Annotated in this window: 65 protein-coding genes, 1 tRNA gene and 1 pseudogene (1 of these 67 only partly in view); 54 read left to right on the forward strand and 13 right to left on the reverse strand. The window is 66.6% G+C overall.

Going from position 1 to position 52,686, the window contains the following annotated elements; translation table 11 throughout:
- From JOY88_RS06740 to JOY88_RS23085, 35 genes and pseudogenes are all read left to right on the forward strand, one after another.
- A partial coding sequence (locus tag JOY88_RS06740) for an EF-Tu C-terminal domain-related protein (protein ID WP_524539190.1) occupies window positions 1–147 on the forward strand: 147 nt, incomplete at its 5' end.
- A gap of 66 nt (window positions 148–213) precedes the next feature.
- Window positions 214–525 carry a 30S ribosomal protein S10 gene (gene rpsJ / locus JOY88_RS06745; protein ID WP_056194266.1) on the forward strand — a complete coding sequence of 104 codons (312 nt, stop codon included), beginning with the start codon at window positions 214–216 and terminating at the stop codon, window positions 523–525.
- A 261-nt stretch (window positions 526–786) separates the two neighbouring features.
- Window positions 787–1,458 carry a 50S ribosomal protein L3 gene (gene rplC / locus JOY88_RS06750; RefSeq protein ID WP_268154380.1) on the forward strand — a complete coding sequence of 224 codons (672 nt, stop codon included), beginning with the start codon at window positions 787–789 and terminating at the stop codon, window positions 1,456–1,458.
- Entirely contained in the window at window positions 1,458–2,078 is a 621-nt protein-coding gene (rplD, locus tag JOY88_RS06755; protein ID WP_293501431.1) for a 50S ribosomal protein L4, read from the forward strand. The genes rplC and rplD overlap by 1 nt, the downstream gene beginning before the upstream one ends.
- A complete protein-coding gene (gene rplW, locus JOY88_RS06760) occupies window positions 2,075–2,389 on the forward strand; it encodes a 50S ribosomal protein L23 (RefSeq protein WP_293501433.1) in 315 nt (104 codons plus the stop codon). Before rplD ends, rplW begins: the two co-directional genes overlap by 4 nt.
- Window positions 2,390–3,214, forward strand: a complete 825-nt coding sequence (gene rplB, locus JOY88_RS06765; RefSeq protein WP_119046636.1) for a 50S ribosomal protein L2 — start codon at window positions 2,390–2,392, stop codon at window positions 3,212–3,214.
- Between the two features lie 10 nt (window positions 3,215–3,224).
- Complete coding sequence (gene rpsS, locus JOY88_RS06770) at window positions 3,225–3,503, forward strand: 30S ribosomal protein S19 (protein ID WP_119046637.1); 279 nt, start codon at window positions 3,225–3,227, stop codon at window positions 3,501–3,503.
- 12 nt (window positions 3,504–3,515) lie between these two features.
- Window positions 3,516–3,845, forward strand: a complete 330-nt coding sequence (gene rplV / locus JOY88_RS06775; protein WP_088484479.1) for a 50S ribosomal protein L22 — start codon at window positions 3,516–3,518, stop codon at window positions 3,843–3,845.
- Between the two features lie 15 nt (window positions 3,846–3,860).
- Window positions 3,861–4,721, forward strand: coding sequence for a 30S ribosomal protein S3 (rpsC, locus tag JOY88_RS06780; protein ID WP_268154371.1), 861 nt, complete (start codon window positions 3,861–3,863; stop codon window positions 4,719–4,721).
- Window positions 4,722–4,723: 2 nt separating this feature from the next.
- Complete coding sequence (gene rplP / locus JOY88_RS06785) at window positions 4,724–5,140, forward strand: 50S ribosomal protein L16 (protein WP_293501436.1); 417 nt, start codon at window positions 4,724–4,726, stop codon at window positions 5,138–5,140.
- Between the two features lie 11 nt (window positions 5,141–5,151).
- On the forward strand, window positions 5,152–5,352 hold the full coding sequence (rpmC, locus tag JOY88_RS06790) for a 50S ribosomal protein L29 (RefSeq protein WP_293501437.1): 201 nt from the start codon (window positions 5,152–5,154) through the stop codon (window positions 5,350–5,352).
- Window positions 5,349–5,618: a 30S ribosomal protein S17 gene (gene rpsQ, locus JOY88_RS06795; RefSeq protein ID WP_132576752.1), complete on the forward strand. Its 270-nt coding sequence runs from the start codon at window positions 5,349–5,351 to the stop codon at window positions 5,616–5,618. The genes rpmC and rpsQ overlap by 4 nt, the downstream gene beginning before the upstream one ends.
- 101 nt (window positions 5,619–5,719) lie before the next feature.
- Window positions 5,720–6,229, forward strand: coding sequence for a peroxiredoxin (locus JOY88_RS06800; protein WP_293501442.1), 510 nt, complete (start codon window positions 5,720–5,722; stop codon window positions 6,227–6,229).
- A 260-nt stretch (window positions 6,230–6,489) separates the two neighbouring features.
- Complete coding sequence (gene rplN / locus JOY88_RS06805; protein WP_056194233.1) at window positions 6,490–6,858, forward strand: 50S ribosomal protein L14; 369 nt, start codon at window positions 6,490–6,492, stop codon at window positions 6,856–6,858.
- Window positions 6,859–6,881: 23 nt separating this feature from the next.
- Complete coding sequence (gene rplX, locus JOY88_RS06810; protein WP_293501446.1) at window positions 6,882–7,196, forward strand: 50S ribosomal protein L24; 315 nt, start codon at window positions 6,882–6,884, stop codon at window positions 7,194–7,196.
- Window positions 7,197–7,206: 10 nt separating this feature from the next.
- Complete coding sequence (gene rplE, locus JOY88_RS06815) at window positions 7,207–7,746, forward strand: 50S ribosomal protein L5 (RefSeq protein WP_268169246.1); 540 nt, start codon at window positions 7,207–7,209, stop codon at window positions 7,744–7,746.
- 8 nt (window positions 7,747–7,754) lie between these two features.
- A complete protein-coding gene (gene rpsN / locus JOY88_RS06820; protein WP_293501447.1) occupies window positions 7,755–8,060 on the forward strand; it encodes a 30S ribosomal protein S14 in 306 nt (101 codons plus the stop codon).
- A gap of 23 nt (window positions 8,061–8,083) precedes the next feature.
- Window positions 8,084–8,479, forward strand: a complete 396-nt coding sequence (gene rpsH, locus JOY88_RS06825) for a 30S ribosomal protein S8 (RefSeq protein ID WP_056194221.1) — start codon at window positions 8,084–8,086, stop codon at window positions 8,477–8,479.
- Between the two features lie 17 nt (window positions 8,480–8,496).
- Complete coding sequence (gene rplF / locus JOY88_RS06830; protein WP_293501448.1) at window positions 8,497–9,030, forward strand: 50S ribosomal protein L6; 534 nt, start codon at window positions 8,497–8,499, stop codon at window positions 9,028–9,030.
- An 11-nt stretch (window positions 9,031–9,041) separates the two neighbouring features.
- The gene (gene rplR / locus JOY88_RS06835; protein WP_293501450.1) at window positions 9,042–9,401 is read left to right on the forward strand and encodes a 50S ribosomal protein L18; all 360 of its coding nucleotides are present in this window, start codon (window positions 9,042–9,044) and stop codon (window positions 9,399–9,401) included.
- An 18-nt stretch (window positions 9,402–9,419) separates the two neighbouring features.
- A complete protein-coding gene (gene rpsE / locus JOY88_RS06840) occupies window positions 9,420–9,941 on the forward strand; it encodes a 30S ribosomal protein S5 (RefSeq protein WP_293501452.1) in 522 nt (173 codons plus the stop codon).
- A gap of 19 nt (window positions 9,942–9,960) precedes the next feature.
- Entirely contained in the window at window positions 9,961–10,143 is a 183-nt protein-coding gene (gene rpmD, locus JOY88_RS06845; protein WP_056877725.1) for a 50S ribosomal protein L30, read from the forward strand.
- Window positions 10,143–10,574, forward strand: a complete 432-nt coding sequence (rplO, locus tag JOY88_RS06850; protein ID WP_293501455.1) for a 50S ribosomal protein L15 — start codon at window positions 10,143–10,145, stop codon at window positions 10,572–10,574. The genes rpmD and rplO overlap by 1 nt, the downstream gene beginning before the upstream one ends.
- Window positions 10,575–10,600: 26 nt before the next feature.
- A complete protein-coding gene (gene secY, locus JOY88_RS06855; protein ID WP_293501457.1) occupies window positions 10,601–11,911 on the forward strand; it encodes a preprotein translocase subunit SecY in 1,311 nt (436 codons plus the stop codon).
- A 60-nt stretch (window positions 11,912–11,971) separates the two neighbouring features.
- Entirely contained in the window at window positions 11,972–12,190 is a 219-nt protein-coding gene (gene infA / locus JOY88_RS06860; protein ID WP_011830996.1) for a translation initiation factor IF-1, read from the forward strand.
- A 60-nt stretch (window positions 12,191–12,250) separates the two neighbouring features.
- Window positions 12,251–12,364: a 50S ribosomal protein L36 gene (gene rpmJ / locus JOY88_RS06865; protein ID WP_056194202.1), complete on the forward strand. Its 114-nt coding sequence runs from the start codon at window positions 12,251–12,253 to the stop codon at window positions 12,362–12,364.
- Window positions 12,365–12,398: 34 nt separating this feature from the next.
- Window positions 12,399–12,764, forward strand: coding sequence for a 30S ribosomal protein S13 (gene rpsM, locus JOY88_RS06870; protein WP_293501461.1), 366 nt, complete (start codon window positions 12,399–12,401; stop codon window positions 12,762–12,764).
- Between the two features lie 26 nt (window positions 12,765–12,790).
- Entirely contained in the window at window positions 12,791–13,195 is a 405-nt protein-coding gene (gene rpsK / locus JOY88_RS06875; RefSeq protein WP_056194196.1) for a 30S ribosomal protein S11, read from the forward strand.
- 214 nt (window positions 13,196–13,409) lie between these two features.
- Window positions 13,410–14,033 (forward strand): 30S ribosomal protein S4, encoded by a 624-nt coding sequence (gene rpsD / locus JOY88_RS06880; protein WP_293501465.1) that lies wholly within the window; start codon window positions 13,410–13,412, stop codon window positions 14,031–14,033.
- 139 nt (window positions 14,034–14,172) lie between these two features.
- Window positions 14,173–15,162, forward strand: a complete 990-nt coding sequence (locus JOY88_RS06885; protein WP_056194188.1) for a DNA-directed RNA polymerase subunit alpha — start codon at window positions 14,173–14,175, stop codon at window positions 15,160–15,162.
- A 96-nt stretch (window positions 15,163–15,258) separates the two neighbouring features.
- Window positions 15,259–15,648 (forward strand): 50S ribosomal protein L17, encoded by a 390-nt coding sequence (gene rplQ, locus JOY88_RS06890; RefSeq protein WP_293501468.1) that lies wholly within the window; start codon window positions 15,259–15,261, stop codon window positions 15,646–15,648.
- A gap of 130 nt (window positions 15,649–15,778) precedes the next feature.
- Window positions 15,779–16,003, forward strand: coding sequence for a hypothetical protein (locus JOY88_RS06895; RefSeq protein ID WP_293501470.1), 225 nt, complete (start codon window positions 15,779–15,781; stop codon window positions 16,001–16,003).
- 51 nt (window positions 16,004–16,054) lie between these two features.
- The gene (locus JOY88_RS06900) at window positions 16,055–16,285 is read left to right on the forward strand and encodes an addiction module protein (protein WP_293501471.1); all 231 of its coding nucleotides are present in this window, start codon (window positions 16,055–16,057) and stop codon (window positions 16,283–16,285) included.
- On the forward strand, window positions 16,282–16,584 hold the full coding sequence (locus JOY88_RS06905) for a type II toxin-antitoxin system RelE/ParE family toxin (protein WP_293501472.1): 303 nt from the start codon (window positions 16,282–16,284) through the stop codon (window positions 16,582–16,584). Before JOY88_RS06900 ends, JOY88_RS06905 begins: the two co-directional genes overlap by 4 nt.
- A gap of 114 nt (window positions 16,585–16,698) precedes the next feature.
- Window positions 16,699–16,842, forward strand: a pseudogene (locus JOY88_RS23085) (recombinase zinc beta ribbon domain-containing protein); the annotation flags it as partial.
- Between the two features lie 36 nt (window positions 16,843–16,878).
- On the opposite strand, the gene JOY88_RS06910 reads toward JOY88_RS23085, so the two are convergent.
- Together JOY88_RS06910 and JOY88_RS06915 are read right to left on the reverse strand one after the other, a co-directional pair.
- On the reverse strand, window positions 16,879–17,229 hold the full coding sequence (locus JOY88_RS06910; protein ID WP_293501474.1) for a hypothetical protein: 351 nt from the start codon (window positions 17,227–17,229) through the stop codon (window positions 16,879–16,881).
- Window positions 17,230–17,344: 115 nt separating this feature from the next.
- Window positions 17,345–17,421: transfer RNA gene (locus JOY88_RS06915), tRNA-Met, on the reverse strand.
- Between the two features lie 246 nt (window positions 17,422–17,667).
- Between JOY88_RS06915 and JOY88_RS06920 the strand changes: the two genes are divergently transcribed.
- A complete protein-coding gene (locus JOY88_RS06920) occupies window positions 17,668–18,156 on the forward strand; it encodes a DUF1579 domain-containing protein (protein ID WP_293501476.1) in 489 nt (162 codons plus the stop codon).
- Here the strand turns inward: JOY88_RS06920 and JOY88_RS06925 are convergent.
- Entirely contained in the window at window positions 18,153–20,675 is a 2,523-nt protein-coding gene (locus JOY88_RS06925; RefSeq protein WP_293501477.1) for a response regulator, read from the reverse strand. The two genes, JOY88_RS06920 and JOY88_RS06925, sit on opposite strands and share 4 nt — an antisense overlap.
- A 106-nt stretch (window positions 20,676–20,781) precedes the next feature.
- Window positions 20,782–20,907, reverse strand: coding sequence for a hypothetical protein (locus JOY88_RS06930; RefSeq protein ID WP_293501478.1), 126 nt, complete (start codon window positions 20,905–20,907; stop codon window positions 20,782–20,784).
- Window positions 20,908–21,437: 530 nt separating this feature from the next.
- Here JOY88_RS06930 and JOY88_RS06935 point away from each other — a divergent pair.
- Window positions 21,438–22,748, forward strand: a complete 1,311-nt coding sequence (locus JOY88_RS06935; RefSeq protein ID WP_293501479.1) for an MFS transporter — start codon at window positions 21,438–21,440, stop codon at window positions 22,746–22,748.
- A 422-nt stretch (window positions 22,749–23,170) separates the two neighbouring features.
- On the opposite strand, the gene JOY88_RS06940 is transcribed toward JOY88_RS06935, so the two are convergent.
- Window positions 23,171–23,932 carry a hypothetical protein gene (locus tag JOY88_RS06940; RefSeq protein WP_293501480.1) on the reverse strand — a complete coding sequence of 254 codons (762 nt, stop codon included), beginning with the start codon at window positions 23,930–23,932 and terminating at the stop codon, window positions 23,171–23,173.
- Between the two features lie 218 nt (window positions 23,933–24,150).
- Here JOY88_RS06940 and JOY88_RS06945 point away from each other — a divergent pair, with 218 nt between their 5' ends.
- The 8 genes from JOY88_RS06945 to JOY88_RS06980 are packed head-to-tail and all read left to right on the forward strand — an operon-like array spanning window position 24,151 to window position 32,124.
- On the forward strand, window positions 24,151–26,484 hold the full coding sequence (locus JOY88_RS06945) for a bifunctional salicylyl-CoA 5-hydroxylase/oxidoreductase (RefSeq protein WP_293501482.1): 2,334 nt from the start codon (window positions 24,151–24,153) through the stop codon (window positions 26,482–26,484).
- Window positions 26,481–27,215 carry an SDR family NAD(P)-dependent oxidoreductase gene (locus JOY88_RS06950; RefSeq protein ID WP_293501484.1) on the forward strand — a complete coding sequence of 245 codons (735 nt, stop codon included), beginning with the start codon at window positions 26,481–26,483 and terminating at the stop codon, window positions 27,213–27,215. Before JOY88_RS06945 ends, JOY88_RS06950 begins: the two co-directional genes overlap by 4 nt.
- A gap of 8 nt (window positions 27,216–27,223) precedes the next feature.
- Window positions 27,224–27,697 carry a MarR family winged helix-turn-helix transcriptional regulator gene (locus JOY88_RS06955; protein WP_293501486.1) on the forward strand — a complete coding sequence of 158 codons (474 nt, stop codon included), beginning with the start codon at window positions 27,224–27,226 and terminating at the stop codon, window positions 27,695–27,697.
- Entirely contained in the window at window positions 27,694–28,533 is an 840-nt protein-coding gene (locus JOY88_RS06960) for an enoyl-CoA hydratase family protein (protein ID WP_293501488.1), read from the forward strand. Before JOY88_RS06955 ends, JOY88_RS06960 begins: the two co-directional genes overlap by 4 nt.
- Before the next feature lies 1 nt (window position 28,534).
- Window positions 28,535–29,674: an acyl-CoA dehydrogenase family protein gene (locus JOY88_RS06965; protein WP_293501490.1), complete on the forward strand. Its 1,140-nt coding sequence runs from the start codon at window positions 28,535–28,537 to the stop codon at window positions 29,672–29,674.
- A gap of 7 nt (window positions 29,675–29,681) precedes the next feature.
- Window positions 29,682–31,289: an AMP-binding protein gene (locus JOY88_RS06970; RefSeq protein ID WP_293501492.1), complete on the forward strand. Its 1,608-nt coding sequence runs from the start codon at window positions 29,682–29,684 to the stop codon at window positions 31,287–31,289.
- Window positions 31,286–31,723, forward strand: coding sequence for an acyl-CoA thioesterase (locus JOY88_RS06975; RefSeq protein ID WP_293501494.1), 438 nt, complete (start codon window positions 31,286–31,288; stop codon window positions 31,721–31,723). Before JOY88_RS06970 ends, JOY88_RS06975 begins: the two co-directional genes overlap by 4 nt.
- Window positions 31,720–32,124 carry a RidA family protein gene (locus JOY88_RS06980; protein ID WP_293501496.1) on the forward strand — a complete coding sequence of 135 codons (405 nt, stop codon included), beginning with the start codon at window positions 31,720–31,722 and terminating at the stop codon, window positions 32,122–32,124. Before JOY88_RS06975 ends, JOY88_RS06980 begins: the two co-directional genes overlap by 4 nt.
- A 37-nt stretch (window positions 32,125–32,161) precedes the next feature.
- Here the strand turns inward: JOY88_RS06980 and fusA are convergent, their stop codons facing one another.
- The 4 genes from fusA to JOY88_RS07000 form a co-directional block, all read right to left on the reverse strand.
- Complete coding sequence (gene fusA, locus JOY88_RS06985) at window positions 32,162–34,174, reverse strand: elongation factor G (RefSeq protein ID WP_293501498.1); 2,013 nt, start codon at window positions 34,172–34,174, stop codon at window positions 32,162–32,164.
- Between the two features lie 474 nt (window positions 34,175–34,648).
- Entirely contained in the window at window positions 34,649–36,187 is a 1,539-nt protein-coding gene (locus JOY88_RS06990) for a tryptophan halogenase family protein (RefSeq protein ID WP_293501500.1), read from the reverse strand.
- Between the two features lie 7 nt (window positions 36,188–36,194).
- Window positions 36,195–39,062: a TonB-dependent receptor gene (locus JOY88_RS06995; RefSeq protein WP_293501502.1), complete on the reverse strand. Its 2,868-nt coding sequence runs from the start codon at window positions 39,060–39,062 to the stop codon at window positions 36,195–36,197.
- Window positions 39,063–39,450: 388 nt separating this feature from the next.
- Window positions 39,451–40,500: a LacI family DNA-binding transcriptional regulator gene (locus JOY88_RS07000; RefSeq protein ID WP_293501503.1), complete on the reverse strand. Its 1,050-nt coding sequence runs from the start codon at window positions 40,498–40,500 to the stop codon at window positions 39,451–39,453.
- Window positions 40,501–40,857: 357 nt separating this feature from the next.
- Between JOY88_RS07000 and JOY88_RS07005 the strand changes: the two genes are divergently transcribed.
- The 4 genes from JOY88_RS07005 to JOY88_RS07020 all read left to right on the forward strand — a co-directional run bounded on the left by JOY88_RS07005 (window position 40,858) and on the right by JOY88_RS07020 (window position 43,913).
- Window positions 40,858–41,169 carry a hypothetical protein gene (locus JOY88_RS07005; RefSeq protein ID WP_293501505.1) on the forward strand — a complete coding sequence of 104 codons (312 nt, stop codon included), beginning with the start codon at window positions 40,858–40,860 and terminating at the stop codon, window positions 41,167–41,169.
- A 131-nt stretch (window positions 41,170–41,300) separates the two neighbouring features.
- Window positions 41,301–41,663, forward strand: a complete 363-nt coding sequence (locus JOY88_RS07010; RefSeq protein ID WP_293501507.1) for an ABC transporter permease family protein — start codon at window positions 41,301–41,303, stop codon at window positions 41,661–41,663.
- A 5-nt stretch (window positions 41,664–41,668) separates the two neighbouring features.
- Window positions 41,669–43,006 (forward strand): GH1 family beta-glucosidase, encoded by a 1,338-nt coding sequence (locus JOY88_RS07015; protein ID WP_293501509.1) that lies wholly within the window; start codon window positions 41,669–41,671, stop codon window positions 43,004–43,006.
- Window positions 43,007–43,040: 34 nt separating this feature from the next.
- Window positions 43,041–43,913 carry a glycoside hydrolase family 16 protein gene (locus tag JOY88_RS07020; protein WP_293501511.1) on the forward strand — a complete coding sequence of 291 codons (873 nt, stop codon included), beginning with the start codon at window positions 43,041–43,043 and terminating at the stop codon, window positions 43,911–43,913.
- 200 nt (window positions 43,914–44,113) lie between these two features.
- On the opposite strand, the gene JOY88_RS07025 is transcribed toward JOY88_RS07020, so the two are convergent.
- The 3 genes from JOY88_RS07025 to JOY88_RS07035 form a co-directional block, all read right to left on the reverse strand.
- Window positions 44,114–45,196: a porin gene (locus JOY88_RS07025; RefSeq protein WP_293501513.1), complete on the reverse strand. Its 1,083-nt coding sequence runs from the start codon at window positions 45,194–45,196 to the stop codon at window positions 44,114–44,116.
- Between the two features lie 306 nt (window positions 45,197–45,502).
- Window positions 45,503–45,628 (reverse strand): hypothetical protein, encoded by a 126-nt coding sequence (locus JOY88_RS07030; RefSeq protein ID WP_293501515.1) that lies wholly within the window; start codon window positions 45,626–45,628, stop codon window positions 45,503–45,505.
- Window positions 45,629–45,728: 100 nt separating this feature from the next.
- The gene (locus JOY88_RS07035; protein ID WP_293501517.1) at window positions 45,729–45,860 is read right to left on the reverse strand and encodes a hypothetical protein; all 132 of its coding nucleotides are present in this window, start codon (window positions 45,858–45,860) and stop codon (window positions 45,729–45,731) included.
- Between the two features lie 308 nt (window positions 45,861–46,168).
- On the opposite strand from JOY88_RS07035, the gene JOY88_RS07040 reads away from it, so the two are divergent.
- Together JOY88_RS07040 and JOY88_RS07045 are read left to right on the forward strand one after the other, a co-directional pair.
- Entirely contained in the window at window positions 46,169–46,834 is a 666-nt protein-coding gene (locus JOY88_RS07040) for a response regulator transcription factor (protein WP_293501519.1), read from the forward strand.
- A 2-nt stretch (window positions 46,835–46,836) separates the two neighbouring features.
- Window positions 46,837–48,216, forward strand: coding sequence for a sensor histidine kinase (locus JOY88_RS07045; RefSeq protein WP_293501532.1), 1,380 nt, complete (start codon window positions 46,837–46,839; stop codon window positions 48,214–48,216).
- Here JOY88_RS07045 and JOY88_RS07050 read toward each other — a convergent pair.
- Entirely contained in the window at window positions 48,207–49,121 is a 915-nt protein-coding gene (locus JOY88_RS07050) for a LysR family transcriptional regulator (RefSeq protein ID WP_293501521.1), read from the reverse strand. The two genes, JOY88_RS07045 and JOY88_RS07050, sit on opposite strands and share 10 nt — an antisense overlap.
- A gap of 117 nt (window positions 49,122–49,238) precedes the next feature.
- Here JOY88_RS07050 and JOY88_RS07055 point away from each other — a divergent pair, with 117 nt between their 5' ends.
- The 3 genes in view from JOY88_RS07055 to JOY88_RS07065 are tightly spaced (at most 52 nt apart) and all read left to right on the forward strand, a layout consistent with a single transcriptional unit that may run on beyond the window.
- Window positions 49,239–49,970, forward strand: a complete 732-nt coding sequence (locus JOY88_RS07055) for an SDR family oxidoreductase (protein WP_293501523.1) — start codon at window positions 49,239–49,241, stop codon at window positions 49,968–49,970.
- 25 nt (window positions 49,971–49,995) lie between these two features.
- Window positions 49,996–50,895: an alpha/beta fold hydrolase gene (locus JOY88_RS07060; protein ID WP_293501525.1), complete on the forward strand. Its 900-nt coding sequence runs from the start codon at window positions 49,996–49,998 to the stop codon at window positions 50,893–50,895.
- A 52-nt stretch (window positions 50,896–50,947) separates the two neighbouring features.
- Window positions 50,948–52,686: the 5' portion of a molybdopterin-containing oxidoreductase family protein gene (locus JOY88_RS07065; RefSeq protein WP_293501526.1), read on the forward strand. Its footprint extends 259 nt past the window's final position; only the first 1,739 of its 1,998 coding nucleotides appear in the window; the start codon lies at window positions 50,948–50,950; the stop codon falls past the right edge of the window.

The raw sequence follows: 52,686 nt of genomic DNA on the forward strand, positions 1-52,686 counted from the left end.
GACAAGGAAATGGTCATGCCCGGCGACAACGTCGGCATCACCGTGAAGCTGATCGCCCCCATCGCGATGGAGCAGGGCCTGCGCTTCGCCATCCGTGAAGGTGGCCGCACCGTCGGTTCGGGCGTCGTCGCCACGATCCTCGAGTAATCACGGCGTGACGTGCGTCGGGCGGCTGCCGCCCGACGCTCACCACCTGCTCTTTAAGGAACCGTCATGCAAAAGCAAAAGATCCGCATCCGCCTGAAGGCGTTTGATTACAAGCTGATCGACCAGTCGGCTCTCGAGATCGTCGAGACCGCCAAGCGCACCGGCGCCATCGTCAAGGGTCCCGTGCCCCTGCCGACGCGCATGGAACGTTTCGACATCCTGCGTTCGCCGCACGTCAACAAGACCAGCCGCGACCAGTTCGAGATCCGCACCCACCAGCGCCTGATGGACATCGTCGACCCGACCGACAAGACGGTCGATGCGCTGATGAAGCTCGACCTGCCCGCGGGCGTCGACGTCGAGATCAAGCTGCAGTAATTTCCAGGCCTTCGGGCCTGTGAACCGCAGGCCCCGGCCCTGTCTCGACAGGCCGGGGCCTAATTCATTGAGCTGCGTGAGGTCTGCTGCTTGCATCGGGAGTATCCCGCAGGCTATACTCGCCAGCTTTCCCGGGTCGGCTATGCCTGCCCGGAATTCGCGTGGCGCCGCTTCGGCGGTGCTGCAAGGTCAGCCCGGCCAATCGATGTCGGGTGTTCGTAATGGCTTCGGTCGCGAGAGTGGCTGGGGCTGGAGAAAAACATGAGTCTGAGCAACCGTCTCGGTTTGCTGGGCCGCAAGGTGGGCATGATGCGCATCTTCACGGACGATGGCGATGCCATTCCCGTGACGGTGCTGGACGTGTCCAACAATCGCGTGACCCAGGTCAAGACCCAAGAGACCGACGGCTACAGCGCCATCCAGGTGGCGTTCGGTGCGCGCAAAGCTTCGCGCGTGACCAAGCCGGAAGCCGGCCACCTCGCCAAGGCGGGTGTCGAAGCCGGTCGCATCCTCAAGGAATTCCGCGTCGAAGCCGACGTCGCCGCCCAGTACCAAGCTGGCGCGACCGTCCCGGTGACGCTGTTCGCCGCTGGCCAGCTGGTCGACGTGCAGGGTACGTCCATCGGTAAGGGCTACGCCGGCACCATCAAGCGCCACAACTTCAGCTCGCAGCGCGCGTCGCACGGTAACAGCCGTTCGCACAACGTGCCGGGCTCGATCTCGATGGCGCAAGATCCGGGTCGCGTGTTCCCGGGCAAGAAGATGACCGGCCACATGGGCGACGAGACCGTCACCACCCAGAACCTGGACATCGTGCGCGTTGACGAAGCCCGTCAACTGCTGCTGGTCCGCGGTGCGGTGCCGGGTGCCAAGAACGGCCACGTGGTCGTTCGCCCCGCCGTCAAGGTCAAGATCAAGAAGGGAGCCAACTGATGCAGCTCGAGCTCCTGAACGAGCAGGGTCAGGCCACCTCCAAGGTGGACGCGCCTGACACCGTCTTCGCTCGCGACTACAACGAAGCCCTGGTGCACCAGGTGGTCGTGGCCTTCCAGGCCAACGCCCGCCAAGGCACCCGCGCCCAGAAGGACCGTGAACAGGTCCATCACTCGACCAAGAAGCCCTTCCGCCAGAAGGGTACCGGCCGCGCTCGCGCCGGTATGACCTCGTCGCCGCTGTGGCGCGGGGGCGGTCGCATCTTCCCGAACATGCCTGACGAGAACTTCTCGCACAAGCTGAACAAGAAGATGTACCGCGCCGGCATGGCCGCGATCCTGTCGCAGCTGGCCCGTGAAGGCCGCCTGGCTGTGGTGGATTCGATCTCGGTCGAAGCCCCCAAGACCAAGCTGCTGGCCGCCAAGTTCAAGGCCATGGGCCTGGACTCGGTGATGGTCATTTCCGACATCGTCGACGACAACCTCGCACTGGCCTCGCGCAATCTGGCCAATGTGCTCGTCGTCGAGCCGCGCTACGCCGACCCGCTGTCCCTCGTCTTCTACAAGAAGGTGCTGGTGACCAAGGCTGCGGTCGAGCAACTCAAGGAGATGCTGGCATGAGCGCCCCCAAGTTTGCTGAAGGCCGTTTGGCCCAGGTGCTGCTCGCGCCCATCGTGTCCGAGAAGGCCACGCAAGTCGCCGAGAAGCACAACCAGGTCCTGTTCAAGGTCCTGCGCGACGCCACCAAGCCCGAGATCAAGGCTGCCGTTGAACTGATGTTCAAGGTCGAGGTCGAGTCGGTCAACGTCGTCCAGGTCAAGGGCAAGACCAAGCGCTTCGGTGGCCGTGCCGGCCGCCGCGACCATGTCAAGAAGGCCTACGTGGCCCTCAAGGCTGGTCAAGAGCTCAATTTCTCCGGGGAGGCCGCGTAAATGGCCATCGTCAAAGTCAAGCCTACTTCGCCCGGTCGCCGTGGCGTCGTCAAGGTGGTGCACAAGCACCTGCACAAGGGCGCGCCCCATGCAGCTTTGCTTGAGCCGCAAATCCAGAACTCCGGCCGCAACAACAACGGTCACATCACGATTCGCCACAAGGGCGGTGGTCACAAGCACCACTACCGCGTGGTCGACTTCAAGCGCAACAAGGACGGCATTCCGGCCAAGGTCGAGACCATCGAGTACGACCCCAACCGCACTGCCCACATTGCGCTGGTGTGCTACGCCGACGGCGAGCGCCGCTACGTGATCGCTCCGCGCGGTCTGGAAGTGGGCGCGACCATCCTGAGCGGCTCTGAAGCGCCGATCAAGGCCGGCAACACGCTGCCCATCCGCAACATCCCGGTGGGTTCGACCATCCACTGCATCGAGCTGCAGCCTGGCAAGGGTGCCCAGATGATCCGTTCGGCCGGCACCTCCGCTGTCCTGATGGCTCGTGAAGGCGTCTACGCCCAGATCCGTCTGCGCTCCGGCGAAGTCCGCCGTGTGCACATCGACTGCCGCGCCACCATCGGTGAAGTGAGCAACGAAGAGCACAGCCTGCGCCAGTACGGCAAGGCCGGTGCGATCCGCTGGAAGGGTGTCCGCCCGACCGTTCGCGGTGTGGCGATGAACCCGGTGGATCACCCGCACGGTGGTGGCGAAGGCCGCACTGGCGAGGGTCAGGTCCCCGTGTCGCCGTGGAACACCCTGACGAAGGGCTACCGCACTCGCAACAACAAGCGCACGCAGACGTTCATCGTCTCGCGTCGCAAGAAGTAAGGGCTAGGCCATGACTCGTTCGCTGAAGAAGGGCCCCTTCGTTGACCACCACCTGCAGGCCAAGGTCGACAAGGCAGTTGCCATCAAAGACAAGAAGCCCATCAAGACCTGGTCGCGCCGCTCGACGATCCTGCCCGAGTTCATCGGTCTGACGATCGCCGTGCACAACGGCAAGCAGCACGTGCCGGTCTATGTGTCCGACCAGATGGTTGGCCACAAGCTGGGTGAATTCGCACTGACCCGCACCTTCAAGGGCCACCCGGCCGACAAGAAGGCCGGGAAGAAGTAAGGACTGGAGACGATGGAAACCAAAGCAATCGTCCGTGGCGTCCGCCTGTCGTGTGACAAGGGCCGCCTCGTGGCCGACATGATCCGCGGCAAGAAGGTGGATCACGCCCTCAACATCCTGACCTTCACCCAGAAGAAGGCCGCCTTGATCATCAAGAAGGCGCTGGAAAGCGCCATCGCCAACGCCGAGCACAACGACGGCGCGGACATCGATGAACTCAAGGTCACCTCGATCTACGTCGAACAGGGTGCCACGCTGAAGCGCTTCTCGGCTCGCGCCAAGGGCCGCGGCAACCGCATCAGCAAGCCCACGTGCCACATCTTCGTGGCCGTCGGCAACTAAGGCGCAAGGAAGACTATGGGACAGAAAATCCATCCGGTTGGCTTCCGCCTTCCCGTCACCCGCAACTGGGCTTCGCGCTGGTACGCGAACAACCAGAACTTCGCCACGATGCTGGCCGAAGATCTGCAAGTTCGTGACTACCTGAAGGCCAAGCTCAAGAATGCCGCCGTCTCGCGCATCCTGATCGAGCGCCCCGCCAAGAACGCCCGCATCACGATCTTCTCGGCTCGTCCGGGCGTCGTGATCGGCAAGAAGGGCGAGGACATCGAGGCCCTGAAGGCTGAGTTGACCAAGCGTCTGGGCGTGCCCGTCGCCGTCAACATCGAGGAAGTGCGCAAGCCTGAGGTCGATGCTCAGCTGATCGCCGACTCGATCACGCAGCAGCTCGAGAAGCGCATCATGTTCCGCCGCGCAATGAAGCGCGCGATGCAGAACGCCATGCGTCTGGGTGCTCAGGGCATCAAGATCATGAGCGCCGGTCGTCTGAACGGCATCGAGATCGCTCGCACCGAGTGGTATCGCGAAGGTCGTGTGCCCCTGCACACGCTGAAGGCCGACATCGACTACGGCTTCTCCGAGGCCAAGACCACCTATGGCGTCATCGGCGTCAAGGTCTGGGTCTACCGCGGTGACCGCCTGGCCAACGGCGAGGCCCCCGTCATCAACACCCCCGCTGGCGCCGAAGACGATCGTCGCCCGCGCCGCAACGCCCGTCCGGGCGCTCCCGGTGGCCGTGGCCGCCCGGGTGGCGACCGTGGCCCGCGTGACGGAGCAGACCAGCCCGCTGCCGCCGCCCCCACGGGTGACGCAGCCAAGCCCGCCGGCAAGCGCGTGATCCGCAAGGCTCCCGCCGCCGGTGAGGCCAAAGGAGAATAAACATGCTGCAACCTAATCGTCGCAAGTACCGCAAGGAGCAGAAGGGCCGCAACACCGGTGTTGCGACCCGCGGTGCTGCGGTGTCTTTCGGTGACTTCGGCCTGAAGGCCACGGAGCGCGGCCGCCTGACGGCCCGCCAGATCGAGGCGGCTCGCCGCGCGATCTCGCGCCACATCAAGCGTGGCGGCCGGATCTTCATCCGCATCTTCCCGGACAAGCCCATCTCGCAAAAGCCTGCCGAAGTCCGTATGGGTAACGGCAAGGGCAACCCGGAGTACTACGTGGCTGAGATCCAGCCCGGCAAGGTGCTCTACGAGATCAACGGCGTGCCGGAAGAGCTGGCCCGCGAGGCGTTCACGCTGGCCGCTGCCAAGCTGCCGCTGCGTTGCACCTTCGTGGCCCGCCAGGTCGGTACCTGAGGAAGGACACCATGAAAGCAACTGAACTCCGCGCCAAGGACGTCGCTGCCCTCGAGAAGGAAGTGACCGACCTGCTGAAGGCCCACTTCGGCCTGCGCATGCAAAAGGCTACTCAGCAGCTGACCAACCACAGCCAGCTGGGCAAGACCCGCCGCGACATCGCTCGTGCCAAGACTGTCCTGGCCGAGAAGAAGAAGGAGGCCACGAAATGACTGAGGCCCAAGTGAAGAACACCCGCACCCTGGTGGGGCGCGTGGTCAGCGACAAGCGTGCCAAGACGGTCACCGTCCTGGTCGAGCGTCGCGCCAAGCACGAGCTCTACGGCAAGATCGTGGCCCGTTCCCGCAAGTATCACGCCCACGACGAAAAGGGCGAGTACAAGATGGGTGACGTCGTCGAGATCAGCGAAGGCCGTCCGATCTCCAAGACCAAGAGCTGGGTCGTGACCCGCCTGGTCGAGAAGGCTGAGATCGTCTAAAGACACCGGTCGCATGACCGCTGCACAACCGGCGCGCTGGGCAACTGGCGGGCCGGTTTTTTGTTTCGAGAACCCTCATTGACACACCGAGGAGCGACATCATGATCAAGGTTGGCGACAAGCTGCCTGCAGGCAGCCTGCAGGAATTCATCGAAGTGGAAGGCGAGGGCTGCTCCCTCGGTCCCAACAGCTTCGACATCGAGAAGTCCACGGCCGGCAAGACCATCGCGATCTTCGGCCTTCCCGGCGCCTACACGCCGACCTGCTCCGCCAAGCATGTGCCCGGCTACGTCGAGGCGGCCGAAGCGCTGAAGGCGGCCGGCGTGGATGAAATCTGGTGCATCTCCGTCAACGACGCCTTCGTCATGGGCGCCTGGGGGCGCGATCAGAAGACGGCCGGCAAGGTCCGCATGATGGCCGATGGCAGCGCCGTCTTCGCCCAGGCCACCGGCCTGACGCTGGACCTGACGGCCAAGGGTATGGGTCTGCGCTCGCAGCGCTACTCCATGCTGGTCAAGGATGGTGTCGTCAAGACGCTGAACGTCGAGGGGCCGGCCAAGTTCGAGGTCAGCGACGCTGCCACGATGCTGGGGCAGGCCAGGGCTGCCTGAGCAAGAGGCGCCATTGAGGGGTCGGCGACGGCCGACCTGCAAAAACTTCTGCGCCAGGCATTGACGCCCCAAGGGTTCTCACTGCATAATGCGCAGCTTCGCCGAATGCCAGTGCGCCTGTTACGCAGGCGCCCATGCTGGCTTCGGATCCGCCCTCAACCGTTGGGCAGCAAGTGGCCAAGCCGCAAGCTGTCTGACTTACGGGCCCAAGACTGACCGACGCGCAGTTCGCTGCAACTCGGGGCAAGTTGGGGACAGACATGATCCAAATGCAATCGCGGCTTGATGTCGCGGACAACACTGGCGCGAAGTCCGTTCAGTGCATCAAGGTGCTGGGCGGCTCCAAGCGTCGCTATGCACACATTGGCGACATCATCAAGGTCAGCATCAAAGAAGCTGCTCCGCGTGGTCGCGTGAAGAAGGGCGAGGTCTACAGCGCTGTGGTCGTTCGCACCGCCAAGGGCGTGCGCCGCCAGGACGGCTCGCTCGTCAAGTTCGACGGCAATGCCGCCGTGCTGCTCAATGCCAAGCTGGAGCCCATCGGCACCCGCATCTTCGGCCCGGTCACGCGTGAACTGCGTACCGAGCGCTTCATGAAGATCGTGTCGCTGGCGCCCGAGGTGCTTTGAGCCCCCACTGTCTGAGGTAAGCCATGAACAAGATCCGTACCGGCGACCAGGTCATCGTGTTGACCGGCCGCGACAAGGGCAAGCGCGGCACCGTGTCCGCGCGCGCTGATGCCGACCACGTGGTGGTCGATGGCGTCAACGTCGTGAAGAAGCACGTCAAGCCCAACCCCATGAAGGGCACCACCGGCGGCGTCGTCGACAAGACCATGCCCATCCATCAATCCAACGTGGCGATCTTCAACGCCGCCTCCGGCAAGGCCGATCGCGTGGGCATCAAGCTCGTCGACGGCAAGCGGGTGCGCGTCTACAAGTCGACCGGCGAAGAGATCAAGGCTTAAGAGGTCCGACATGGCTCGTCTGCAAACGCATTACCGCGAAAAAATCGTGCCCAGCCTGACTGAGAAGTTCGGCTACAAGTCGGTCATGGAAGTGCCGCGCATCACCAAGATCACGCTCAACATGGGCGTGAGCGAGGCGGTCGCTGACAAGAAGGTCATGGACCACGCCGTCGGCGACCTGACCAAGATCGCCGGCCAGAAGCCCGTGGTCACCAAGTCCAAGAAGGCCATCGCCGGCTTCAAGATTCGCGACAACGTGCCCATCGGCGCGATGGTCACGCTGCGTGGCGTCCAGATGTACGAATTCCTGGACCGCTTCGTGACGATCGCGCTGCCGCGCGTTCGTGACTTCCGTGGTATCTCCGGCCGCTCGTTCGACGGTCGTGGCAACTACAACATCGGCGTCAAAGAGCAAATCATCTTCCCCGAGATCGAGTACGACAAGGTGGATGCTCTGCGTGGTCTGAACATCAGCATCACGACGACTGCCAAGACGGACGACGAAGCCAAGGCTCTGCTGGCTGCGTTCAAGTTTCCGTTCAAGAACTGAGGTGAACCGTGGCAAAACTCTCGATCAAACAACGTGAGCTGAAGCGCGAGGCGCTGGTCGCCAAGTTCGCCAAGAAGTACGCGGAACTCAAGGCCATCATCGACGACAGCAAGAAGTCCGAGGAAGAGCGCTACGCCGCTCGCCTTGAGCTGCAAAAGCTGCCTCGCAACGCCTACCCCAGCCGCCTGCGCAACCGCTGCGAGCTGACCGGTCGTCCGCGCGGTACCTTCCGCAAGTTCGGCCTGGCCCGTAACAAGTTCCGTGAACTGGCCTTCAAGGGCGACATCCCCGGTGTCGTCAAGGCCAGCTGGTAATCGGCTGATAGGAGAAATCGCAAATGAGCATGAGTGATCCCATCGCCGATATGCTGACCCGCATCCGCAACGCGCAGATCGTCGAAAAGACCAGCGTTGCCATGCCGTCGTCCAAGCTGAAGGTGGCGATTGCCAAGGTCCTGAAGGACGAAGGCTATATCGACGACTTCGCCGTCCGCGGCGAAGCGGCCCGCCCCGAGCTGGAAATCGCGCTGAAGTATTACGCCGGTCGCCCGGTCATCGAGCGTATCGAGCGCGTCAGCCGCCCCGGCCTGCGCATCTACAAGGGCCGCCACGACATTCCTCAGGTCATGAACGGCCTGGGCGTGGCGATTGTGACGACCCCGCAAGGCGTCATGACGGACCGCAAGGCCCGCGCTGCCGGTATCGGCGGCGAGGTGCTCTGCTACGTCGCCTAAGCGAAGGAGTAGGAACAATGTCCCGCGTTGGAAAAATGCCGGTCAACCTCCCGCAAGGCGTGGATGTGACCGTGTCCGCTGAGACGATCAGCGTCAAGGGTTCGCTCGGCACGCTGGTGCGTGCATCGAACGGCCTTGTTACCGTCAAGAACGAAGCCGGCAAGCTGAGCTTCGTGCCCGCCAACGAATCGGCCGAAGCCGATGCGATGAGCGGCACGATGCGTGCCCTGGTGGCCAACATGGTCAACGGCGTCAGCAAGGGCTTCGAGAAGAAGCTGAACCTGGTCGGTGTGGGTTTCCGCGCCCAGGCCCAGGGTCAGAAGCTGAACCTGCAGATCGGCTTCTCCCACCCCGTGGTGAAGGACATGCCGGCCGGCATCAAGGTCGAGTGCCCGACTCAGACGGAAATCGTCATCAAGGGCGCTGACCGCCAGGTCGTCGGCCAAATCGCCGCCGAGGTGCGTGCCTTCCGTCCTCCCGAGCCTTACAAGGGCAAGGGCATCCGTTATTCGGATGAGAAGGTCACCCTCAAAGAGACCAAGAAGAAGTAAGGAGCCGCGCCATGATGACCAAGAAAGAACAACGCCTGCGTCGTTCGCGCCAGACCCGCGCTCGCATTGCGATCCAGCGCGTGGCCCGTCTGACGGTGTTCCGCTCCAACCTGCATATCTACGCCCAAGTCGTCTCGGAAGATGGCGGCCAGGTGCTGGCTGCTGCCTCCACCGCCGAGAAGTCGGTTCGCGAACAGCTGAGCGGCAATGGCGGCAACGTCGCCGCCGCCACGCTGGTGGGCAAGCTGATTGCCGAGAAGGCGAAGGCTGCCGGCGTCGAGAAGGTCGCCTTCGACCGCGCTGGTTTCGCCTATCACGGCCGTGTCAAGGCACTGGCCGAAGCAGCCCGCGAAGCCGGCCTGCAGTTCTGACGCATCAAGGAATACGAAATGGCAAAGTTTCAACCCCGCGGCGCTCAGGCTGAAGGCAACGACGACGGCCTGAAGGAAAAGATGATCGCGGTCAACCGCGTCACCAAGGTGGTCAAGGGCGGCCGTACGCTGTCCTTCGCCGCTCTGACGGTGGTCGGCGACGGCGATGGCCGCATCGGCATGGGCAAGGGCAAGGCTAAGGAAGTGCCGGTTGCGGTGCAGAAGGCCATGGAATCGGCCCGCCGCAACATGGTCAAGGTCAACCTGAAGAACGGCACCATTCACCACAACGTGGTGGGCGAGCACGGTGCTGCGCACGTCATCATGGCCCCGGCACCCGCCGGTACCGGTGTCATCGCCGGCGGCCCGATGCGCGCCGTCTTCGAAGTGATGGGTGTGACCGACATCGTGACCAAGAGCCACGGTTCGACCAACCCTTACAACATGGTCCGCGCCACGCTGGACGCTCTGAAGCGTTCCACGACGGCGTCGGAAGTCGCTGCCAAGCGCGGCAAGACGGTTGAAGAAATCTTCAACTGATCGCTGAGCGGAGCACAAGATGTCTGACAAGAAAACCGTGACGGTCAAGCTGGTGCGTAGCCCCATCGGCTGCCGCGCCTCGCACCGTGCCACCGTGGTCGGCCTGGGTCTGCGCAAGCTGAACAGCCAGAGCACGCTGGAAGACACGCCCGCCGTGCGCGGCATGATCAACAAGATCGCCTACCTGGTTCAGGTGCTGTGATGGAACTCAACACGATCAAGCCCGCAGAGGGCGCCAAGCACGCCAAGCGCCGTGTCGGCCGTGGCATCGGCTCCGGCCTGGGCAAGACCGCAGGTCGCGGCCACAAGGGCCAGAAGTCCCGCGCTGGTGGCTACCACAAGGTCGGCTTCGAAGGCGGCCAGATGCCGCTGCAGCGTCGCCTGCCCAAGCGTGGCTTCAAGTCGCTGACGCTGAAGTACAACGCCGAGATCACGCTGTCGGACCTGCAAGGTCTGGCCGGCGACGAGATCGACGTGTCGACGCTGAAGGCTGTCGGCCTGGTGCCGCAACTGGCCAAGTCGGTCAAGCTGATCCTGTCCGGCGCCATTGAGCGCAAGGTCACGCTGAAGGGCGTGAACGCCACGAAGGGCGCCAAGGCGGCCATCGAGGCGGCGGGCGGCTCGGTCGCTTAATCCAGCACACAAGGAACTGATCCAGCGTGGCTACCAACGCGAATCAGCTGGCCAAGAGCGGCAAGTTCGGCGACCTGCGTCGCCGGCTTGTGTTCCTGCTGCTGGCTCTGGTCGTCTACCGTATCGGGGCGCATATCCCCGTGCCCGGTATCGACCCGAACCAGCTGGCCCAATTCTTCAAGGGTCAGGCCGGTGGCATCCTGAGCCTGTTCAACATGTTCTCGGGCGGTGCGCTGTCGCGCTTCACCGTGTTCGCGTTGGGCATCACGCCTTACATCTCGGCTTCCATCGTCATCCAGTTGATGACCTATGTCGTCCCGACGCTGGAGCAGCTGAAGAAAGAAGGCGAGGCCGGTCGCCGCAAGATCACACAGTACACCCGTTACGGCACGCTGGGCCTGGCGCTGTTCCAGAGCCTGTCGATCGCGCTGGCGCTGGAAGGCTCCGCCGGTCTGGTGCTGAACCCCGGTTTCGGCTTCCGCCTGACCGCGGTGTCCAGCCTGGTGGCCGGTACGATGTTCCTGATGTGGCTGGGTGAGCAGATCACCGAGCGCGGTCTGGGCAATGGCATCTCGATCCTGATCTTCGGCGGTATCGCCGCGGGCCTTCCGGGTGCGATTGGCGGCCTGTTCGAACTGGTGCGTACCGGTGCAATGGGCTACGGCTCGGCGCTGATCGTGATCGCTCTGGTCGTGCTGGTGACCTTCGCCGTGGTCTTTGTGGAACGTGGTCAGCGCAAGATCCTCGTGAACTATGCGAAGCGCCAGGTCGGCAACAAGGTCTATGGCGGCCAGTCGTCGCACCTGCCGCTGAAGCTGAACATGTCGGGCGTGATCCCACCGATCTTCGCGTCTTCCATCATCCTGCTGCCGACGACGGTGGTGAGCTGGTTTGCGACGGGTGACGGCCTGCGCTGGCTGAAGGACCTGGCCAGCATGGTCAGCCCGGGTCAGCCGATCTATGTGCTGCTGTATTCCGCTGCGATCATCTTCTTCTGTTTCTTCTACACGGCGCTGGTGTTCAACAGCCGTGAGACGGCGGACAACCTGAAGAAGAGCGGCGCCTTCATCCCGGGCATCCGTCCGGGTGAGCAGACGGCCAAGCACATCGACAAGATCCTGTCGCGGCTGACGCTGGCTGGTGCGATCTACATCACGCTGGTCTGCCTGCTGCCCGAGTTCCTGACGCTGAAGTACAACGTGCCGTTCTACTTTGGTGGCACGTCCCTGTTGATCATCGTCGTCGTAACGATGGACTTCTGGGCTCAGGTACAGAGTTACATCATGAGTCAGCAGTACGAATCGCTGCTGAAGAAGGCCAGCTTCAAGCCCAACTGAGGGTGTAGAGCTGACCGTTAACCAAGATTGATTTCGACAACCCACACCTGAACGCAGCGTATGTCGAAGGACGACGTCATTCAAATGCAGGGCGAGATTCTTGAGAACCTCCCCAATGCTACGTTTAGGGTCAAGTTGGAGAACGGGCATGTCGTTCTCGGTCACATCTCCGGCAAGATGCGTATGCACTACATCCGCATCCTCCCTGGCGACAAAGTGACCGTGGAGCTGACGCCCTACGATTTGAGTCGTGCTCGCATCGTGTTCCGGGCGAAGTGAGCTGTTTGAACCCCCGGGAACGCGTCAAGAGCGCATAAGAGTTAGGCCAAGGAGCAGACCATGAAAGTTTCGGCATCCGTGAAGCAGATGTGCCGCAATTGCAAGATCATCCGCCGCAAGGGCGTGGTGCGTGTGATCTGCACCGACCCGCGCCACAAGCAGCGCCAGGGCTGAGCCCCAGCGCGCACGACAGGACTAGAGGACAACCATGGCACGTATTGCTGGTATCAACATTCCGCCGCAAAAGCACACTGAGATCGGTCTGACGTCGATCTACGGCATTGGCCGTACGACCGCCCAGAAGATCTGCACGAGCTGCGGCATCCCGTTCGACAAGAAGGTCAAGGACCTGACCGACGGCGATCTCGAGAAGATCCGCGATGAAGTCAACAAGCTGACCATCGAAGGTGACCTGCGCCGTGAGCAGTCCATCAACATCAAGCGTCTGATGGACCTCGGCTGCTACCGCGGCTTCCGTCATCGCCGCGGCCTGCCGATGCGTGGCCAGCGTACCCGCACGAATGCCCGCACCCGCAAGGGTCCGCGCAAGTCGGCTGCGACCGGCAAGAAGTAAGCTGCCCGAACTGAAAGAAGGTCAATATGGCAAAGGCTCCCAATAATTCGGCGGCTCAGCGCGTTCGCAAGAAGGTCCGCAAGAACGTTGCCGACGGCATCGCGCACGTCCACGCCTCGTTCAACAACACCATCATCACCATCACCGACCGTCAAGGCGGCGCCCTGTCCTGGGCTTCGTCGGGTGGTCAGGGCTTCAAGGGTTCGCGCAAGTCGACGCCCTTCGCAGCCCAGGTGGCGGCTGAAGTGGCCGGCCGCGCTGCTCAAGAGCAGGGCATCAAGAACCTGGACGTCAAGATCAAGGGCCCCGGCCCGGGTCGCGAGTCTTCGGTGCGCGCCCTGGCTGCGCTTGGCATCCGCATCAACTCGATCTCTGACGTGACTCCGGTGCCGCACAACGGCTGCCGTCCGCAGAAGCGTCGCCGCATCTAAGTCCGGCTCTCCCGAGCGGGATCTTGCAGATTCGGATGACGGTGCGATAATCGCTCGTTTTCCCGAAGCCGGCGGGCACTCAGGTGCCGCGCCGGCTTCAGTCTTGAGTCGGGTCCATGCGGGGCCGACTCATAAGCCCACCGTCCAAGCCCACAACAACACCGGCTGGACTCGCGTCAGGCAACTGGCGTCAGATTGAACAAGGACACTCAAAGTGGCACGCTACCTCGGCCCCAAGGCCAAACTTTCCCGCCGCGAAGGCACCGACCTCTACCTGAAGAGCGCCCGCCGCGCCATCAGCGACAAGGCCAAGTTCGACAGCAAGCCCGGCCAGCACGGTCGTACCTCCGGTCAGCGCACCTCCGACTTCGGCCTGCAACTGCGTGAAAAGCAAAAGGTCAAGCGCATGTACGGCGTGCTGGAGCGTCAGTTCCGCCGCTACTTCGCCGAAGCCGAGCGTCGCAAGGGCTCGACCGGCGTGAACCTGCTGCAGCTGCTGGAATCGCGCCTGGACAACGTCGTTTACCGCATGGGTTTTGGCTCCACCCGCGCGGAAGCCCGTCAGCTGGTGTCGCACAAGGGCATCGTGGTGAACGGCGAGGTCGTGAACATCGCTTCCTACTTGGTCAAGGCCGGTGACACCGTCGCCGTGCGCGAGAAGGCCAAGAAGCAGCTGCGCGTGACCGAGTCGTTCAAGCTGGCCGACTCGATCGGCCTGCCGGCCTGGGTGGCCGTCGACGGCGCCAAGCTCGAGGGCGTGTTCAAGAAGGCCCCGGACCGTGACGAGTTCGGCGCCGAGATCAATGAATCGCTGATCGTCGAGTTGTACTCGCGTTAATGCTTCCCCCCGCCGATCGCGCCCACTCGGGCGCGGTCGGCGTTTCCTCGTCCGGGCATCACAGCCCTTCGAAGGCTCTGCCCGGCTGGTCCTCAGCCTTATCGGTGTAACGAACCGAGGGTATTGAAAGAAAGACCTCATGCAAACCAACTTGCTCAAACCCAAGTCCATCAACGTGGAGCCCCTGGGCGGTCATCGCGCCAAGGTCACGCTGGAGCCGTTCGAACGCGGCTACGGTCACACCCTGGGCAACGCCCTGCGCCGTGTGCTGCTCTCGTCGATGGTGGGTTATGCGCCGACGGAAGTGACGATCGCCGGCGTGCTGCACGAGTACTCGGCCATTGACGGCGTGCAAGAGGACGTGGTTCACATCATGCTGAACCTCAAGGGCGTCGTCTTCCGTCTGCACAACCGTGAAGAAGTGACCCTGGTCCTGCGCAAGGAAGGCGAGGGCCCCGTCACCGCGGCCGACATCCAGACCCCGCACGACGTCGAGATCATCAACCCTGAGCATGTCATCGCCCATCTGTCGCAAGGCGGCAAGCTGGACATGCAGATCAAGGTTGAGAAGGGCCGCGGCTACGTGCCCGGCACGATGCGCCGCTTCGGCGACGAGCCGACCAAGAGCATTGGCCGCATCGTCCTCGACGCCTCGTTCTCGCCCGTCAAGCGCGTCAGCTATGCCGTGGAGAACGCCCGCGTCGAGCAGCGTACCGACCTGGACAAGCTGGTCATGGAGATCGAGACCAACGGCGCCATCTCGCCCGAGGAAGCGATCCGCGCCTCCGCCAAGATCCTGGTGGAACAGCTCGCCGTGTTCGCCCAGCTGCAAGGCACCGACCTGGTCGACGCCTTCGACCAGCCGGCCCAGCGCTCCAGCAGCTTCGACCCCATCCTGCTGCGTCCGGTCGACGAGCTCGAGCTGACCGTGCGTTCGGCCAACTGCCTGAAGGCCGAGAACATCTACTACATCGGCGATCTGATCCAGCGCACCGAGACCGAGCTGCTGAAGACCCCGAACTTGGGTCGCAAGTCGCTCAACGAGATCAAGGAAGTCCTGGCTTCCCGTGGTCTCACCCTCGGCGCCCGCCTCGAGAACTGGCCGCCGCAAGGTCTCGACAAGCGTTGATTTTTTGAAAGGGTCGGGGCATTGACAGACCCCGACCGGTGCACCCGCCAGTACCTGATCCGGCTGGCGGCATTAACGAAGTGAAAGGAAAGCACCATGCGTCACCGTAACGGCCTCCGCAAACTCAACCGCACCAGCGCCCACCGCGCTGCGATGCTGCGCAACATGTGCGTTTCGCTGCTCCAGCACGAAGCCATCAAGACCACGGTCCCCAAGGCCAAGGAACTGCGCAAGGTGGTTGAGCCCCTGATCACCCTCGCCAAGGAGCCCACGCTGGCCAACCGCCGCCTGGCTTTCGACCGCCTGCGTGACCGCGACATCGTCACCAAGCTCTTCAACGAGCTGGGCCCGCGCTACCAGACCCGTCCGGGTGGCTACACCCGCATCCTCAAGATGGGTTTCCGCGTCGGCGACAACGCGCCCATGGCCTTCGTTGAACTGGTGGATCGCCCCGAAGGCGAGACCGCTGGCGAAGCCGCCGAATAAGCTCGGCCCGCGCTGATCTGCGAAGCCCGCCTTGTGCGGGCTTTTTTCCGTCTGCGCCCAGCGTGGGCGCACACCTACGCGTGCAGGTCCCGTCGCAAGTTGGCGACGCGTTGGCGCGCCACCGCGCCAGATGCTGGAGCTGCAGCGCGTGCTCGAAGAGGGCGCTGACCGCGACGGCACACGGCAACTGCTGGCCGACATGCTCGGCCCGGTGCTGATCGGCCGCGACGCCGAGAGTGGCGACACCTGGGCCGAAATAGAAAAATCCGTTGAGCGACTTGCACTCAACGGGTCTCTGATATTGGTTGCGGGGGCTCGCAACTACTCTCGGAGACGCATCTATTTCCCCAGGTGAGCCAGGCCCTGAACGGCGACAGACCAGGGCCTGCCGGGCTAATATGCACATGTGCGTACCCAACTTGCCGAAGAGCTGATCCACCTGAGCCCCGCTGAGAAGCGTGAGCTGGGCGAAGCGCTGATCGCCAGCGCCGACGCCGACGCGGCCGGCCCTCGGCAGCTCACCGACGCCCAGCGCACGGAGCTGCGTGCGCGCCTGGCCCACCATCGAGCCAACCCGGGCGAGCCCGGTGTCACCCTGCAGGAACTGAAGACCAAGCTGCTCGGCGCCCGCGCATGAGCTTCAGCTTGATCTTCAAGCCGCGAGCCGAAGCGGAGATCGCCGAGGCGTTCGCGTGGTACGACCAACCGACCATCCGCCAGGGTGAGGCCTTCTTCGCTGAGCTGGAGCGGGTCGAGCGGTTCATCCGGTTGAACCCCGTGCTGTACCCCGAGGTCGATCCGGCCATCCACCGGGCCAACCTGCGCCGCTTCCCCTACTCGCTGTTCTACGTCGTGGACGGCGAGGTCATCAGCGTGTTGTCCTGCTTCCACCAGCACCGAGACCCCGGCACGCGTCCGGGTGACGGCGACGCATAGCTGCGGATCGTCAGCGACGACCTCTGGGCGCGTGCCAAGGCGCGAGCGCGCCGCGGCTGCGGCCGGGGGACGCGCATCGGCGCCGGCGCCATCCCGCGCACGCTGTTCGCAGGCGTGCTGCGATGCCACGCCTGCGGCGCGGCGTTCACGGCCATCAACTCGGAGCGGTACGGCTGCAGCATCCACAAGGACCGCGGCCCCTCGGTGTGCGGGTCTGCCGTCACCGTGCGCCGGGAGGTGCTGGACCAGCGGCTTCTGGCCGAAGTTCGTGACGAGCTGCTGAGCCCCGAGTCGCTATCGATGCTGCAGCGGGAGGTCGCCGCAGCATGGGCCGACACGCAGCGGCAAACTGCTGGCGATGCAGCCACAGCGCCGCGCCAGCCCAAGGCGGTTGAGGTTGAAATTGGCCGGCTTGTGGATGCTGTCGCTGCGGTGGGCATCAGCCCGGCTCTGCAGCAGCGCCTTCGCATGGCCGAGGCAGAGGCAGAGGCAGAGGCAGAGGCAGAGCGCCTGACCCTTCTGATCAACCAGGCCCAGGGCGGGCCGGGCCAGTTGATCGGCGACGTGATGGCGCGCTACAGGCGCCAGATGCTGGAGCTGCAGCGCGTGCTCGAAGAGGACGCCGACCGCGACCGCACGCGGCAACTGCTGGCCGACATGCTCGGCCCGGTGCTGATCGGCCGGGACGCCGAGAGTGGCGACACCTGGGCCGAAATAGAAAAACCCGTTGAGCGACTTGCACTCAACGGGTCTCTGATATTGGTTGCGGGGGCAGGATTTGAACCTACGACCTTTGGGTTATGAGCCCAACGAGCTACCAGACTGCTCCACCCCGCGACTGAAGCTAGCAGTATACAGCAATTTTGACGAAGTGGGCAAACTTTCTCGAACGAGGTCCAGGGATGCGCAAGCGGCCAATGTGTCTTCTCGGGATGCGGGGCTGACTCACGGCCCAAGAGCCCCACCAGGGGCGGCAGCTTCAGCGCTGGCGCCGCATGAGGTGCGCTTTGAAGTACCTGCCATGAGCTGACAGGTATGGCGGCGCAGACTGCACGGACGATGACCTCCGGAGACGTCTGCACCATGAGTACCGCCGCCACGTCGCAAGACTTCGACTTCCTCATCGGTCGCTGGAAGGTCCGCCACCGCCGCCTGAAGGAGCGCCTGCGAGGCTGCGAGGACTGGGAGTATTTCGAGGGCCGCTGTCACATGTGGCCGTTGATGAATGGCCTGGGCAACGTTGACGACAACGTGCTCGAGTTGCCCGGCGGCACCTACCGCGCGACGGCGTTGCGTACGTTCGACCCGGCCACGCGCCAGTGGGCGATCTGGTGGGTGGACGGCCGCAACCCGCACCGCCTGGAGCCGCCGGTCGTCGGCGGCTTTGCCGACGGCGTGGGCGAGTTCCAGTGCAACGACGAGCTGCGCGGCCAGCCCATCCGCGTGCGCTTCCGCTGGACTGCCACGGACAGCGGCCGCCCGCATTGGCAGCAGGCCTTTTCGGCTGATGGTGGCCGGACCTGGGAGGCCAACTGGGAAATGGACTTCGAACGCCTGGCCGAAGCCGCCTAGCCCTGTTGCCCACTGGCCTGCGCGGCCGGTGCGACCCAGGCCAGCAGCGTGCGCACCAGCTGGCGGGGGTCTATTGGCTTGCTGACATGGGCGTTCATACCGGCGGCCAGGCAGTCCTGGACGTCGCGCTCCATCGCGCCCGCGGTCATCGCGATGATGGGCAGGCGGGCATGCTGGGGCATGGCACGGATGAGGCGCGTGGCGGTGAGGCCGTCCATCTCGGGCATCTGCATGTCCATCAGCACCGCGTCGAAGGACTCGTGCTTGAGTCGTTCCACGGCCTGCAGGCCGGTCTCTGCCAGCTCCACGTCCAGCTTCACCATGGCCAGGAAGGCGCAGGCCACCTGCTGGTTGACGGGGTTGTCCTCGACAAGCAGCACGCGCGCGCCATGCAGGGGGTGCATGGTTTCGGCCAGGTCGGCCATGCTGTTGCCGGCGGCCGTCGGCGCCGACTCCGGTTCATGCTGCTGCAGCTGCGTGAGGGCATCGAAGAGTCGCGAGGGCGTGACCGGCTTGACCAGCACCTGGGTGCTGGGGCGCCCCCGTAGTTCCTCGGCAACGTGTTCGCTCGCATGCAGGCTGCCCAGCGCGATGATGGCCGGTGGGATGGTGCCGCGCTCGGCCGCGATGCGCCGGGCGGCGTCAACGAAATCGGCCTGGGCTGTCTTCCAGTCCAGCAGCAGCAGCTCGTAGGGGTGCTGCGCCTCGGCCTGGCGCAGCCGGTACAAGGCCTCATCGCCGAATGAGGCCACGCCGACCTGGAAGCGCCAGCTCTGCAGCATTTGTTGCAGGATCAGGCGCTCGGTGGGTTGGGCGTCGACGATGAGCGTGCGCATGCCGCGGATGCGGTGCAGGTCGATGCGTTCGACGCCGGGCCGGGCCTTGCCGAAGCTGCAGGTAAACGCAAAGCTGCTGCCCTGATTGGGCGCGCTGTCGACCTCGAAGCTACCGTCCATCAGTGCCACGAGCCGCTTGCAGATGGCCAGTCCCAGACCGGTGCCGCCATAGCGCCGCGCGATGGACGCATCCGTCTGGCTGAAGACCTGGAACAGACGGCCAGCCTGCTCTGGCGTCATGCCGATGCCTGTGTCGCGCACGGTAATGCGCAGCCGCATGCGCTCGGCCTCCTCGCCCAGGAATTCGGCGCGTACGACGATCTCGCCCTTGGGCGTGAACTTGATCGCGTTGCCGACGAGGTTGTTCAACACCTGCGTCAGGCGCAGGCTGTCGCCAACGAGGCGCTCGGGCAGGTGCTCGTCGAACTCGAAGAGCAGGTCCAGCCCGGCCTCCTCCAGCCGCGCAGAGAACAGGTGGCCGACGTTTCCGATCAGCTCCTCGGGGCTGAACTCCTCGGCCTCCAGCGTGATCTTGCCGGCCTCGATCTTGGAGTAGTCGAGGATGTCGTTGAGCAGGCTGAGCAAGGCCCTGGACGAAGTTTGCACCTTGGTGAGGTAGTCGCGCTGGCGCATCTCCAGGCGCGTCTCCAGCACCAGGTTGGTCAGGCCGATGATGGCGTTCATGGGCGTACGGATCTCGTGGCTCATGCTGGCCAGGAACAGGCTCTTGGCGGCGTTGGCCGCGTCTGCTTTCGCGCGCGCGGCGGCTAGCGCCTCGCCCTGGCGGTGGCCGGCTTCGTAGGCCTTGAAGAGTCGGGCGTAGAGCGTGCTGTTCTCCAGTAGCAGCTCCATCAGCACGAGGGCGCAGGCCAGCAGGCCGTAGATGCGACCGGCGTAGAAGCCGAGGTCGAAGCGGGCCGCGTTCAGCATGGCCGACAGCGCGATGTCGAACAGCCAGACCATGCAGACCACCATCAGCCACAGGTCCAGCACGGTGCGCGGCCGCTGTCGCCACAGTGCGCCCAGGGCCAGCAGGCTGAGCAGCCAGACCCCGCCGATGGTGGCGCGGAAGGCCGGCGAGTAATGGCCGCCCACCAGGAGTTCAGGCAGCCAGCCCTGGCCCAGCGTGGCCGTGGCGACGAGGCCGCCGGCGGCGGCCAGCGTTACCGCCGGCCAGACCAGGGGCGGCCCGCCCAGGTGCGGCCGCGACTTGAGCGCCGCGTAGCCGAGCACGAAGAGCGGGAAGCCGCCATGCCAGAGCATGTAGAGCCAGACGGTGGTCTGTGTCGTCGCGCCGAGCAGGCCGGTCGCGCTGAAGAGGCCGGGGAAGCTCAGCGCATGGGCCGTCGCCAGCAGTGCCGTGAAGAGATAGCCGCAGCCCAGCACCAGCAGTGCCTGGGAGCGCAGGATGCGGTACTGGCCGAACAGCAGCACGGCCGTGATGAGGTCGGTCAGCACCAGGGCCGACTCGTAGATGGGGATGAAGGCCGGCACCGGTGCCAGCTTGAGCTTGGCGAAGGGCAGCAGCGCGGCGAACACGGCCAGCGATGCCAGCGCGACGATGAGCGCATGTCGACGCTCGCGCGGGCCGGCCGGCTGATCCAGCAAGAAGGCTGGCCCGTCCTGGATCGCGATCGCCTCGATAGGGGCGCCGCCCTCCCGGGGCAGGCTGCGTGCTTCCACATCGGCTCCCTGCCGCGCCAGACGTTGATGGCGCTCTCTAACAGGATAGTCCAACTGTGTAACGCCGATGGCGGTGTGGCCCGGCGTAGTGACGGCCGCCGACCGCTCAGCAGGCGGCGCCGATAAGGGTGCCGATGTTCTCCGGGTCGACCTGGGCGCCAGCGCCACGGTCGAAGGAGCTCATGCCGTGACCGCTCGTGGCGGCGCCGACGGCCCAGTAGACGGGCGCCATGCCGTGCGCTCCAGGCTGAGCGGGTGACGTGGCGGCTAGGCCTTCGCCGTGACCTTGTTGATGCCGGCGAACATGCACCCGCCTTCTGCAGACCCATCGACTTGCCCTGCTGGTGGCGATGTGAAGGGCCTGGCATGGGTAACCCTAGGGCTGTTCCAGTGCCAATTCAGACAAAATGACAGCGCTGTCTTTGCTGCTTGGCTGATGGAAGCTGTGGGTGAACTCGTTGCGACCTGGATGGACTCGACCCACCGCGTCGGCAAGCGTTCGCCCGCCTGCGTCTGGGGCCGCAATGCCGTGCTGCTGAATTCGAAGCCGATGGCATCGAGTCGCCCGCGCCGGGCTTGCGCGTCGGCTGCGCCGTGCCCTATGCATCGGCCCAGCCGGCGCAGTCCTGCCTCGAACGTTTCTGCGGCCGCGCCAGGAACGAGACCGACATCCACTGGACTGCGCCGCTCGTTCATATGTCTGCCGCGCTGGAATCGCTGATGCCACCACTGCACTGACCTTAAAGGCCAAACGGAGCCCCCATGCCATCGACCTCTCGCCACCCGCTCGCCTGGGTGCCCTCGCTCTACCTCGCCATGGGCCTGCCCAACGTCATGGTGGGCGTCGTCGCGGCCATCATCTACAAGAACCTGGGCATCTCCAATGAGGACATCGCCCTCTACACCTCGCAGATGTACCTGCCCTGGGTGCTCAAGCCGCTGTGGGCGCCGCTGCTGGAGATCTACCGCAGCAAGCGGTTCTGGGTCATCAGCATGGAGTTCACGATGGCGGCGGCGCTGGGCCTGGCCGCGTTGTGCCTGCCGCTGGATGGCTTCTTCAAGCTGTCGCTGGCCTTCTTCTGGATCGTCGGCTTTGCATCGGCCACGCAGGACACCTGCGCCGACGGCGTCTTCATGACGACGGTCTCCAAGATCGACCAGGCGCGCTACTCCGGCGTACAGGGCATGTGCTGGAACCTGGGCGCCGTCATCGCGTCGGGCCTGCTGGTGTCGCTGACCGGCTGGCTGCACAACCACATGGGCCTGTCCTGGGTGCAATGCTGGGTGGTCGTCGTGTCGCTGGCCGCCGCGGCCATGGCCCTGTTCGGCGTCTACCACCTGCGCGTGCTGCCGGCGGGCTCGCCTTCGCACCTGCACGGACAAGGCCTGTCGGGCGGCCTCAAGGCCACGGCCGAAGCCTGGATCACCTTTTTCCAGAAGCCGCAGATCTGGATGATGCTGACCGTCATCTTCTTCTACCGCTTCGGCGAGGGCTTCATCGAGAAGTTCGGCCCGCTCTTCCTGCTGGATGCGCGCGACGCGGGCGGCCTGGGCCTGGACAACGAAGCCCTGGGCCACATCAACGGTACCGTGGGCACGCTGGCCTTCATCGCGGGCGCCTTTCTCGGCGGCTTCTTCGTCGCCCGACGCACGCTGCCGCGCAGCTTCTTCACGCTGGCCCTGGTGCTCAACATCCCGCACCTGACCTATTTCTACCTGGCCCAGACCCTGCCGACTGACACGGCCACCGTCGCGGCCATCGTCGCCCTCGAGAAATTCGGCTTCGGCATGGGCTCGGTGGGCCACATGCTTTACATGATGCAGCAGATCGCGCCGGGGCCCTTCCGCATGGCCCACTACGCGATGGCGACCGGCGTCATGGCGCTGACCAAATGGGGCACGGGCAGCGTCAGCGGCCTGTTGTGGAGCCACGTCAACCACCAGTACACGAGCTTCTTCGGCTGGGTGTTGGTCTTCTCGATCCCGCCGGTGCTGCTGGCCTGGCTTGCGCCATTCCCGCATGACCAGGCAGAAACTGCCGAAGGACATGAAGCAGCAGTTGGCGCGCATTGATGGGCTTGCTGATGGGCCCGGCACTCGCTGCTGCCGTCATTGCACAGCCTGCCTGCGGCCCTGGTGCGCTCGGCACCTCGCGCGCGCCGATGCTCAAGCGATAGGCTGCCGCCCTGGGCGCGGCCCCGCATGCCGCGCGGCCCACGCTGGCGCCGACGGAGGTGGTGCTGGTGGGGTGGTGACGGGTGGCGGAACCAATCCCGGAAGGCTTCGGCCGTTGCAGGCAGGACTGGCAATGCTCCTGCCGACGGGCCAGGCGATGAATCTGATCACGCAGACCGACTGGGAGGTGCTGGGTGCTGAGCCGGGCGTGCTGGCTGGCTCGGCCGAAGCCTTCGCCAAGGCCTATGAGATTGCGCGCAACGCGGCCGGGAAAGAGTTGCTCCTCCCCATCGACCGCGGATGGTCGCCCCGGGCCAGCCTCAGGGCTTCAAATCGCCGCGAAATCGGAAGAGGCCATCGAAGGAGACGTTCATGCCGCCGCACTGCTGATTGTCTTGCGCAAACAGGTATTCGCCGACGCGTCGAATCCGCACCTCGCAACCGTCCGTCAAGGTGACCATGTCGCCGTCAGGAACGGCATCAAACTCGAACGAGCCGAAATGAGGATCGGCAAGCCCTTGCCAAATCGCGCCACCTACGAAGTGCAAGCGTCCCTGGCTTGATGTCACGGTGATCTTCGCGCCTTCGTTCTGCCAGATGCCGGCCCAAGCGCCAGTTGCGGCAGTTTGATCCCGAGCCCAACGGTTCTCCGGAATCCACCCGGCCTGCGTATTGATCTTTCCCTTCGCTGGCAGTGCGACGCAGACCCACGATTTGAAGCGATGAAGCAGGACGCCAGCAGTGCCGGCCTTGACTTCCGACGCGCAGCGGTTGCCCGGGCCGAGGACGCAGGGCTTCCCGGGCTGAAGCTCCGGGCGGACTGCTTCACCCGGCGCGATGCGTCCGGCGCTGACGAGTTTGACGCCGGCAAGCGGCGTGGAGTCAGCAACGTTGAATGTCGTGCATCTCGGCGGGCCGGCATCTTGAGCCGCCAAAGCGGCGCTGGCCCACATGGACAACGGCGTCACGATCATGGTGACGGCAATCGATTTTCCCAAGCTGTGCGTCCTCCCTGCGCTACCTTTGTCCCGCTTGATCGGACGATGCTGCACGTGGCAATGGCATCCCTGACCGGCTTCCATGGCAGCGTACCAGGGGGGCCGGGGCCAGGCCGGGGCCTTCCAGAATGCCGCCTATGTCGTGCGGCCGGAGGCGGCACTGTCTGCATGAAATAGCAGCCCTGGCGAAGGGCTGCGGCCGCCTCACGCGGCTCAACCATTCGCCGTCAGGGTTTCCCTGGTCTGGCATCGCATCTATATGGTTGACGTTTGAACTATTGATTTCTAAAGTTATGCACATCATGCGTATCACCTGCATAGGCGGCGGCCCCGCCGGCCTGTACTTCGCGCTGCTGATGAAGAAGGCCAACCCCGCCCATGAGGTGAGGGTGCTGGAGCGCAACCGCGCTGGCGACACCTTCGGCTGGGGCGTCGTGCTGTCCGACCAGACCGTGGGCGCCTTGCGCGAGGCGGACCCCGAGACGGCCGCCGAGATCGCCGACGCCTTCAATCACTGGGACGACATTGCTGTTCACATCGCCGGCCGCAGCCTGGTCTCCAGCGGCCATGGCTTCTGCGGCATCGGCCGCAAGAAGCTGCTCAACATCCTGCAGGCGCGCGCTCAGGCGCTCGGCGTGGAGCTGGTCTACGAGACCGACGTGCCAGACGACGCCGGCATAGCCGCCGACCTCATCATTGCCGCCGACGGCCTGAACAGCCGCATTCGGCAGAAGTACGCCGCCAGCTTCCAGCCCGACATTGATCTGCGCCGCTGCCGTTTCGTGTGGCTGGGCACGACGAAACTCTTCGACGCCTTCACCTTCGATTTCCAGAAGACCGAATGGGGCTGGTTCCAGGCACACGCCTATCGCTTCGACGCCACGCACTCGACGTTCATCGTCGAGACGCCCGAGGAGGTCTGGCGCGCCGCGGGCCTGGAGGGCATGAGCAAGGAGGAGGGCATCGCCTTCTGCGAGAAGCTATTTGCCCGGGTGCTGGACGGCCATCCGCTGATCTCCAATGCGAGCCATCTGCGCGGCTCGTCCTCGTGGATCCGTTTCCCGCGCGTTGTCTGCAAGACCTGGGTGCATCGCAACGACCGCGGCATCCCGGTTGTGCTGATGGGCGATGCCGCCCATACGGCCCACTTCTCCATCGGCTCCGGCACCAAGCTCGCGCTCGAAGATGCGATAGACCTCGCACGCGACATTCAGGCGAACGATGATTTGTCGACTGCGCTGCAGGCGTATGAGGCCGCGCGCAGCATCGAGGTGCTGCGCATCCAGAACGCGGCGCGCAACTCCACCGAATGGTTTGAGAACGTCGAGCGCCATGCCCGCCTGGCGCCGGAGCAGTTCGCCTATTCGCTGCTGACGCGCTCGCAGCGGATCTCGCACGAGAACCTGCGCCTGCGGGATGCCGGCTACGTCGGTGAGTTCGAGCGCTGGCTGGCCGGCCGCAGCGGCGTCGATGCCCAGGTGCCGCCGATGTTCACGCCCTTCCAACTGCGCGGCTTGGCGCTGAAGAACCGCGTCGTCGTCTCGCCCATGGCCCAGTACAGCTGCAAGGACGGGTTGCCCGGCGACTACCACCTGGCCCACCTCGGCGCGCGAGCGCTGGGCGGCGCTGGCCTGGTCTTTGCCGAGATGACCTGCGTGTCGCCCGATGCGCGCATCACGCCCGCCTGCCCGGGTCTGTGGAACGACGCTCAGGGCGCGGCCTGGCAGCGCATCGTCGAGCACGTGCACACGAGCAGCAGTGCCAAGATTGCGATGCAGCTGGGCCATTCCGGCCCCAAGGGATCGACCCGCGCGCCTTGGGAAGGCGAGGACCAGCCGTTGGTCAGCGGCAACTGGCCGCTGATTTCAGCCTCTCCGCAGCAGTACCTCGCCGGCATCAGCCAGACCGCCCAGGCGATGACCCGCGCCGACATGGACCGAGTGCTGTCGGACTTTGTCGCCGCCGCCCGCCGTGCGGCCGATGCCGGCTTCGATTGGCTGGAACTGCACTGCGCCCACGGCTATCTGCTGTCGGCCTTCATCTCGCCGCTGACCAACCGGCGCCAGGACGACTACGGTGGCTCGCTGGAGAACCGGCTGCGCTACCCGCTGGAAGTCTTCACGGCCCTGCGTGAGGTCTGGCCGCAGGACCGGCCAATGTCCGTGCGCATCTCGGCCCACGACTGGGTGCCCGGCGGCACTACGCCAGAGGACGCCGTCGCCATCGCAGTCGCCTTCAAGGCCGCGGGCGCGGACCTCATCGACGTTTCCTCCGGACAGGTCAGCAAGGCGCAGAAGCCGGTCTATGGCCGCATGTTCCAGACGCCGTTTGCGGAAAGCATCCGCAACCGTGTCGGCATTGCCACCATGGCTGTCGGCGCCATCTCCGAGGCCGACCACGTCAACAGCATCATTGCGTCGGGTCGCGCTGACCTCTGCGCCATCGCGCGACCGCATCTGGCCAACCCGGCCTGGACGCTGACCGAGGCTGCACGCATCGGCTACCCCGGCCCCATCGGCCTGGAATGGCCGAAGCAGTACCTCTCCGGCAAGAGCCAGTTGGAGCGCGAGTTCGAGCGCCAGCGCGCCGGCAACGTGGCCGCGGCCGAACAGGCGAACAAGGCATTGGGTGTATGAAGAAGCATGCAGTAGTCACCGGTGGCGGCAGCGGCATTGGCGCCGCAGTGGCAAGGCGGCTGCTGGCCGATGGCCTGCGCGTTACGCTGATGGGGCGCAGCATCGAGCGTCTGCGGGCCCAGCAGGCGGCGCTGGGCGACGTGGCCATCCATGCCTGTGATGTGTCCGACGAAGCCAGCGTGAATGCGGCCTTCGTCGCGGCAGGCGACGTTGACGTCCTCATCAACAACGCCGGTCAGGTCGAGACAACGACCTTCGCCAGGACGTCGCTGGAGCTCTGGCAGCGCCTGCTCAACGTCAACCTCACCGGCACCTTCCTCTGCAGCCGTGCCGTGCTGCCCGGCATGCTGGCGCGCCAGCAGGGCCGCATCGTCAACGTGGCCAGCACGGCGGCGCTGAAGGGCTACGCGTATGTGGCCGCCTATTGCGCCGCCAAGCATGGGGTGTTGGGCCTTACGCGCGCGTTGGCGCTTGAGGTGGCCGCCAAGGGCGTGACGGTCAACGCCGTCTGTCCCGGCTACACCGAGACCGACATCGTCGAGAGCGCCATCGACAACATCGTCGCCAAGACGGGCCGCACGCCGCAGCAGGCGAGCGCGGAACTTGCCAAGGCTAACCCGCAAGGCCGGCTGATCCAGCCCGAGGAGGTTGCCGACACCGTCGCCTGGGTCGTTGGCAACAGCGCCATCAACGGCCAAGCCATTGCCGTCTGCGGCGGGGAGACGATGTGATGTCGGGTATGGAATTCGATCTCGAAAGCCGGCTGTCGGACGACGACCACCAGGCCTTGAAGCTGTGGCTGCGCCTGCTGTCATGCACCACGCGCATCGAGGATCAGATCCGCCAGCGCCTGCGGGCCGACTTCGGCACCACGCTGCCGCGCTTCGACCTGCTGGCACAGCTGGAGCGCCACCCCGACGGTCTGGCGATGAGAGAGCTGTCCAAGCGCCTGATGGTGACGGGCGGCAACGTCACCGGCATCACCGACCAGCTCGAAGCGGAGGGCCTGGTGCTGCGCGAGACCCACCCCGACGACCGTCGCAGCTTCATCGTCAAGTTGACGCCCCAGGGGCTCCGCCAGTTCAAGCGCATGGCCGCCACGCACGAGGCCTGGATCGTCGAACTCTTCGCCGGCTGGACACCGGCGCAGAAAACGCAGGTCCAGGAGCTGCTGGCCCAGCTCAAGACCCATCTGAAGGACAACACCCCATGACCCCGCATCTCGCCTCGGGCAACCGCCAAAGCCTCGCCGGCCATGTGCCGCAGCACTTCCTCTGGCAGCAGTTGGGGGCCGTCGGCGTCATCACGCTGAACCGCCCCGAGCGCAAGAACCCGCTGACCTTCGAGTCCTATGCCGAACTGCGCGACCTGTTCCGCCGCCTGGCCTATGTGGACGAGGTCAAGGCCATCGTCATCCAGGGTGCCGGCAGCAACTTCTGCTCCGGCGGTGACGTGCACGAGATCATCGGCCCGTTGACGGGCATGAGCATGCCTGACCTGCTGGCCTTCACGCGCATGACGGGCGACCTTGTCAAGGCCATGCGCGCCTGCCCCCAGCCCCTCATCGCGGCCATCGACGGGGTGTGCGCCGGTGCCGGCGCCATCATGGCCATGGCTTCAGACCTGCGCGTGGGCACCGCCCGCAGCAAGACGGCCTTCCTGTTCACCCGCGTGGGCCTGGCCGGCTGCGACATGGGCGCCTGCGCCATGCTGCCGCGCATCGTCGGCCAGGGCCGCGCGTCGGACCTGCTCTACAGCGGGCGCAGCCTGGGTGGAGAAGAAGCGCTGGCCTGGGGATTCCTGAACCGCGTGGTGGCGCCCGATCAACTGCTGGACGAGACGCTGAAATGGGCCGGCGAGATTGCCACCGGCCCCAGCTTCGGCCACGCGATGACCAAGCGCATGCTGCACCAGGAGTGGTCCATGGGCGTGGATGAAGCCATCGAGTCCGAGGCGCAAGCCCAGGCCATCTGCATGATGACCCAGGACTTCCACCGCGCCTACGAGGCCTTCGTCGTCAAGCAGAAGCCTGTGTTCCAGGGGAGCTGAGATGGAGCACCTGGACTGGCCTTTCTTCGACGCTTCGCACCGCGAACTGGCGACGACGCTCGACGCCTGGTGCGGCGAGCATCTGCAGCATGTGGACCATGATGGCGATGTCGATGCCCAATGCCGCAGCCTGGTCGCCCAGCTCGGTGCAGCCGGCTGGCTGAATCATGCGGTGGCAGGTGAAGGCCAGACCATCGACACCCGCGCGATCTGTCTGATCCGCGAGACGCTGGCCAAACACGATGGTCTGGCCGACTTCGCCTTCGCGATGCAGGGCCTGGGATCGGGCGCCATCTCGCTGCAGGGCACGCCGGCCCAACGTGAAAGGTATTTGCCACGAGTTGCTCGCGGCGAGGCGCTGGCGGCGTTCGCGCTGTCCGAGCCCGAAGCAGGCTCCGACGTCGCAGCCCTGCGGTGCAGCGCCACCGAGGATGGCGACAGCTACGTGCTGAACGGCGAGAAGACCTGGATCTCCAACGGCGGCATCGCCGACTTCTATGTGCTGTTCGCGCGCACGGGGGAAGCGCCCGGTTCGCGCGGCATCTCGGCCTTCATCGTCGACGCTGGCCTGCCCGGCTTCGACATCGCCGAGCGCATTGACGTCATCGCGCCCCATCCGCTTGCCCGCCTTCGCTTCACCAACTGCCGTGTGCCCAAGCGCCAGATGTTGGGGCTGCCGGGCGAGGGCTTCAAGCTGGCGATGCGCACGCTGGACGTGTTCCGCACTTCGGTCGCGGCCGCGGCATTGGGTTTTGCCCGCCGCGCATTGCAGGAAGCTCTGGCCCAGGCCAAGGCGCGGCCAATGTTTGGCGGGCGCCTTGCCGACCTGCCGCTGACCCAGGCCAAGCTCGCCGACATGGCCTGCGCGGTGGACTCGTCCGCGCTGCTGGTCTACAGGGCGGCCTGGCTGCGCGACCAGGGCAAGACCATCACCCAGGAGGCAGCGATGGCCAAGCTGATGGCGACGGAAGGCGCTCAGCAGGTCATCGACGCCGCCGTCCAGCTCTTCGGCGGCCGCGGCGTGCGCCGCGGCGAGATCGTTGAATCCCTCTATCGGGAAATCCGTGCGCTGCGCATCTACGAGGGCGCCAGCGAAGTGCAGCAACTCATCATCGGTCGCGAACTCCTCAAGAAGGCGTGAGAGAACCATGCATCCATCGGCTCACCATGACACCTTCGCCAGAGACCACCTCCCGCCCCAGGAACAGTGGCCCGAGCTGGTGTTTGACTTGCCCGAACTGCAGTTCGGCCCCCGGTTGAATGCAGCGACCGAGCTGTTGGACCGCTGGGTAGCGCAAGGGCAGGGCGATCGGCCCTGCGTACAGGGCGCGGGCGTGCAGTGGACCTATGCCGAGTTGCAGGCCGAGGCGAATCGCATCGCCAATGCCCTGGTCAATGAGCTGGGCGTCGTGCCGGGCAACCGAGTGCTGCTGCGCGGTAGCAACACACCGCAGATGGCTGCTTGCTGGTTCGCCGTCATCAAGGTCGGTGCGATCGCGGTGGCGACCATGCCGCTGCTGCGTGCGGTGGAGCTGGGCAAGGTCATTGCGAAGGCCGAGGTCAGCCATGCGCTATGCGACGCGGCGCTGGCCACCGAGCTGGCGGCCGCCCAGCAGCAGAACCCGGTGTTGCGCGGTATCTGCTATTTCCGCAGCAGCGAGCCCGATGGCCTGGAGGCCCGCGCCGCGCGCCAGCCTGCCACGTTCACCAACATCGAAACCGCCAGCGATGACTGTGCGCTGATCGCCTTCACGTCCGGCACCACGGGTCAGCCAAAGGGCACCATGCACTTCCATCGCGACGTTCTCGCGATCTGCCGCTGCTGGCCGGTGCACTGCCTGCGGGCACAGGCCAGTGACGTCTTCATCGGCAGCCCGCCGCTGGCCTTCACCTTTGGTCTGGGCGGCCTGCTGCTCTTTCCGATGAGCGTGGGCGCGTCGACCGTGCTGCTCGAGAAGGCGGCGCCAGACCTGCTGTTGGCCGCGATTGCCGAGCACCACGCCACGGTCTGCTTCACGGCGCCGACGTCCTACCGCGCAATGGCGCCTTTGGTGGCCCAGCACGACATTTCCTCCGTGCGCAAATGCGTCAGCGCCGGCGAAGCCCTGCCGGCCGCGACGCGGGCGCTGTGGAAGCAGGCCACTGGCATCGAGCTCATCGACGGCATAGGCGCGACCGAGCTGCTGCACATCTTCATCTCGCACACCGAAGAGACGGCAAAGGGCGGCGCCACCGGCAAGCCCGTGCCCGGCTACCAGGCCTGCATCCTCGACGATGCCGGCCAGCCGCTGCGCGCGGGCCAGGTCGGCCATCTCGCCGTGAAAGGCCCGACCGGCTGCCGCTATCTCGCCGACGACCGCCAGCACCAGTATGTGCAGAACGGCTGGAACTTGACCGGCGACGCCTACCTTGTCGACGAAGACGGCTACTACGTCTACCAGGCCCGCACCGACGACATGATCATCTCGGGTGGCTACAACATCGCCGGCCCCGAGGTCGAGGCTGCGCTGCTCAGCCACCCGGCCGTGGCCGAATGCGCCGTCATCGGCGTACCCGACGAGGAGCGCGGCCAGCTCGTCAAGGCCTTCGTCGTGCTTCGCGAGGACCATGCGGGCGACGTGCAGGCCTTGCAGGCGCATGTGAAGGCCAGCATCGCGCCCTACAAATATCCACGCGCCATAGAGTTCAGGACCAGCCTGCCGCGCACCGAGACGGGCAAGCTGCAGCGCTTCAAGCTGAAAGAGTCCGGCACGTGACGGCATGGGCGTTCGAGCGCGAGCAAGAGGTGCGCTTCGGCCACTGCGACCCGGCCGGCATCGTCTTCTATCCGCGTTATTTCGAAATGCTCAACGAGCTGGTCGAGGACTGGTTCGCCCAGGCGCTGGGCCTGTCATTCGATGATCTGATAGGCCGGCGCGGAATCGGTCTGCCCACGGCCCGGCTGGACACGCGCTTCCTGCGTGTCAGCCGCCATGGCGACCGCCTCGTGCAGCGCCTGCACCTGGAGCGGTTGGGCCGCAGCTCGCTGACGCTGCGCACCGCCTTCATCGGCAAGGACGATGAAGTCGATGCCCCGCGCGTCGAGTACATGCAGGTGCTGGTCTGCACCTCGCTGAAGACTCACAGGCCCCAGGCCTTTCCCGACGACCTGCGGCGCGCGCTCGCGTCCGCACAGGACCCAACACCATGAACAGCAAGCAAATCCTCCAGCCCGCCGGCTGGGCCCAGCCGCGCGGCTATGCCAACGGCGTCGCGGCCAGCGGCCGCCAGGTCTTCGTCGCCGGCCAGATCGGTTGGAACGAGCGCTGCGAGTTCGACAGCGACGACCTCATCGACCAGCTGCGGCAGACGCTGGCCAACATCCGTGCAGTGCTGGCCGAGGCCGGCGCGACGCCTGAGCACATCGTGCGCATGACCTGGTACCTCGTCGACAAGCGAGAGTACCTGGCCCGTGGCCGCGAGGTGGGCCAGGCCTACCGCGACGTGCTTGGCCGCGACTACGGCATCGCGATGAGCGCCGTGCAAGTGGCAGCGCTGATGGAGGACCGGGCCAAGGTGGAGATCGAGGTCACGGCCGTCATACCGGGCTGACGGGGTGGGCGAGGGCCTTGCGGCACCTCGCCCACCGTCACGCGGCCAGCGCCACGCGTTCCGGCGCCTCGGCGTAGTGACTCAGCTGCATCGTGAACTGCGCTCGCCCCGAGCTGATCGCGCGCAGGTGGCCGATGTAGCCGAACATCTGCTCCAGCGGCACATGGGCAGTCACGACGACTGCGTTGCCGCGCGCGTCCTGGCCCTGCACATGACCGCGGCGGCGCAGCAGGTCACCGATCACGTCGCCCAGATAGTCCTGCGGCGTGATGACCTCGACAGCCATCACCGGCTCCAGCACCACCGGTGCTGCCTTCGCAACGGCATCGCGCAGCGCCGCCACGGCGGCCAGCTCGAAGGCCAGCGCCGACGAGTCGCGCACATGGTGGCTGCCGTCCACCAGGCTGGCCTCGAAGTCCACCAGCGGGTAGCCGGCGAACGGTCCGGCCAGCGCGGCGCGACGGATGCCTGCCTCGACCGCCGGGATGAACTCGCGCGGGATCGCGCCGCCTACCACCTGGCTCTCGAAGCGGACGCCGGACCCGCGCGGCAGCGGCGCCACGCGCAGCGTCAGCTCGGCGAACTGGCCGGGGCCACCGCTCTGCTTGCGATGCAGGTGGTGCACCTCGGCCGCCGCCGTGATGGTCTCGCGGTAGGCGACCTGCGGGCGGCCCATGGCCACGGCCACGCCGAAGCGTGCTCGCAACGTTTCCACCGCTACTTCCAGCTGCAGCTCGCCCATGCCGGACAGCAGCGTCTGGCCCGAGTCGGCGTCCTGGCGCAGGCGTAGCGAGGGGTCCTCGCGGACCAGCACGCCAAGGCCCTTGGCCAGGGCCGCGGCGTCGGTCTGCGTGCGCGGCTCGATGGCGACGTCGATGACGGCCTCCGGAACGGTGATGCTTTCCAGCACGGGCGCGCCCTTCCGGTCGGCCAGCGTGTGGCCAGTCAGCACCTCCTTCAGGCCGACGATGCCGGCAATGTCGCCCGCAACAAGCTCGTCGCGCTCGACCCGGCGGTCCGCGTGGATCTCGTACAGGCGTGACACGCGTTCGGCCTTGCCGGTGCTGGCGTTGCAGACCACGTCGCCGCGCTTGAGCCGGCCGCTGTAGACGCGCACGAACACCATCGCGCCATGGTCGTCGGCGTTGAGCTTGAAGGCCAGCGCCGACAACGGGCCGTCGGTAGGCAGCGAACCGGGCGCCTCGCCGGGGGCGGGCAGGTAGGCGACGACGGCATCCAGCAGCGGTTCCACGCCGCGGTTGCGGAAGGCCGAGCCGGCCAGCACGGGCACGAAGGCGCCCGCGATGGTGCCGCGGCGCAGCGCCGCGCGCAGCGCGTCCAACGGCAGCTCGGTGCCGCTCAGCCAGGCGTTCAGCAGCGCGTCGTCCTGCTCGGCGGCGGCCTCGTCGATGCGTGCGCGCGCGGCCTGGGCGGCGCTCAGCAGCTCTGGAGGGATTGCCTCGACGCGCGGCGGCGTAGAGGCGTCGTCGTGATCCCAGACCAGTGCTTGCATAGCCAGCAGGTCGACGACGCCACGGAAGCTGCCTTCTGCGCCGAGGGGCAACTGCAGCGGGAGCGCGCGCGTGCCCAGCCGCTCCTGTATGGCCGCGACGACTTTCTGGAAGTCAGCGCCGACGCGGTCCAGCTTGTTGATGAAGGCAATGCGCGGCACGCGGTACTCGTCTGCGAGACGCCAGTTGGTCTCGGTCTGGGGCTCGACGCCGGCCACGCCGTCGAAGACGACGATGGCGCCGTCCAGCACGCGCAGCGAGCGGCGCACCTCGAGGTTGAAGTCGATGTGGCCGGGCGTGTCGATCAGGTTGATCTGCGTGCCCTGCCAGTGCACGGTCGTGGCGGCGCTGTGGATGGTGATGCCGCGCTGGCGCTCCTGGGGGTCGAAGTCCATCGTCGTGTTGCCGTCATTGACGTCGCCGATGCGATGGTTCTCACCCGTGTAGAACAGGATGCGTTCGGAGGTTGTGGTCTTGCCGGCGTCGACGTGGGCTATGACGCCGATGTTGCGCAGATTGCGGGAGTTGTTCGAGTTCATGGCGGTTCCTGGTGCGGTGGCGGTTGCGAGCCCCGGGCAGGTCGCCGTGGGGCTAGCGCGTAAGCAGGACGCCGAAGCGCGCACGCGACAGGCAGGGCCGAGCCGCGCTCCGGCGCTCGGGAATCGTGGCGATCAGCTTGTCGAAGGTGCGCGTGCGCATGGTGGGACTCAGGTCGAAAAAACAAAACCCCGGGAGGGACGGGCCTGCCGGGGTGGGTGGGACCGGAAGGCTTGGCACCTTCCGAACACGGGCTAAGGTGCGCTCAGGTGTCGAGGCGGGCTTGGGGCGTGGGGGCGAGCTTCATGATGCGTGAATTGTCCTCAGGCCGGAAATCTGGGGTGCGGTGTGGGGATTTCAAGCCCGGGGGCCCGGTCAGGAAAGCGGCCGCTCTCGCGGCCTCGCCAAGTAGCGAACAAGGACGGCGCAACAACGCGCGAGCGCCGCCGAACCAGATGTTGTGCGTGGGGTAGGGCTCAGGACGGCTGGGGTGTCGATACGGTGGCGATGGCGCGCGCGGCGCAGTGTCGGTTGATGAAATCAGCATGGAGGGGCATGACCTGCACGCATCTACCCACCACCTGGCGCACGTTCTCCAGATAGGCAAGCACCTCGGCCTCCTCCGGCAGGTCGGCGAAGGGATGGTGGCCGCGCGGCATCAGGCCCTGGCCGATCAGGACCTGCAGCCAGCTCGACTCGGCGAACAACTCGTCGCTGCGGCGGTAGACCCGGCCGTTGGAGGCGAACAGCGCCATCTTGCGCGCCAGGCGCCCCGGCACCTCCATCTGGCGGCAGTGGTTCCAGAATGGCGAGTCGTCGCGCCGCGTGAGCTTGTAGTGCAGCACAAGGAAGTCGCGCACGTTGTCGAACTCCTCGCACGTCAGGACGTTGTACTCGTCGATGTCGGTGGCGTCGAAGCCGGCACTTGGGAAGAACTCAAGGATGCGCGCGATGGCCATGTGGACGAGGTGGATGCTGGTTGACTCCAGCGGCTCAAGGAAGCCGCTGGATAGCCCCACGGCCACGCAGTTGCCTATCCAGAAACGGCTCGCGCGGCCGGTGCGGAAGCTCAGGTGGCGCGGTGCTGCGGTGGGCTGGCCGTCCAGCCCGGCCAGCAGGATCGCCTCGGCCTGCTGGGCATCCATGAAGCGGCTGCTGTAGACATGGCCGTTGCCGGTGCGGTGCTGCAGCGGGATGCGCCACTGCCAGCCGGCCGTATGGGCGGTGGAGCGCGTCATCGGCAGCAGCGGGTCCGCGCGTTCGCAAGGCACGGCGATGGCGCGGTCGCAGGGCAGCCAGTGCGACCAGTCCTCGTAGCCGGCCTTCAGTGTCTGCCCGATCAGCAATGCGCGCATACCCGTGCAGTCGATGAAGAAGTCGCCCGTGATGCGCTCGCCGTTCTCCATGCGCAGGGCGGCGATGTGGCCGTTCTCGTGCTGCTCCACGAAGGCCACTTTGCCCTCAGTGCGGCGCACGCCGCGCTGCTCGGCGTAGTGGCGCAGGAAACGCGCATAGAGGCTGGCGTCGAAGTGGTAGGCGTGGGCGATCTCGGCCAGCGGCGAGCCGGACATGTCGGTCCGCGCGCGCATGAAGCGGGCCTCGCGCGGCGCTGCGGTGTTGATGGCGTACTCGCCCAGCGGCCGGGTCTTGCCCTGTTGCGCCATGCGCAGCCAGAACTGGTGGAAGGGCACGGTGTCCTCGGGCTGGCCGATGCGGCCGAAGCCGTGGACGTAGCGCTCGCCGACCGCACCCCAGTTGACGAACTCGATCCCCATCTTGAACGAACCTTGGGTGGCTCGGAGGAACTCATCCTCGTCGACGCCCAGTGCGCGGTTGAACTCGGTCAGGTTGGGGATGGAAGCCTCTCCCACACCAATGATGCCGATCTCGTCGGACTCCAACAGCCGGATCTGCACGCTGCCATCCAGCGCCTTGGCGAAGGCGGCAGCGCTCATCCAGCCGGCGGTGCCGCCGCCCACGACGACGACGCTGCGCACGGCGTTCACTGCGTTCATCTGCGCACTAGAACTTGTAGCTCAGGCCTACCGTGGTGGTGCGGCCGAAGTAGCGGATGTAGTTGGGCATCAGCGCCGTTTTGTCAGGGGCCTCGCCGCCCAGCGACTTGTAGTTCATCGTCGGCTTGTCGTAGACGTTGCCCACCTGCAGTGTCAGCCCCAGGCCCTTCATGGGGCCGTCCTCGAACGCGTAGCCGATCTGCATGTCGGCGACCTTGTCGGCGGCCTGCTGCAGCGTGGTGTTGTTGAGGAAGATGTCGCGCGTGGTGGCCGTGAACGGCGAGCGGTAGCGCTGGCTGAAGCGGGCTGAGAAACCGTCGCGCTCGTAGTACGCGGTCACGCTGTTGGAGCGGCCCGAGAGGCCGTTGAGGGGCACGTCGCGCGCGACGCTGACGGTCGGGTCTGGGCCTTGGTCCTTGATCGAGCTGCGCAGCTTGGAAGCGCTGACGATGACACCAAAGCCGTCGAGCGCCTTGGCAAGCAGGCCGCCCTCCAGCGCCGCAGCGAACTCTATGCCCTCCACCTTGCCGCCGTTGCCGTTGCGCGGCTGGATCATGGGCGCGATGGGCTTGGGCGTGACGCCCGGGGGCGCCACCTGCGGGAAGCCGGAGGCGTCCACGGCGGTCAGCTGGTTGTAGATGTAGCTGAGCAGGTTCTTGCGGAAGGCCGCCAGCGAGACATAGCTGCGCTTGCCGAAGTAGCGCTCTACCGACAAGTCCAGGCCAGCTGCGCGCCAGGGCTTGAGCTGAGGGTTGCCGGCATAGGCCGTGGTCCATTCGCCAGCATGCGGCGTGCCGGCCGCGTCCCCGTTTACGGCCGGCGTGCTGGTGCCGGCACGCATGTCCACGATGTTGGGGCGCACGATGGACGTTGCCAGCCCCAGGCGCGCGATCCAGTTGTTGCGGAAGTCGGCCACCAGATTGATGCTGGGCAGCACGTCGGTGTAGCTAGTGCCACCAGTGCGCTTGAACAGTAGGCGCCTATCCGGCATCTCGTCGTTGCCGCGGTACTCCCAGCCCTCTGAGTTCTGGCTGGCGTGAACGACCTGCAGGCCCAGGTTGCCGCGCAGGGATGCCCCCCAGACCTCGCTGTCGATGTCCAGCTTGGCGAAGGCGGTGCCGACCTTTTCGTGTACGTTGGAGTTGTTGGCCACCCACTTGCTGAACTGCCCCTCCTCCAGCGTGACGGCACCACTGGCCACCAACGTGGGCACGTCTACGCGCAACAGCTGCGGGATGCCGGCCCAGCTCATGTCGAAGGGTTGCTGCACCACTCCGGCGGGGATGGCACGGATGTACTCGCCGTTTGCATCCTTCTTCATCAGCAGTCGGTCTTCGTTCTTGGCCACGTCCTTGCCCCGCTGGGTGTAGTTCAGGCCCAGTGTGAGGTGGCTGAAGAAGCCATCCAGAGAGCGCTCCAGCGAGACTCGGGCGGACTTGATCTCGTCGCGGATCTCGGGGTGGCGGATGGCGCCCAGCCAGGCTTTGTTGGGCACCCAGTCCATGCCGGCCACGTCGCCGAAGGCCAGCTTGGCGGGGTTGGACAGCAGGTCGGCCTGCACCGGCGTGAAGGTCTGCGGGTCGCCGTTGGTCGGCACGTTCCAACGGTAGGCGCCGTAGGTCCAGGCCTTGTTGGCGTAGTCGTAGCTGCCGCCGTAAGCCTCCGCATAGCGCTCGGTGCGCTTGTCTCGCGAGTAACTCAGGTCGGTCACCGCCTTCCAGTTGTCGTTGAGCTTGAGACCGGTGTTCCAGCCCAGCGCGACGATGTCGTCGGTGCGCCGCGTGTCCATGCTGCCGATGTTGGCGACCAACTGCGAGATCGTGGCGCCCGTGGCGAAGGTGTTGTTGCCGATCTGCTGGGTGGTGATGTTGCTCATCGCGGGGGTGATTCCGGCCGACCAATTGCCGAACAGGCTCTGCTGCCACTTCCCCGCCACCTCGTGGGTCTTGAACTTAGAGTAGTAGAGGTCGACCTGCGAGTGCAGGTCGTCGCTGGGCTTGTACTCGACGACGGCCATCAGGCCGTCGCGCAGGTTCTTCTTGGTGGCGCCCTGAGCGGTCCAGTACATGGGCAACAAGGCTTGGCCGCCGCCCACCTTGGACGGCGCATTGCCGGTCAGTGGCAGGCCGTAGGGCGTGTAGTCCCCGTACTCCACCAGTTCGGTCTGCTTGGTCTGCGAGGGCGAGTCCAGCCGTGCGAAGCCCACCGCCACGCCCAGCGTGCGATTGGCGAACTGGTCCACATACGAGGCCGAGAAGCGCATGCCGGTGGCGCCGGTGACGCCCGGCACCATGGTGCCGTTGGAGTTGCGCTCGCCGCGCAGGCTCACCACCACCTGGCGGCCGCTCAGGTTCAACGGACGCAGGGTCTGGATGTTGACCGTGCCCGAAAGGCCCTGGCCGACCAGCGCGGCGTCGGGCGTCTTGTAGACGGTGGCGGCGTTGACCAGCTCGGCGGGGAATTGGTCATACTCGACGGCTCGGCTGTCGTTGGAGCTGACGATCTCGCGGCCGTTCAGCAACACGCCGGAGAACTCGGGCGAGAGGCCGCGGATCGAGATTACGTTGACGCGGCCGTCGGGGCCGCGCTGGCCGGTCAGGCCAGGCAGGCGGGCTAGCGACTCGGCGATGCTGACGTCGGGCAGCTTGCCGATGTCCTCGGCCGATATGGCTTCGACGATGGAGTCCGAGTTGCGCTTGGTCGCCACCGAGGTCTCGAGGCTGAAGCGAATGCCCGTCACCACCACGGTGTCGAGCTGCGCCTTCTCCTTGCTGGCGGCGGTCGTGGCCTGGGCTTGCGCCGCGGCGCCGGTGAACAGCAGGCCACTGGCGGCGGCCAGGGTTGTGAGGCGAAGGGCAGGGCGTGGCTGTCTCATTCACTTGTCTCCAGTTGTGGTCTTGTCGTGTGGCGTTCGGCGCTGATTTGAAAGCGCTTTCAAATATGAATTTCTGGCAGCGCTTTCAATCTAGGCAACACACTTGGTCCGCGCTTGGCCGGTGATGCAGGCCTGGCGATGACTGCCGCTCCCGTCGCTGTGTCCCGGGATCGCGCACCATGGAAAGCGCGTGCAGAAATGAAGGGTTCAGGTCCAGGCTCAGAAGCGGTAATCAGACAAAACGACTGAAAGCGCTTTCAGTGCATGATGCGTCGCCCTTCTAGGGGTGGCCACATGGTTTACCCGGGCCGAGCAACAGTCGCCGGCCGGGCGTGTTGGCCGGCTGCCTACAGCACGTGGTATCGGTCTTGTCGAAGAGGGGAAGGGCTCAGCGGTGCATGCGCCGCGTGCTCTCGCGCACGACCAGCTCCGGCCCAGGCAACTGAGCCCGGGGCTGGCCGCCGTGCAGCATTTCCAGCATGGCCGTCGCGGCCTCGACGCCGATCTCATACACCGACTGGCGCACGGTGGTCAGTGGCGGCATTGAATAACGCGCCATGATGAGGTCGTCAAAGCCGACCAGCGAGACGTCGTCCGGCACGCGCAGGTTGCGCCGGTGCAGGCCCAGGCGGGCGCCTATGGCCATCTGGTCGTTGGACGCGAACAGTGCCGTGAAGTGGGCGTCGCGCTCCAGCAGCCGCGTCACCGACAGCATGCCGCCGGCCTCGGTGTAGTCGCTCTGCACGATGAGGTTGGTATCGACAGCGATGCCGGCCGCGGCCAGTGCGTCGAAATAGCCGTTCTGGCGCTCGACGGCATCCTCATGCAGCAGGTCGCCGGCGACGAAGGCGATGCGGCGGTGGCCCTGGTCGATCAGATGCTGGGTGGCCAGGCGCGCGCCCTCCCGGTTGTCGAAGCTGAAGCTGAACAGCTGTGGCCCGGCCAGATGGCGGCCGACGACGACGACGGGGAGGCTGTCGGCGACCTTGGCCAGCTCGGCGTCGGAGACGCGGCCGGCCAGCACGATGACGCCGTCGACGCGGCGCGACAGCAGCGTCTCTATGGCCTTGCGCTCGTCGTCCTCATGCCAGTTGCCGGACACGAACAGCGGCACATAGCCGGCGCGCTCTAGTTCGCGCTCTATGCCCAGCAGTGCCTCGCCATAGAAGGGGCTGGAGATGATCTGCGTGACGACGCCCACGCTCAGCGTGCGCCCGCCCGCCAGGCCGCGGGCGACCGGGTTGGGCCGGAAGCCGAGCGACTGGATGGCGGCCTGCACGGCGTCCTTCTTGGCCTGGCTGACGGCGGCGGTGCCGTTCAGGATGCGAGACACCGTGCTGGGCGACACGCCGGCCTGCTCGGCCACCTGCTCCAGCGTGACGGCGCTGTCCGGACGATTTGAAGGCGCTTTCTTGGCGAGGGGCGGCTTGGCGTTCATCGGCGAAGGGCGGACATGACCGCGAGTGTAGGCGCCGACCACCGCCCATGCGCTCGGCACCGTGGGCCGCGTTCCTAGGGTTTGTGCTGCTGGGGCAGCACCCGGCTTGGCCCACAATTGTGAAATCGCTTTCAAAGACATGCCAGCCCATCCAGCCGTCACTCGTCGCCGCCTGCTCGCCGCCGCACTCGCTGGCGCTGCCAGCCTGGGCGAGGCTGGGGAGATCCCGCCGCTGACGGTGGGTGTCCCCCCGCTGTTGGACGTCATCGCCAAAGATCTGCTCGAGGACTGGCGCCAGCGCCTCCCGGCATCCGCGCCCAGGCCATCAACTGCCAGTACGACGACCACCACACCGCCATGACGACGGCGCTGCTCACCTCGGGTCAACTGCCCGACGGCGTCGCGCTGGAGGCCAGCTATCTGGGACGCCTCTTGCTCGGCGCCGGGCTGGAGGGGCCGTCCGCGCCGGCCGTCGGCGCGGAGCGCTTCAGAGACGCCTTCGCGCCCTTCGCCATCAACACGGCGCGCAACCGCCAGGGGCCCATCGTCGTGCTGCTCGGCGACGTCGGCTCCGGCTCGCCGTTCTGCCGCGCCGACCTCCTCGCGCAGGCCGGCCCGACGCGCTCCAGGGAGGACTATGTCGCGGCCGGCACCCGGCTCAAAGCGTGAACGGGCGCCTACCTGATCGGCGACGTGCTCCCGCTCAAGGACATCATCGTGCCTGCCGGCACGCCGTCCGGCGAGGGCCAGTTCTTCGACGACCGGGGGCGGGCGCGGCCAGCGCCTTCGGCATTTTCCTGATGCGACAGTTCGCAGTGCCCACTGCGCCGCGCGAGCTGCTCGGTGCCGCGTGCATCGACGGCGCCACTGAGCTCGCCGGCCACTGGCGCATCGCGCTGCCGTTGACGAGGCTGGCTCTGGGCGTGCAGGGTCCGATCACCTTCATCGGCTCGTGGAACAACGCCATGAATCCGCTCATCGTCATGCGAAGCGCCGAGAACTACACGCTGTCGCTGGCGCCGCGCAGTCTCCTCAGCTCCACCAGCACCGAGTGGGACGCGCTGATGGCCGAGTCGGTCATCTCGACGCTGCCCCTGCTGCTCCTCTTCGTCGTCTCGTCGCGCCAGATGGTCGCGGGCCCGACCGCCGATACCGTCAAGTAGTACCCATGCCTCAAGCCCCATTGCACTGCCAGTTCCCGCCCCACTTCGTCTGGGGCGTTGCCACCAGCAGCTTCCAGATCGAAGGCGCCGCTCATGCGGACGGCAAGGGCGAATCCGTCTGGGACCGCTTCTGCAAGCAGCCCGGTGCAATCGCCGATGCCAGCAACGGCGACATCGCCTGCGACCACTACAACCGCCTGGAGGAGGACCTGGACCTCATCGCGTCGCTGGGCGTCAACTGCTACCGCTTCTCCGTCGCCTGGCCGCGCGTCCAGCCGCTCGGACAGGGCAACTGGAATCCCAAGGGCCTGGACTTCTACGAGCGCCTCGTCGACGGCCTCAAGGCGCGTGGCATCCAGGCCTTCGCGACGCTCAATCATTGGGACCTGCCGCAGGGCTTGCAGGAGCGCGGCGGCTGGAACGAGCGCAACACGGTGCACCGCTTTGTCGACTACGCGCGCCATGTGCAGGCGCGTCTGGGCGACCGGCTGGACGGCCTCACGACGCACAACGAGCCCTGGGTCGTCGCCGTGCTGGGCCATGAACAGGGCAGCTTCGCGCCGGGCATCAAGAGCCGCGGCATCGCGGCCCAGGTCAGCCACCACCTGCTGCTCAGCCATGGCCTGGCGCTGCAGGCCCTGCGGGCCGACGGCGCGCGGAGCCCGCTGGGCATCGTGCTCAACCTGTCGTCCTGCGTGCCGGCCACGGCGATGCCGGCGGACATCGCCGCCGCCCGCATGGCCGACGCGCGTGGCCGGCGCTGGTATGCCGACCCGCTGTTCAAGGGCTGCTATCCCGACGAGGTGCTGGCGGAGCTGGGCGCGGACGCTCCCATCGTGCAGCCCGGCGATATGGCCGCCATCGAGCAGCCCATGGACTACCTCGGCGTCAACTACTACGCCCGCACCGTGGTCGCCGCCAGCGGCGCGGACTGGGATGCCCGGCAACGCGGCCTGCCCGTCACTGACATGGGCTGGGAGATCTATCCGCAAGGTCTGGCCGACCTGCTGTGCCTGTTGCACCGGGACTACCCCGGCCTGCCGCCCGTCTACGTGACCGAGAACGGCGGTGCGTTCAAGGACCAGGCTGTCGTCAACGGCCGCGTGCAGGACGACGACCGCATCGCCTACCTGCGCGAGCACATCGCTGCCGTGGCAAGCGCCCTGCAGCAGGGCGTTCCCATGGCCGGCTACATGGTCTGGAGCCTGATGGACAACTTCGAATGGGCCAGCGGCTACCAGAAGCGCTTCGGCATCGTGCACGTGGACTACCGGACGCTGGCCCGCACGCCCAAGGCCAGCGCCGACTGGTACCGCGACTTCCTCAAGGCCTGGCGAGGCTGAGCCATCGACAACTGCGACAACACAGGAGACATGCATGCACAAAGCTACCCCGCCTCCCCAACCCTGGCGCGGCTTGCTGCCCGTTCTCGCCGCGCTGCTGACTGCCTGCGGCGGCTCCGTCACGGCCGCCACGGCGCCTGCGACCTCGAACCGCTGGACCCTGGTCTGGAGCGACGAGTTCGACGGCGCAGCCGGCAGCGTGCCCAACCCCGCACACTGGAACCACGACCTCGGCAACGCCGAGAGCAGCGGCTGGGGCAACCATGAGTTCCAGTACTACACCGCAAATGCACGCAACGCCCAGCTGGACGGCGCCGGCATGCTGGTCATCACCGCCGAGAAGACCAGCAATCCCGGCCCCTGCTGGAACAGCAAGCCCTGCGAGTTCACCTCCGCCCGCATTCATACCCAAGGCAAGGTGGGCTTCACCCACGGCAAGGTCGAGGCGCGAATGAAGCTGCCGGCCGGCCAGGGTATCTGGCCCGCGTTCTGGGCCCTGGGCACCGACCTCGCGACGGCCGGCTGGCCCAGGTCCGGCGAGATCGACATCATGGAGTTCGTCGGCAAGACGCCCAACACGACCTACGGCACGCTGCACGGCCCCGGCTATTCCGGCGCACAGGGCATCGCCAAGCCGCGCGAGTTCGGCGCCCCTGTGGCCAGCGACTTCCACACCTACACCATCATCAAGCGGCCCAACGAGATCGTCTGGCAGGTCGACGGTGTCGAGTTTCACCGCCTGACGCCCGCGCAGTTGCCGGCCGGCGGCACCTGGGTCTTCGAGAAACCGTTCTTCGTCATTCTCAACCTCGCCATCGGCGGTGACTGGCCCGGCGCGCCGGATGCGACGACGCCACTGCCGGCGCGCATGCTCGTGGATTGGGTGCGCATCTACAAGGAAGAGTGAGCACCGGGTCGCCGCGCGCGGCTTTCCCGGAGATCGGTGATGAACCGAAAAAAAGCCCACCCCTTGCAGGGCGGGCCAAGAGGGCGCGGCGGGATCTCCGCGCACCTGGGAGGAAAGCTGGCGGCCATACCGCGCGCTGGCGGGCGGCACGGCCTTCGATCGGTGTCGGACAAGCGATTGGGCTTGCCCTCGATCCGATCTCAGAAGCTGTGGCGGATGCCGGCCACGACCTCGGTGAGGTTGCGATCGTTTGCGTCGATCAGGCCCACCGGGATGGTTCCGGCCGCGCGGCTGACATAGCCCACGCCGTCGTTCTTGAAGCGCGTCACCGAGCTGTACAGCGCGGTGCGCTTGGACAGGTCGTATTGGTAGCCCACGCCGAAGGCCTGCGTCTTGCCGTCGGCCAGCGCGCCGGCGTTCTTGCTCTCCACGTACTGGCCCTTGAAAAGGTGCTGGCCCATCCGGTAGCTGGCACCCAGCCAGTAGCCCTTGCCGTCACGGTCGGCCATGCTGCGGTCGTTGACCTGCATCGCGCCGGCGTTGAAGCGGGCGTTGCCCCAGTCGTAAGCCGCCGCGGCCGACACTGTGCGCACATTGCGGCCCAGCGCGTCGGCCTTGTCGTCCACGAGCGAGACCATCGCGTCGAAGTCATGGCCGGTGTAGCGGCCGTACAGGTCGGCAACGCGGTTGCCCCTGGTGTTGCCCGTCACCTCGCCCAGGCCCCACAGCGCGCCGGCGCTGAAGCCGCCGTAGTTGATGCTCTCCAGCTTCACCGAGTTGTTGACCCGTGCCGGGCCGCCGTTGCCGGTGGCGGAGTTGTCGCTGCCGCGTACCGGCTCATAGCCACCGAAGCCGCCGATCACGGCGGTGCTGGCGCCGGTGCCGACGTTGGAGAACTGGCTGAACTCGTTGGTCAGCGTGTAGATGCTGCCGTACTGACGGCCCAGCGAGACCTTGCCGTAGGGAGTGCCCAGTCCGACGAAGGCCTGGCGGCCCCAGAAGCTGTTCTGGCCATAGCTGCCGTCGTCGACGTTGATGCCCGACTCCAGCGTGAAGAAAGCGCTCAGCCCCCCGCCCAGGTCTTCGCTGCCGCGCAGGCCGAAGCGCGAGCCAGACAGGCCGCCGGACTGCACGCGGGTCTGGCGTGCCGCGCCGTCAAGCACCTGCACGTTGGCGTCAAGCGTGCCATAAAGCGTCACCTGCGGGCCCGGCGACGACTGGGCGAACGCGGCGGAGCCGGCGGCCAGGGCCAGCGTGGAGAGGGCAAGGGTCTTGTAGTTCATGGTCTGGTCTTTCGATGGCTGTCGGGTCACCGATGGGCGACCCCTGATGTGCCGGCGACCGCTGGGCGCCTCGCACAACCAGGCACATCGGGCCCCGGGTCGCGCTCAAAAGACCGGGATGCTGGAATGGACTGTTGCGGATTCGGCCGCAATCGCCGCCCGCGCGGGCGCAAGAATGTGCGCAAGCGCGCATCGCGCGCAGGGGATACGGCCCCGCCCCGGGAGGCCGTCGTCCTATTACGCCTGTGACGTCGAACCACAGCGTCTTGACTGCATCGAAGCCCAGGCCGACCTTCGCGCCGTCCGTCACCGCCGGCGCCCCGGCGGCACGGCCGCGAGGGTGGTGCGGGCGCGGGTCATCCAGACAACATGCTGGTTGCCTAGCGGCTCGACGAACTGGATGCTGAGGTCCTGGGCGTGGGCATGGGTCAAGGGGGCGCCTGGTGTTGTCGGTGTCCTGCAAGATCTGGGTGAGCGTCTGCTGCGCGGCCTGCGCGGGAATGTCGCGGTTCAAATGGTTGCTAACAGCTCTTTAGAGCGCATCAAGCTGCTCCGGCGTGACCAGCATTTCAGTGCGTCCCACCGGCCGGTCGGCGTCGCGCAGGGCGGCGGCGGCGTGCCGGGTGCAGGGGGCCAGCGCGCGGTCATCGAGATCGGTGCGCACGGGCACCGAGCCCTTGCGGGCGCTGAAGGCGAGCTGGGTGGTAGCCGCCGTCGCGACGCGTGCGAGCAGGCGCTGGGCGGGTAGGGCATTGCCGTCCCGGTCCTTGGGAAAACCAGCACGTCACTGCCCGCCCGCAGCGCGGTAGGCCTCGGCCAGCGCCTGCATGGCCGCCGCAAGGACGCGGGCGCGGCGCATGCGGCATCATTACGGATGATTAATGATATTAATATCTTGTTAACAGCGAGGGCAGGAGTCGCCGCACCGCGGCCCGTTGTCCCAGGGCGAACAGGCCCTACAGTGTGGTTCTCATGAACCTGCTGCTCGCCGAAGACGACGCCCTGCTGGCCGATGCGCTGCAGCAGCAGTTGCTTAACGCCTCGTTCAAGGTCGAATGGGCCGAGAACGGTGCCGTGGCCGAGTACCTGCTGCGCAGGCAGGACTTCGACGTCGCCATCCTGGACCTGGGCCTGCCGCTGGTGGATGGCCTGACCGTGCTGAAGCGCGTGCGCGAGGCCGGCCGCTCGCTGCCCATCCTTGTGTTGACGGCGCTGGACGCGCTGGAGCACCGCGTGGCCGGCCTGCGAGCCGGCGCCGACGACTATCTGACCAAGCCCTTCGACTTCCCCGAGCTGGAAGCGCGGCTGCACGCGCTGATGCGCCGCGGCCGCCCAGCTACGCAGACCCAGCAACTGCGCCGCCTCACGCTGGACCGCGCCGCCCGCCGCGCCAGCGTCGGCGGCGAACCGCTGGAGCTGAGCCCTCGCGAGTGGACGCTGCTCGACCTGCTGCTGCGCGAGCGCGACCGGGTCGTCAGCAAGCTGCAGATCGTCGAGGCCTGGGGCGGCGAGGACGGCGCCGGAGGCGGTTCCATCGAGGTCTACATCCACCGCCTGCGCCGCAAGCTCGAAGGCTCGGGCCTCGCCGTGCGCACGGTGCGCGGCCTGGGCTATCTGCTCGAAGCCATGGGATCGTGAGCATGCCGGCCGGCCGCTCGCTGCACCGGCAACTGCTGTTGTGGCTGCTGCTGCCGCAGATCGTGCTCTGGGTCGTCGCGGCCTTCGGCGCCTACCGCCTCGCCAGCCGCCATGCCGACGAGCTGGCGGACGCCAGCCTGCTGCAGGCTGCGCGCGCGCTGGCGCGCCAGATCAAGCCCACGGCCAGCGGCCTGTTCGTGGACCTGCCGCGCTCGGCCCAGGACATCCTGGCCGCCGACCCCGAGGACCGCGTCACGTACATGGTCAGCTCGCCGCCGGGCCAACTGCTGCTGGGCGACGCGCGCTTGCCGCCGCCACCCGGCACGCCGAGGCTGAACGAGCCGGTGTTCTTCGACGCCACCCTGCCTGAGGCGATGCGCGTCGTGTCGCTGGATCTGCACCTCGGCGCCGCCGGCGCGGCGGATTCGACGCTGCGCGTTCAGGTAGCTCGCTCCAGCGCGCCACGCGAGCTGCTGGCACGGCGGATGCTGTTGGACACGGCCTTGCCGCTGTCGCTGTTGATTGCGCTGATGAGCATGGTCGTCTGGACCGGTATCCGCCGCGGGCTGAGGCCGCTGGCCGAGCTGCAGCAGCAGGTGGAGGGCCGCCGCGCCGACGCGCTGGACCCGGTGCAGTTGCGTGCCGCGCCGCCCGAGGTCGGCGCGCTGGCCGGGGCTGTCAACGAACTTCTGGGCCAGGTGCAGCAGAACCTCGCCACGCAGCGCCGCTTCATCAGCGATGCAGCCCATCAGCTGCGCACGCCGCTGGCGGGGCTGAAGGGCCAGACGGAACTGGCGCTGGCCGCAACCACCGATCCGGCCCTGCGCCAGCGCCTGCAGCGCGTGCACGAGAGTGCCCAGCGCGGTGCCCGCCTGGTGTCGCAGCTGCTGGTGCTGGCCCGCGCCGAGCCTGAGGCCGTCGCGGCCCAGGGCTGGGCCAGCGTGGATTGCGCCCGCCTCGTGCACGAGGTGACGGCCGACTGGGTGCCACGTGCGCTGGCGGCGGGCTGCGACCTGGGCGTGGACGTCGCCGACGGGAATGCGAGCGTGCAGGGCGCCGAGTTGCTGCTGTGCGAGGCCCTGGTCAACCTCATTGACAACGCGCTGCGCTACGCCGGCGAGGGCGCGACCATCACCGTGAGGCTGCGCCGTTCGGGCGACGACCTGTGGCTGGACGTCGAGGACGACGGCCCTGGTCTCGCGCCCGAATTGCGCGAGCGCGCCTTCGAGCGCTTCGTGCGCGGCGCGACGACGGGGGACGGCTGCGGCCTGGGCCTGGCCATCGTTCGCGAGATCGCCGAGCGGCATGGCGGTAGCGCCCAGCTGCTGTCAGCCGAGCCGCATGGCTGTATCGCGCGGCTGACGCTGCCGCTTCAGGCGTAGGCGTCGACGCCGTCGACGAGGCGCTGGCACAGCAGCGCGTCGCCCAGTCGTTCCAGCCACCAGGCCAGCGCGCGGCCGTCGCCGGCGCGCCAGCCGAGGTAGAGCCTGTTGGGCTCGCGTGGCACGGCCACCGGCATGGCGACGAGCTCGCCGCGCCGCAGCAATGAGGCGACTCGCGCCTCGGGCAGCCAGCCCACGCCCAGGCCCGCGCGCTGGGCGGCGATCTTGGCCGCCATGCTGGGCACGGCCAGCGTGGTCTGGCCGGCGCCGTGTCCGTAGGCGCGGCCATCGCCACGGCGCGACGTGTCGGCCACGACGACGGCGCGCTGCGCCCCCATCTGCTCGGCGCTCAGCGGCGCCTTGGCCTTGGCCAACGGGTGGCGCGGCGCGACGGCATAGACCCAGCGCATCTCGCCCAGTTCGCGCCATTGCAGGCCGACCAGGGCGGGCGGCTCGTTGGTCGCGCCGATGACGAGGTCGGCGCGGCCCTCGGCCAGTGCCTCCCAGGTGCCGCCCAGCACCTCGTGCGTGAGGCGCAGGCTGACACCCGATTCCAGCGCATCGAAGTCGCGGATCAGCGGCAGCATCGACTCGAACTCGATGATCTCGTCGCTGACGATGTGCAGCCTGTCTTCCCAGCCCCGGGCCACCTGCGTGACGCGACGTGTCAGGCGCTGCATGTCGTCGCGCAGGCGCGTGGCCTCTCGCACCAGCAGCGTGCCGGCGGCGGTGAGCTGAAGCCGGTAGCGGCGTCGGTCGAACAGCAGCGCGTCGAAGCGCCCCTCGATCTGGCGCAGCGTGTACGACACCGTGGACGGCGCCTTGCCCAGCCGGGCCGCTGCGCGCGACAGGCTGCCGCTGTCGCGGATGGCCTCCATCAGCTGGATTTCGTCGTCGCTGAGCATGATGTTCGAAAGCCTTGCACGAGTCGGCCAACGCGGCCGGACGTCAAACGGGACACCGGAGCCGAGTATCGAGTCCACGGCAAGCAAGCCGCGCAACCCGAACGAAAGGAATCCACCATGTCCTCCCGCTTCACGAACAAGACCGTCCTCGTCACCGGCGGCACCTCCGGCATTGGCTTGGCAGCAGCCCGCGCCTTCAGGGCCGAGGGCGCCCATGTCATCGTGACGGCCCGCCCGGGCAAGACCCACGACACGGACTTCGAGCTGCTGCCGCTGGACGCCGCCGACCTGACCGGCGCCCGCGCCCTGGGCGCCCGGCTCGCCGACGCCGGGCGCAAGCTCGACGCCGTCTTCGTCAATGCCGGCATCGCCGAGTTCGCCTCGCTGGCCGACGCCAGCGAAGACCTTTGGGACCGTACGTTCGCCACCAATGCCAAGGGGGCCTTCTTCCTGATCCAGGCGCTGCGCCCGGTGCTGGCACCGGGCGCGTCCATCGTGCTGAACGGCTCCATCAACGCCCACATCGGCATGCCCAACTCGGCCATCTACGCTGCCAGCAAGGCCGCGCTGATCTCGCTGGCCAAGACGCTGTCGGCCGAGCTGCTGCCCCAGGGCGCACGCGTCAACGTCGTCAGCCCAGGCCCGGTGGCGACGCCGCTGTACGGCAAGCTGGGCTTCGACGCCGATACGCTGACGCAGGTCGCCGCGCAGATCCAGGGTCAGATCCCGCTGGGCCGCTTCGGCACACCCGAGGAGATCGCGTCCACCGTGCTGCACCTCAGCGCACCGGAGTCGGCCTTCATCGTCGGCAGCGAGATCGTCGTTGACGGCGGCATGAGCCAACTCTGAAACCCATCAAGCCGGGAGACCCATCATGAAACGATTCATTACCGCCCTGGCCGGCCTGCTGCTCGCCGTTGGCGTGCATGCCGCCGGCATCCAAGACCGCAGCGCCACTGCGAACGGCGTGCAGCTGCACTATCTGCAGGCCGGCAGCGGTCCCGAGACGCCCGTCGTACTGCTGCATGGCTACACCGAGACCAGCCATATGTGGCGGCCGCTGATGGACAGGCTGGCCGACCGCCGCGTCGTCATTGCGCCCGATCTGCGCGGCGCAGGCGGCTCGGCCAGGCCGGACGGGGGCTACGACAAGAAGACGCTGGCGCAGGACGTGCACGCCCTCGTCGAGGGCCTGGGCATCCACAAGGTCAAGATCGTCGGCCACGACATCGGCCTGATGGTGGCTTATGCCTATGCGGCCCAGTATCCGGACGAGGTCGAGAGCATCGTGCTGATGGACGCCTTCCTGCCCGGCGTGGGCGACTGGAAGAACGTCTGGCTGCTGCGCGACCTGTGGCATTTCCACTTCCATGGCGAGACGGCGCTGCAGCTGGTGGCGGGCCGCGAGCGCATCTACTTCGAGCACTTCTGGAACGACTTCGCGGCGGACCGCGCGCATTCGCTGTCCGAGGCGGACCGGCAGTTCTACACGGCGGCCTATGCCCAGCCGGGTGGCATGAAGGCTGGCTTCGGCTACTTCAAGGCCTTCGAGCAGGATGCGGCGGACTTCGCCGGCTTTGCCAGGGTCAAGCTGCAGCAGCCCATGCTGGTGCTGACGGGCGAGAAGGCGTCGGGCAACTTCCTGATCGAGCAGGCCAGGCTGGTGGATGCCAAGGTCGAAGGGGTCATCATCCGCGGCTCGGGTCACTGGCTGATGGAGGAGGCGCCGGAGCAAACCATCCCGCGGCTGGTGGACTTCCTGAACCGTCGCTGAGCGGGGCGGCGCGGCTTGAGACAATCGTGGCCCAGCTTGAACCGCGATTGCCATGACCACCCGCACCGTCTTCGGCGCCTGCCCCCATGACTGCCCCGACACCTGCGCGCTGCAGATCACCGTCGAGAACGAGCGCGTCATCAAGGTGCAGGGCCGGGCAGAGCATCCCAGCACCCATGGCGCGCTGTGCACCAAGGTGTCGCGCTATGCCGAGCGCACCTACCACGCCGAGCGGCTGCTGCACCCGCTCAAGCGCATCAGCGGCAAGACCGAGGCGCCGCGCTTCGTGCGCGTGAGCTGGGCCGAAGCCATCGCCGACATCGCCGCGCGGCTGAAGGCGGTCAAGGATCCGCAGTGCATCCAGCCCTACAGCTATGCCGGCACCATGGGGCTGATCCAGGGCGAGGCCATGGCCGGCCGGCTGTGGAACGCGCTGGGCGCGGCGCGCCTGGACCGCACCATCTGCGCCTCCGCCGGCGGCGCCGGCCTGGCCGCCACCTATGGTCACAAGCTGGGCATGCACACTCGCCACTTCGCCGGCGCCAAGCTCATCATCATCTGGGGCAGCAACAGCATCGCGTCCAACCTGCATTTCTGGACCTATGCCAATCAGGCCAAGCGCGATGGTGCCAGGCTGGTCTGCATCGACCCGCGCAAGACCGAGACGGCCGACAAATGCCACCAGCACATCGCCGTGCTGCCCGGCACCGACGGCGCGCTGGCGCTGGGCCTGATGCATGAGCTGATCAAGAACGACTGGCTGGACCGCGACTACATCGACCACCATGTCGACGGCTGGGACGAGCTGCGTGGGAAGGCCCTGGCCTGGCCTCCCGAGCGCGTCGCCGAGGTCTGCGGCATCACGGCCGATGAGGTGCGCGGCCTGGCTCGCGACTACGGCACCACCCAACCCGCTGCCATCCGCATGAACTACGGCCTGCAGCGCGTGCGTGGCGGCGGCAACGCGGTGCGCCTGATCGCGCTGCTGCCCTGCCTGACCGGCGCCTGGCGCCACGAGAGCGGCGGCGCGCTGCTGTCCGCCTCCGGCTGGAACGCGCCCTACAAGAGCCCCAACCTGGAACGCCCCGACTTGCTGGCCGGCCGCCAGCCGCGCATGGTCAACATGAGCACCATAGGCGACGCGCTGCTGCGGGCCGACCCGCCCATCGAGGCCCTCATCGTCTACAACAGCAACCCGGTGGCGGTGGCGCCCGAGTCGCCCAAGGTCGTCAAGGGCTTCCAGCGGGAGGACTTGTTCACCGTCGTGCTGGAGCATTTCATGACCGACACGGCCGACCTGGCCGACTATGTGCTGCCGGCCACGACCCAGCTCGAGCACCTGGACGTGCACACCTCCTACGGCCACACCGACGTGCTGATGAATCAGCCGGCCGTTGCGCCGCTGGGCGAGGCCAAGACCAACACGCAGATCTTCCGTGAGCTCGCCGCGGCAATGGGCCTGACCCACCCCTGCCTCAGCGAGACCGACGAGGAGCTGGCCGCCCAGGCCTTCACGCCCGACATAGACCTGGAACTGCTGCGCACCCAGGGCTGGCAGGCGCTGCCCATCCCCGAGGCGCCGTTCGCCAACGGCGGCTTCCGCACCCCCAACGGCCGCGCCCAGGCCGCGGGCGCGGACTATGTGCCCAACTACGAGAGCGCGCAGGCCGCGCCCGAACTGGCCGCGCGCTACCCGCTGGCCATGATCTCGCCGCCGGCGCGCAACTTCCTGAACAGCAGTTTTGTGAACGTGAAGAGCTTGCGCGACATCGAGGGAGAGCCCCTCATCGA

It is taken from the genome of Roseateles sp., assembly GCF_019237615.1.
Lineage (GTDB): Bacteria > Pseudomonadota > Gammaproteobacteria > Burkholderiales > Burkholderiaceae_C > Pelomonas.

What these genes read in the sequence shown, in the direction of transcription:
- rpmJ (WP_056194202.1), top strand. Translation starts at nt 12,251, where the DNA reads ATGAAAGTTTCGGCATCCGTGAAGCAGATGTGCCGCAATTGCAAGATC.
- JOY88_RS06955 (WP_293501486.1), top strand. Translation starts at nt 27,224, where the DNA reads ATGGAATTCGATCTCGAAAGCCGGCTGTCGGACGACGACCACCAGGCC.
- JOY88_RS07040 (WP_293501519.1), top strand. Translation starts at nt 46,169, where the DNA reads ATGAACCTGCTGCTCGCCGAAGACGACGCCCTGCTGGCCGATGCGCTG.
- JOY88_RS07060 (WP_293501525.1), top strand. Translation starts at nt 49,996, where the DNA reads ATGAAACGATTCATTACCGCCCTGGCCGGCCTGCTGCTCGCCGTTGGC.
- JOY88_RS06920 (WP_293501476.1), top strand. Translation starts at nt 17,668, where the DNA reads ATGAGTACCGCCGCCACGTCGCAAGACTTCGACTTCCTCATCGGTCGC.
- rplW (WP_293501433.1), top strand. Translation starts at nt 2,075, where the DNA reads ATGAGCGCCCCCAAGTTTGCTGAAGGCCGTTTGGCCCAGGTGCTGCTC.
- JOY88_RS06990 (WP_293501500.1), bottom strand. Translation starts at nt 36,187, where the DNA reads ATGAACGCAGTGAACGCCGTGCGCAGCGTCGTCGTCGTGGGCGGCGGC.
- JOY88_RS06965 (WP_293501490.1), top strand. Translation starts at nt 28,535, where the DNA reads ATGGAGCACCTGGACTGGCCTTTCTTCGACGCTTCGCACCGCGAACTG.
- JOY88_RS07050 (WP_293501521.1), bottom strand. Translation starts at nt 49,121, where the DNA reads ATGCTCAGCGACGACGAAATCCAGCTGATGGAGGCCATCCGCGACAGC.
- JOY88_RS07020 (WP_293501511.1), top strand. Translation starts at nt 43,041, where the DNA reads ATGCACAAAGCTACCCCGCCTCCCCAACCCTGGCGCGGCTTGCTGCCC.
- JOY88_RS06905 (WP_293501472.1), top strand. Translation starts at nt 16,282, where the DNA reads ATGAGCTTCAGCTTGATCTTCAAGCCGCGAGCCGAAGCGGAGATCGCC.
- rplR (WP_293501450.1), top strand. Translation starts at nt 9,042, where the DNA reads ATGATGACCAAGAAAGAACAACGCCTGCGTCGTTCGCGCCAGACCCGC.
- JOY88_RS06930 (WP_293501478.1), bottom strand. Translation starts at nt 20,907, where the DNA reads ATGGCGCCCGTCTACTGGGCCGTCGGCGCCGCCACGAGCGGTCACGGC.
- rplN (WP_056194233.1), top strand. Translation starts at nt 6,490, where the DNA reads ATGATCCAAATGCAATCGCGGCTTGATGTCGCGGACAACACTGGCGCG.
- rplB (WP_119046636.1), top strand. Translation starts at nt 2,390, where the DNA reads ATGGCCATCGTCAAAGTCAAGCCTACTTCGCCCGGTCGCCGTGGCGTC.
- rplE (WP_268169246.1), top strand. Translation starts at nt 7,207, where the DNA reads ATGGCTCGTCTGCAAACGCATTACCGCGAAAAAATCGTGCCCAGCCTG.
- JOY88_RS06945 (WP_293501482.1), top strand. Translation starts at nt 24,151, where the DNA reads ATGCGTATCACCTGCATAGGCGGCGGCCCCGCCGGCCTGTACTTCGCG.
- rpmC (WP_293501437.1), top strand. Translation starts at nt 5,152, where the DNA reads ATGAAAGCAACTGAACTCCGCGCCAAGGACGTCGCTGCCCTCGAGAAG.
- rpmD (WP_056877725.1), top strand. Translation starts at nt 9,961, where the DNA reads ATGTCTGACAAGAAAACCGTGACGGTCAAGCTGGTGCGTAGCCCCATC.
- JOY88_RS06935 (WP_293501479.1), top strand. Translation starts at nt 21,438, where the DNA reads ATGCCATCGACCTCTCGCCACCCGCTCGCCTGGGTGCCCTCGCTCTAC.
- JOY88_RS06800 (WP_293501442.1), top strand. Translation starts at nt 5,720, where the DNA reads ATGATCAAGGTTGGCGACAAGCTGCCTGCAGGCAGCCTGCAGGAATTC.
- JOY88_RS06950 (WP_293501484.1), top strand. Translation starts at nt 26,481, where the DNA reads ATGAAGAAGCATGCAGTAGTCACCGGTGGCGGCAGCGGCATTGGCGCC.
- JOY88_RS06895 (WP_293501470.1), top strand. Translation starts at nt 15,779, where the DNA reads ATGCTGGAGCTGCAGCGCGTGCTCGAAGAGGGCGCTGACCGCGACGGC.
- rpsE (WP_293501452.1), top strand. Translation starts at nt 9,420, where the DNA reads ATGGCAAAGTTTCAACCCCGCGGCGCTCAGGCTGAAGGCAACGACGAC.
- rpsK (WP_056194196.1), top strand. Translation starts at nt 12,791, where the DNA reads ATGGCAAAGGCTCCCAATAATTCGGCGGCTCAGCGCGTTCGCAAGAAG.
- rplX (WP_293501446.1), top strand. Translation starts at nt 6,882, where the DNA reads ATGAACAAGATCCGTACCGGCGACCAGGTCATCGTGTTGACCGGCCGC.
- JOY88_RS06995 (WP_293501502.1), bottom strand. Translation starts at nt 39,062, where the DNA reads ATGAGACAGCCACGCCCTGCCCTTCGCCTCACAACCCTGGCCGCCGCC.
- JOY88_RS07045 (WP_293501532.1), top strand. Translation starts at nt 46,837, where the DNA reads ATGCCGGCCGGCCGCTCGCTGCACCGGCAACTGCTGTTGTGGCTGCTG.
- rpsH (WP_056194221.1), top strand. Translation starts at nt 8,084, where the DNA reads ATGAGCATGAGTGATCCCATCGCCGATATGCTGACCCGCATCCGCAAC.
- rplP (WP_293501436.1), top strand. Translation starts at nt 4,724, where the DNA reads ATGCTGCAACCTAATCGTCGCAAGTACCGCAAGGAGCAGAAGGGCCGC.
- rpsQ (WP_132576752.1), top strand. Translation starts at nt 5,349, where the DNA reads ATGACTGAGGCCCAAGTGAAGAACACCCGCACCCTGGTGGGGCGCGTG.
- JOY88_RS07005 (WP_293501505.1), top strand. Translation starts at nt 40,858, where the DNA reads ATGACGACGGCGCTGCTCACCTCGGGTCAACTGCCCGACGGCGTCGCG.
- rplD (WP_293501431.1), top strand. Translation starts at nt 1,458, where the DNA reads ATGCAGCTCGAGCTCCTGAACGAGCAGGGTCAGGCCACCTCCAAGGTG.
- JOY88_RS07010 (WP_293501507.1), top strand. Translation starts at nt 41,301, where the DNA reads ATGCGACAGTTCGCAGTGCCCACTGCGCCGCGCGAGCTGCTCGGTGCC.
- JOY88_RS06960 (WP_293501488.1), top strand. Translation starts at nt 27,694, where the DNA reads ATGACCCCGCATCTCGCCTCGGGCAACCGCCAAAGCCTCGCCGGCCAT.
- JOY88_RS07015 (WP_293501509.1), top strand. Translation starts at nt 41,669, where the DNA reads ATGCCTCAAGCCCCATTGCACTGCCAGTTCCCGCCCCACTTCGTCTGG.
- JOY88_RS07025 (WP_293501513.1), bottom strand. Translation starts at nt 45,196, where the DNA reads ATGAACTACAAGACCCTTGCCCTCTCCACGCTGGCCCTGGCCGCCGGC.
- JOY88_RS06970 (WP_293501492.1), top strand. Translation starts at nt 29,682, where the DNA reads ATGCATCCATCGGCTCACCATGACACCTTCGCCAGAGACCACCTCCCG.
- rplV (WP_088484479.1), top strand. Translation starts at nt 3,516, where the DNA reads ATGGAAACCAAAGCAATCGTCCGTGGCGTCCGCCTGTCGTGTGACAAG.
- JOY88_RS07055 (WP_293501523.1), top strand. Translation starts at nt 49,239, where the DNA reads ATGTCCTCCCGCTTCACGAACAAGACCGTCCTCGTCACCGGCGGCACC.
- infA (WP_011830996.1), top strand. Translation starts at nt 11,972, where the DNA reads ATGTCGAAGGACGACGTCATTCAAATGCAGGGCGAGATTCTTGAGAAC.
- rpsS (WP_119046637.1), top strand. Translation starts at nt 3,225, where the DNA reads ATGACTCGTTCGCTGAAGAAGGGCCCCTTCGTTGACCACCACCTGCAG.
- fusA (WP_293501498.1), bottom strand. Translation starts at nt 34,174, where the DNA reads ATGAACTCGAACAACTCCCGCAATCTGCGCAACATCGGCGTCATAGCC.
- rplQ (WP_293501468.1), top strand. Translation starts at nt 15,259, where the DNA reads ATGCGTCACCGTAACGGCCTCCGCAAACTCAACCGCACCAGCGCCCAC.
- rpsM (WP_293501461.1), top strand. Translation starts at nt 12,399, where the DNA reads ATGGCACGTATTGCTGGTATCAACATTCCGCCGCAAAAGCACACTGAG.
- rplF (WP_293501448.1), top strand. Translation starts at nt 8,497, where the DNA reads ATGTCCCGCGTTGGAAAAATGCCGGTCAACCTCCCGCAAGGCGTGGAT.
- JOY88_RS07000 (WP_293501503.1), bottom strand. Translation starts at nt 40,500, where the DNA reads ATGAACGCCAAGCCGCCCCTCGCCAAGAAAGCGCCTTCAAATCGTCCG.
- rpsJ (WP_056194266.1), top strand. Translation starts at nt 214, where the DNA reads ATGCAAAAGCAAAAGATCCGCATCCGCCTGAAGGCGTTTGATTACAAG.
- JOY88_RS06885 (WP_056194188.1), top strand. Translation starts at nt 14,173, where the DNA reads ATGCAAACCAACTTGCTCAAACCCAAGTCCATCAACGTGGAGCCCCTG.
- rplC (WP_268154380.1), top strand. Translation starts at nt 787, where the DNA reads ATGAGTCTGAGCAACCGTCTCGGTTTGCTGGGCCGCAAGGTGGGCATG.
- rpsC (WP_268154371.1), top strand. Translation starts at nt 3,861, where the DNA reads ATGGGACAGAAAATCCATCCGGTTGGCTTCCGCCTTCCCGTCACCCGC.
- rplO (WP_293501455.1), top strand. Translation starts at nt 10,143, where the DNA reads ATGGAACTCAACACGATCAAGCCCGCAGAGGGCGCCAAGCACGCCAAG.
- JOY88_RS06980 (WP_293501496.1), top strand. Translation starts at nt 31,720, where the DNA reads ATGAACAGCAAGCAAATCCTCCAGCCCGCCGGCTGGGCCCAGCCGCGC.
- JOY88_RS06940 (WP_293501480.1), bottom strand. Translation starts at nt 23,932, where the DNA reads ATGGAAGCCGGTCAGGGATGCCATTGCCACGTGCAGCATCGTCCGATC.